The 57,040-nt window shown below is 65.2% G+C and carries 46 protein-coding genes; 29 read left to right on the forward strand and 17 right to left on the reverse strand.

What is annotated here, in order from left to right; genetic code table 11:
• The 5 genes from ABC319_RS19595 to ABC319_RS19615 all read right to left on the reverse strand — a co-directional run.
• Positions 1 to 319, reverse strand: a 319-nt coding sequence (locus tag ABC319_RS19595) for a polysaccharide biosynthesis/export family protein (protein WP_413071953.1), incomplete at its 3' end; no start/stop codon positions are given.
• 1 nt (position 320) lies between these two features.
• Positions 321 to 1,715, reverse strand: a complete 1,395-nt coding sequence (locus ABC319_RS19600) for an O-antigen ligase family protein (RefSeq protein ID WP_413071954.1) — start codon at positions 1,713 to 1,715, stop codon at positions 321 to 323.
• Complete coding sequence (locus ABC319_RS19605) at positions 1,715 to 3,331, reverse strand: hypothetical protein (protein ID WP_413071955.1); 1,617 nt, start codon at positions 3,329 to 3,331, stop codon at positions 1,715 to 1,717. The genes ABC319_RS19600 and ABC319_RS19605 overlap by 1 nt, the downstream gene beginning before the upstream one ends.
• Before the next feature lie 223 nt (positions 3,332 to 3,554).
• Positions 3,555 to 4,397, reverse strand: coding sequence for a methyltransferase domain-containing protein (locus ABC319_RS19610; protein WP_413071956.1), 843 nt, complete (start codon positions 4,395 to 4,397; stop codon positions 3,555 to 3,557).
• A gap of 106 nt (positions 4,398 to 4,503) precedes the next feature.
• Positions 4,504 to 5,628 (reverse strand): DegT/DnrJ/EryC1/StrS family aminotransferase, encoded by a 1,125-nt coding sequence (locus ABC319_RS19615; protein WP_413071957.1) that lies wholly within the window; start codon positions 5,626 to 5,628, stop codon positions 4,504 to 4,506.
• Between the two features lie 354 nt (positions 5,629 to 5,982).
• On the opposite strand from ABC319_RS19615, the gene ABC319_RS19620 reads away from it, so the two are divergent.
• Positions 5,983 to 6,894 carry a hypothetical protein gene (locus ABC319_RS19620; protein ID WP_413071958.1) on the forward strand — a complete coding sequence of 304 codons (912 nt, stop codon included), beginning with the start codon at positions 5,983 to 5,985 and terminating at the stop codon, positions 6,892 to 6,894.
• A 3-nt stretch (positions 6,895 to 6,897) separates the two neighbouring features.
• On the opposite strand, the gene ABC319_RS19625 is transcribed toward ABC319_RS19620, so the two are convergent.
• Positions 6,898 to 7,770 (reverse strand): alpha/beta hydrolase, encoded by an 873-nt coding sequence (locus tag ABC319_RS19625; protein ID WP_413071959.1) that lies wholly within the window; start codon positions 7,768 to 7,770, stop codon positions 6,898 to 6,900.
• 144 nt (positions 7,771 to 7,914) lie between these two features.
• Between ABC319_RS19625 and ABC319_RS19630 the strand changes: the two genes are divergently transcribed.
• From ABC319_RS19630 to ABC319_RS19645, 4 genes are read left to right on the forward strand one after another with little or no spacing between them, the layout of a single operon-like run.
• Positions 7,915 to 8,922, forward strand: coding sequence for a 3-oxoacyl-ACP synthase III family protein (locus tag ABC319_RS19630; protein ID WP_413071960.1), 1,008 nt, complete (start codon positions 7,915 to 7,917; stop codon positions 8,920 to 8,922).
• A gap of 20 nt (positions 8,923 to 8,942) precedes the next feature.
• On the forward strand, positions 8,943 to 9,167 hold the full coding sequence (locus tag ABC319_RS19635; protein WP_413071961.1) for a phosphopantetheine-binding protein: 225 nt from the start codon (positions 8,943 to 8,945) through the stop codon (positions 9,165 to 9,167).
• Between the two features lie 3 nt (positions 9,168 to 9,170).
• Entirely contained in the window at positions 9,171 to 10,214 is a 1,044-nt protein-coding gene (locus tag ABC319_RS19640; RefSeq protein WP_413071962.1) for a ketoacyl-ACP synthase III, read from the forward strand.
• Positions 10,211 to 10,972, forward strand: a complete 762-nt coding sequence (locus ABC319_RS19645; RefSeq protein ID WP_413071963.1) for an SDR family NAD(P)-dependent oxidoreductase — start codon at positions 10,211 to 10,213, stop codon at positions 10,970 to 10,972. The genes ABC319_RS19640 and ABC319_RS19645 overlap by 4 nt, the downstream gene beginning before the upstream one ends.
• On the opposite strand, the gene ABC319_RS19650 is transcribed toward ABC319_RS19645, so the two are convergent.
• Positions 10,904 to 12,049, reverse strand: coding sequence for an aromatic ring-hydroxylating oxygenase subunit alpha (locus ABC319_RS19650; protein WP_413071964.1), 1,146 nt, complete (start codon positions 12,047 to 12,049; stop codon positions 10,904 to 10,906). The genes ABC319_RS19645 and ABC319_RS19650 overlap by 69 nt on opposite strands.
• Before the next feature lie 143 nt (positions 12,050 to 12,192).
• Between ABC319_RS19650 and ABC319_RS19655 the strand changes: the two genes are divergently transcribed.
• From ABC319_RS19655 to ABC319_RS19665, 3 genes are all read left to right on the forward strand, one after another.
• Positions 12,193 to 13,290, forward strand: coding sequence for an aromatic ring-hydroxylating oxygenase subunit alpha (locus tag ABC319_RS19655; RefSeq protein ID WP_413071965.1), 1,098 nt, complete (start codon positions 12,193 to 12,195; stop codon positions 13,288 to 13,290).
• A gap of 45 nt (positions 13,291 to 13,335) precedes the next feature.
• Positions 13,336 to 13,989: an acetyltransferase gene (locus tag ABC319_RS19660; protein WP_413071966.1), complete on the forward strand. Its 654-nt coding sequence runs from the start codon at positions 13,336 to 13,338 to the stop codon at positions 13,987 to 13,989.
• A 108-nt stretch (positions 13,990 to 14,097) separates the two neighbouring features.
• The gene (locus tag ABC319_RS19665) at positions 14,098 to 15,609 is read left to right on the forward strand and encodes a lipopolysaccharide biosynthesis protein (protein WP_413071967.1); all 1,512 of its coding nucleotides are present in this window, start codon (positions 14,098 to 14,100) and stop codon (positions 15,607 to 15,609) included.
• Positions 15,610 to 15,621: 12 nt separating this feature from the next.
• On the opposite strand, the gene ABC319_RS19670 is transcribed toward ABC319_RS19665, so the two are convergent.
• Together ABC319_RS19670 and ABC319_RS19675 are read right to left on the reverse strand one after the other, a co-directional pair.
• Positions 15,622 to 16,500, reverse strand: a complete 879-nt coding sequence (locus tag ABC319_RS19670; RefSeq protein WP_413071968.1) for a glycosyltransferase family 2 protein — start codon at positions 16,498 to 16,500, stop codon at positions 15,622 to 15,624.
• A gap of 55 nt (positions 16,501 to 16,555) precedes the next feature.
• Positions 16,556 to 17,461: a rhamnan synthesis F family protein gene (locus ABC319_RS19675; RefSeq protein ID WP_413071969.1), complete on the reverse strand. Its 906-nt coding sequence runs from the start codon at positions 17,459 to 17,461 to the stop codon at positions 16,556 to 16,558.
• Positions 17,462 to 18,059: 598 nt separating this feature from the next.
• Between ABC319_RS19675 and ABC319_RS19680 the strand changes: the two genes are divergently transcribed.
• The 8 genes from ABC319_RS19680 (at position 18,060) to ABC319_RS19715 (ending at position 33,395) form a co-directional block, all read left to right on the forward strand.
• Positions 18,060 to 19,034, forward strand: a complete 975-nt coding sequence (locus ABC319_RS19680; protein WP_413071970.1) for a tyrosine-type recombinase/integrase — start codon at positions 18,060 to 18,062, stop codon at positions 19,032 to 19,034.
• 166 nt (positions 19,035 to 19,200) lie between these two features.
• Positions 19,201 to 22,209: a TonB-dependent receptor plug domain-containing protein gene (locus ABC319_RS19685; protein WP_413071971.1), complete on the forward strand. Its 3,009-nt coding sequence runs from the start codon at positions 19,201 to 19,203 to the stop codon at positions 22,207 to 22,209.
• A gap of 449 nt (positions 22,210 to 22,658) precedes the next feature.
• Positions 22,659 to 25,034 carry a TonB-dependent receptor domain-containing protein gene (locus ABC319_RS19690; RefSeq protein WP_413071996.1) on the forward strand — a complete coding sequence of 792 codons (2,376 nt, stop codon included), beginning with the start codon at positions 22,659 to 22,661 and terminating at the stop codon, positions 25,032 to 25,034.
• 380 nt (positions 25,035 to 25,414) lie between these two features.
• On the forward strand, positions 25,415 to 26,758 hold the full coding sequence (locus ABC319_RS19695) for an alkaline phosphatase family protein (RefSeq protein ID WP_413071972.1): 1,344 nt from the start codon (positions 25,415 to 25,417) through the stop codon (positions 26,756 to 26,758).
• Between the two features lie 150 nt (positions 26,759 to 26,908).
• Entirely contained in the window at positions 26,909 to 28,756 is a 1,848-nt protein-coding gene (locus tag ABC319_RS19700; protein WP_413071973.1) for a DUF6055 domain-containing protein, read from the forward strand.
• A gap of 574 nt (positions 28,757 to 29,330) precedes the next feature.
• On the forward strand, positions 29,331 to 31,553 hold the full coding sequence (locus ABC319_RS19705; RefSeq protein WP_413071974.1) for an alpha-galactosidase: 2,223 nt from the start codon (positions 29,331 to 29,333) through the stop codon (positions 31,551 to 31,553).
• Positions 31,554 to 31,560: 7 nt separating this feature from the next.
• Positions 31,561 to 32,592, forward strand: a complete 1,032-nt coding sequence (locus ABC319_RS19710) for an aldose epimerase family protein (protein WP_413071975.1) — start codon at positions 31,561 to 31,563, stop codon at positions 32,590 to 32,592.
• A gap of 35 nt (positions 32,593 to 32,627) precedes the next feature.
• On the forward strand, positions 32,628 to 33,395 hold the full coding sequence (locus ABC319_RS19715; RefSeq protein WP_413071976.1) for a FadR/GntR family transcriptional regulator: 768 nt from the start codon (positions 32,628 to 32,630) through the stop codon (positions 33,393 to 33,395).
• 23 nt (positions 33,396 to 33,418) lie between these two features.
• On the opposite strand, the gene ABC319_RS19720 is transcribed toward ABC319_RS19715, so the two are convergent.
• From ABC319_RS19720 to ABC319_RS19730, 3 genes are read right to left on the reverse strand one after another with little or no spacing between them, the layout of a single operon-like run.
• Entirely contained in the window at positions 33,419 to 33,715 is a 297-nt protein-coding gene (locus ABC319_RS19720; RefSeq protein ID WP_413071977.1) for a type II toxin-antitoxin system RelE/ParE family toxin, read from the reverse strand.
• Positions 33,712 to 33,990 (reverse strand): type II toxin-antitoxin system ParD family antitoxin, encoded by a 279-nt coding sequence (locus ABC319_RS19725; protein ID WP_413071978.1) that lies wholly within the window; start codon positions 33,988 to 33,990, stop codon positions 33,712 to 33,714. Before ABC319_RS19725 ends, ABC319_RS19720 begins: the two co-directional genes overlap by 4 nt.
• A 55-nt stretch (positions 33,991 to 34,045) precedes the next feature.
• On the reverse strand, positions 34,046 to 36,310 hold the full coding sequence (locus tag ABC319_RS19730; RefSeq protein WP_413071979.1) for a penicillin acylase family protein: 2,265 nt from the start codon (positions 36,308 to 36,310) through the stop codon (positions 34,046 to 34,048).
• Between the two features lie 117 nt (positions 36,311 to 36,427).
• On the opposite strand from ABC319_RS19730, the gene ABC319_RS19735 reads away from it, so the two are divergent.
• From ABC319_RS19735 to ABC319_RS19795, 13 genes are all read left to right on the forward strand, one after another.
• A complete protein-coding gene (locus ABC319_RS19735; protein ID WP_413071980.1) occupies positions 36,428 to 37,789 on the forward strand; it encodes a hypothetical protein in 1,362 nt (453 codons plus the stop codon).
• A gap of 193 nt (positions 37,790 to 37,982) precedes the next feature.
• On the forward strand, positions 37,983 to 38,363 hold the full coding sequence (locus ABC319_RS19740; RefSeq protein ID WP_413071981.1) for an antitoxin Xre/MbcA/ParS toxin-binding domain-containing protein: 381 nt from the start codon (positions 37,983 to 37,985) through the stop codon (positions 38,361 to 38,363).
• Entirely contained in the window at positions 38,350 to 39,081 is a 732-nt protein-coding gene (locus ABC319_RS19745; protein WP_413071982.1) for an RES family NAD+ phosphorylase, read from the forward strand. The genes ABC319_RS19740 and ABC319_RS19745 overlap by 14 nt, the downstream gene beginning before the upstream one ends.
• 26 nt (positions 39,082 to 39,107) lie before the next feature.
• Entirely contained in the window at positions 39,108 to 40,847 is a 1,740-nt protein-coding gene (locus ABC319_RS19750) for a hypothetical protein (RefSeq protein WP_413071983.1), read from the forward strand.
• 331 nt (positions 40,848 to 41,178) lie between these two features.
• The gene (locus ABC319_RS19755) at positions 41,179 to 42,069 is read left to right on the forward strand and encodes a replication initiator protein A (protein WP_413071997.1); all 891 of its coding nucleotides are present in this window, start codon (positions 41,179 to 41,181) and stop codon (positions 42,067 to 42,069) included.
• A gap of 455 nt (positions 42,070 to 42,524) precedes the next feature.
• Positions 42,525 to 43,367, forward strand: coding sequence for a helix-turn-helix domain-containing protein (locus ABC319_RS19760; protein WP_413071984.1), 843 nt, complete (start codon positions 42,525 to 42,527; stop codon positions 43,365 to 43,367).
• A 290-nt stretch (positions 43,368 to 43,657) separates the two neighbouring features.
• A complete protein-coding gene (parA, locus tag ABC319_RS19765; RefSeq protein ID WP_413071985.1) occupies positions 43,658 to 44,311 on the forward strand; it encodes a ParA family partition ATPase in 654 nt (217 codons plus the stop codon).
• Positions 44,308 to 44,583, forward strand: coding sequence for a ribbon-helix-helix domain-containing protein (locus tag ABC319_RS19770; protein ID WP_413071986.1), 276 nt, complete (start codon positions 44,308 to 44,310; stop codon positions 44,581 to 44,583). The genes parA and ABC319_RS19770 overlap by 4 nt, the downstream gene beginning before the upstream one ends.
• A 73-nt stretch (positions 44,584 to 44,656) precedes the next feature.
• A complete protein-coding gene (locus ABC319_RS19775; RefSeq protein ID WP_413071987.1) occupies positions 44,657 to 46,084 on the forward strand; it encodes a sugar transferase in 1,428 nt (475 codons plus the stop codon).
• 75 nt (positions 46,085 to 46,159) lie between these two features.
• Positions 46,160 to 47,254 (forward strand): glycosyltransferase family 4 protein, encoded by a 1,095-nt coding sequence (locus ABC319_RS19780; RefSeq protein WP_413071988.1) that lies wholly within the window; start codon positions 46,160 to 46,162, stop codon positions 47,252 to 47,254.
• 9 nt (positions 47,255 to 47,263) lie between these two features.
• Entirely contained in the window at positions 47,264 to 48,301 is a 1,038-nt protein-coding gene (locus ABC319_RS19785; protein WP_413071989.1) for a GHMP family kinase ATP-binding protein, read from the forward strand.
• Positions 48,298 to 49,530 (forward strand): HAD-IIIA family hydrolase, encoded by a 1,233-nt coding sequence (locus ABC319_RS19790; protein ID WP_413071998.1) that lies wholly within the window; start codon positions 48,298 to 48,300, stop codon positions 49,528 to 49,530. The genes ABC319_RS19785 and ABC319_RS19790 overlap by 4 nt, the downstream gene beginning before the upstream one ends.
• On the forward strand, positions 49,530 to 50,720 hold the full coding sequence (locus tag ABC319_RS19795) for an AGE family epimerase/isomerase (RefSeq protein ID WP_413071990.1): 1,191 nt from the start codon (positions 49,530 to 49,532) through the stop codon (positions 50,718 to 50,720). Before ABC319_RS19790 ends, ABC319_RS19795 begins: the two co-directional genes overlap by 1 nt.
• 13 nt (positions 50,721 to 50,733) lie before the next feature.
• Here the strand turns inward: ABC319_RS19795 and ABC319_RS19800 are convergent, their stop codons facing one another.
• From ABC319_RS19800 to ABC319_RS19820, 5 genes are all read right to left on the reverse strand, one after another.
• Positions 50,734 to 52,056: an O-antigen ligase family protein gene (locus ABC319_RS19800; protein ID WP_413071991.1), complete on the reverse strand. Its 1,323-nt coding sequence runs from the start codon at positions 52,054 to 52,056 to the stop codon at positions 50,734 to 50,736.
• 3 nt (positions 52,057 to 52,059) lie between these two features.
• Positions 52,060 to 53,232, reverse strand: a complete 1,173-nt coding sequence (locus ABC319_RS19805; RefSeq protein WP_413071992.1) for a glycosyltransferase — start codon at positions 53,230 to 53,232, stop codon at positions 52,060 to 52,062.
• On the reverse strand, positions 53,229 to 54,422 hold the full coding sequence (locus tag ABC319_RS19810; protein WP_413071993.1) for a hypothetical protein: 1,194 nt from the start codon (positions 54,420 to 54,422) through the stop codon (positions 53,229 to 53,231). The genes ABC319_RS19805 and ABC319_RS19810 overlap by 4 nt, the downstream gene beginning before the upstream one ends.
• On the reverse strand, positions 54,419 to 56,572 hold the full coding sequence (locus ABC319_RS19815; protein ID WP_413071994.1) for a GumC family protein: 2,154 nt from the start codon (positions 56,570 to 56,572) through the stop codon (positions 54,419 to 54,421). Before ABC319_RS19815 ends, ABC319_RS19810 begins: the two co-directional genes overlap by 4 nt.
• A 13-nt stretch (positions 56,573 to 56,585) precedes the next feature.
• Positions 56,586 to 57,040: polysaccharide biosynthesis/export family protein (locus ABC319_RS19820; protein WP_413071995.1), on the reverse strand; the 455-nt coding region annotated here is incomplete at its 5' end.

Below are 57,040 nucleotides of genomic sequence, written 5' to 3' on the forward strand. Positions count from 1 at the left end.
GCAGTGCGACGGTTCCACCGCTCGAAACAGTGAGTTGGTCGAAGCTCAGTCCCGGTTCGTTAAAAACCGCAATCCGCAATATGTCACGCGGACCAATCCGATATTCTTCCAGATTCTGGGTAGTCACCGGCGTAATGGCGCTGGCGACGGGTAGTGCGTCGGCCCCGGTCGGAAGATCGCTGCGGCCGGCGCAGGCGGAAAGAAGGACGGCTACACTCGCCGCCAGAACGCACCGGTAAAGCACTTTTTCGTCCCTTGCGAATGACCAAGCCGGCACCGCCACCTCGTTGCCCCGGGCTAGCAGGAGCGATTGCAGCAACTCAAGCCCGCTGTTTCGGCCGGCTTAGACCGGTTGAAGCGGTCACGTCGGCGCGGATGACGAGCACAAGAGCCAGTGCCAGCAGCGGCAATGCCGCCGGACGGCGCAGCGGATAATCGACTCCACTGTGAAACGCAACGAGGACGATGATCAGGGCTCCACAAGCGAGTGGCAGGCGATGCAGGCGTGCGGTCGGGTCGCGCCATAGATGCGCGCCCCGCCAGAGGCAGCTCGCGATCAGCAGGACAAGCAGGGCCACGCCTGCAATGCCGGCTTCCAGCAACAATTGCGGGTACTCATTATGAAGCTGGTTAACGTAAGTGGGTTTGACCAGCGCCAACGGCTCGTTGGCGGCGTAGAGCGTGCTGAAGCTGCCGATCCCTGATCCCCAAAGCCAATAGTGCCGGATCAGCGGCCAACTGCTCCACAGAAATTGCCAGCGCAGGTCCTGGTCGACGTCGTTGAAGCGGCTGAACACCGTTTCGAAGGCCGACGTGGTGCTGACCACTACGGTCGCTACGATGACCAGTGCGGCGATACCGAGGACGTATATCGGTCTTACCCGGCGCACATAGAGGCTGCCCAACACCAGCAGCGCCATGAGCCCCAGTCCCAACCCGGCGCGGCTGTTGGTGGTGACGATCGCGATGAGGACGACGCCGGCGTACAGGGCGAGCCAGGTACGCGCACCCTTTGGATGATGCCTGGCGCCCAGCGCATAGGCGGCAACCGGCAGTGACGCGGCGAGCGCAAAGGCGGCGTGGTTCTTGTTGGCGAAGAATCCCAGGAACGCCCCCTTGTCGGACGCTGCATAGAAGAGCAGCGCTTGCCCTCCCGTCGATACCTGTACCAGCCCGATCAGCACATTGACCGCAACGATGGCCAGGATCAGCCAAGCGATACGGCGCAGATCGGGGACAGACAGTTCCAGTAGAAATGCTACCAGTGCGACAAAGGCGATGGCGATCACCGCCGCCCCGGCGGTAGCAAGCGGCGTGACGCTGAGTGGTTGCCAGGTATTCGATAGGCCTGCGACGTCAAGGACGCGAAGCCGAACCACCTGTCCGGGCAATGAATGCCACAGATCCGGAGGCATCGGCACGAGTTGAGCGAGGGGGAGCAGCGCGATGCCGACCAGCCCCACCCTGAGCCCCAGTGGCTGTTCCTGCCAGTGACTGCCGTCGCCGACAAAGGGTAGACCGGCGATCAGGATCAACGCCGAAACGGCAATCAGCACCGTCACCGCCAGGCCGGGTATCGGGCCACCAAATACCATCATGAGCAGGATGGCCTGTGTGGCGGCAATCAGATTCCAGCTAATCCTGCCGGCGCTGCCGATCGACGGACCGGGACGTGCGCGCGTTCGAGTACGCCTGTGCTTGCCCCACATCTTCATCAACGCTCGATATCCATCCGCACTGGCCGCCAGTCACCGGCAGCGTGACGCCACCCGATTACAGGGCGTTGCCCGATTCTACCCGCCTCCGGCTGGAGGTTCACGCTCCACGCGCCCGTGGTTCCCCCAACAGTGGGCGCACCCCAGCCGCTGATCCGTCCGCCGACACGTCCGCCATCATCGGCGCGCGCATCGTGGACTGCCCCACGTACTGTCAGATCGCCGGTGACGGTTCCGGCGAGCCGGAAACCGGCCCGCTCCAATACAACATTGCCGATGATTTGCGAGGTCGCATCCACCGTGACCATCTGGTCGGTACAGGTCAGGGTTCCGTCACGGGGTACCAGCTGACTCGCTTGATGAAGGTGAAGTGCCCGCAATCGACCGTCATTGCCGGTTATCGCCGCCGCTTCCACGCGCGATGCGGAGAGGATCAGTTCTCCCTGGATCGCTCCGGGTTGCGCCACCAGCTCGGCGATGGTGCAGCCGGTCGCGGTGGCGCGCACCTCGTTCGGCATGAAGCCGATCTCCATTCGGCTGACCCGGCAGCCGAACAGGTTCCATCCCCCGCCCATGCCCATCACGGAAATCGTACCGCCTATGACGTTGACCGTTCCGTTCTGCCCGGCTGCCGGCTGCAGCGTGGCGCCAGGATTTTGAAGGTTCACCACCCCGCCGCCGGCATTGACGGACACAGGTACTCCTTCCGCACGCAGATTGCGGAAGTCGGCCTGATTGCTGACGATCAGGGCAGTCGCCTCGGCGGGATTATGCGCCGTCAGGCGTACCGAGTCATAGGTGCACGAGCCGCCCATCATCCAGGTAGGCACACCCTTGCGGGCCAGTGCACGTTCCGAGTGGATCTTGACGAAGCTGCAGGACAGGACACCCGGGTCGATCCAGATCGCTCCCCCGATCGGCTGCTCCACCTGAACACGCAGCCAGCTGGTTTCGTTGCAGGTTCGCTCCGCATCGCCCGCGACGATGAAGGCGTGGGTTCCATCCACGCCGCATCGTTCGACACTGATCGACAGGAAGGTCGAATCCCAGCATTGCGCATGCCGAACGCCGAAGCCGGCCAGATTGTTGACGCGTGCCATACGGACAGTCGACATGCCCATGGTGTCGCGGTCGGTGCCAAAGGCAATGCCGTTGATGCGCGGCCGGCGATCACGCTCGAGTTTGCCATCCTCGGTGATATCGGCGTGTCCTTCCCCCGTCACGGTGACGCAGAAATCCGCGACGCTCCCGATCACCGTCAATGCCGTGTAGCCGGATCCGGCCGCGACGAAGCCGGGCGCATCGGCAGCGCCATAGCTTGCGGGATCAAAAACAATGCCCACGCCGCGGCTGGTAAGCGGCCCGGTGATGCGGACGCACAACGATCCGAACCAGGCGATCCGGCCCCCATGGGCGGCACAATGATCAAGGAATGCCTGGGCCGCCGCTGTATCGTCGGTTCGTCCGTCACCGGTCACACCGTGAGCACGGGCGTCAAGCGGCAGGCCCTCGACAACCGCTGCAAGGCTGCCGCGTTTGGTGCCGACCCCCTCCGCACCGGTCGGCCGGGCAAGCTCAGCGAACGAGGCGAGCGTTCGTCCATTCGGCATCGTCATCGCTGCGGCGGGACTATCCCCCACCAGCGGCAATGCCAGCCCGATCCCTGCCGTCTCCAACATGGCGCGACGGCTGAGCAGATCGGTTCTGTCGCTGGTCATGGATCATGCCTCGCGTACGGAGAGCCGGATGCGGCGCATGGCGCGCCATGCGGGATTACGGCTCAAAAGGCAAACTAGACGCGTGTCGGCAGCGGGCGCCGCACCGCCCGTGTGACATGAACTATGCCCGATCGGCCTTTGCCAGCACGGCGTAGAACTCCTGTTCGCCGACGCGGGTGTCATGCACCACCACGGGGCGCAGCGGGCTTCGGCCGGTGCCGTGAAGGGCCGTCATCACCGACATGAAGCCCGCCGGGGTGAACTTGGATGCGTGAATGTCCCGATATTCTCCGCTGCGATATCGGTGCAGGTCTTCATCGAGCAGGCGCTGGGCTGCCTCTCCGCTGGTGATGGGTTGCCCATGGAGGCCAAGCCAGTGCTTCAACGCCGAGCTGTGTGCCATGGAGAAATGCACATGCTCGATCGCCTGCTCGACCCGTCGTGCCGGCCCATGGTCAGCCGCTTCGAGCACGTCGGCAAGATCGGTTTCCGCTGCGAAATGGTCGAAGCAGTAGCGCTTGTCGGGAACGATTATGCAATAAAGCCCGCCGTCGTGCATGAGCCTGGCGACATCGGCCAGATGCCGCACCAGATCATGCTGATGCTCGATCACATGCGAGCTGAAGACCTGATCGAAGCTGGTCTTGATCACCGTCAGGTCGCCCGTAGGCGATACATGGTCGATCCTGGGGCAGCCGGCCGGATCGCGGCCTTCCTGGATCGCACGCTGCCGCAATCCATCTTGGTCAAGGACATCGAAATAGGCTACGCCGGCCCCGCGCATCAAGGGCGCGTCGAACGGCCCCAGTTCCAGAATAGACGACGCAGCGGGGATGCTGGCCAGAAACGCTGCCCGCGTGATCGGCGGTGCCAGTCCGGCGCGTCGTCGCCGATCGGCGACGAGTGACGAAACAACCGATGCAGATGCAGAGATCAGGCCCCGTTTCACTGTCGATACAGCCATGATGCCCGCTTCCTTCCGATCTCTTCGAACAGCCGCCTGCTATCGCCAGGGAGCATTCAGGACAATGGCCGCTGGGGGCACGGGCCGGTGTATCCGCTCTGGCCGATTATTGTGGCGCGTTGCATCGCGCCGCCTCGATCGCATCCAAGATCCGCTCTACCTGCGCATCTTCCAGATCGGGATAGATCGGCAGGCACAGGATGCGTGCCGCGGCATCGTTGGCAACCGGTAGGTTACCGGGATCTGCGGAGGGCATGGCACGGTACATCGGCAGGTTGGAGATCAGGGGGAAGAAGTAACGCCGGCTATAGATGCCCTGGCTCTTCAGATGCTCGTACAGCCCATCGCGCGACAAAGGAAAATCTTTACCAACCAGCAGTGGGAAATAGCTGTAATTGGACTCTACGCCCATCGGAATTTCGAGCGGTGTGATTCCTTCCGTGCCGGCCAGCCCGGCACGGTAGAGCTGGTCGACCCGTGCTCGCTCGTGCCGAACGTGGGCGAAATGCTTGAGCTGGATCAAGCCCATCGCAGCATTTAGCTCGCTCATCTTGGCATTGGTGCCGACTGTCGGGATCGTCTCTTCGTCGGCAATCCCGAAATTCTTCTGCCGATCAACCGCCAGCTTGGCGGCTGCGCTGCTGGTGGTCACCGCACCTCCTTCAAAGGTGTTGAAGGCTTTGGTCGCGTGAAAGCTGATGCAGGAATAATCACCGTGCACGAATACGCTTTGTCCGTTCAGCCGGACGCCGAAGGCGTGGGCAGCGTCGTAGATCACGGTCAGGCCATGACGTCGGGCGATAGCCTCAATAGCGGCCACGTCGCACGGATTGCCGTAGCAGTGGACACCCAGGATCGCGCTGGTACGCGGCGTGATCGCCGCCTCAATCGCGGCCGGGTCGATGTTGAGATCACCCGGCCGGACGTCGGCGAAGACGGGTGTCAGCTTCTCCAGAACGACCGAATGGGTTGTTGCGACGAACGAATAGGGTGTCGTGACGATCTCCCCTTCCAGCTTCGCGGCCTCCATCGCAACGGTGAGCGCCAGCGCGCCGTTGCTGGTGAGCGAGACGCAAGGAACCTCGAGAAAACTCGCTAGGCGCGCTTCCAGATCTTGGTGAAGCGGACCTGAGTTGGTGAGGATCCGACGCTCCCAGATGGTCTCCAGCAGCGGCAGGAACTCCGCCAGTGGCGGCAGATAGGGCCGCGTCACATAGATGGGGTCGTTCACGGGGTCTCCAGAAAGTACGGATGGCGGGTCGAGGTCGCTCGGCTACTGTCGTCCTAGCGCTTGCGCTCCTAACCAATTGCTTGCGTACCTAGTCTCTCACTTGGCGAATCGCCAGTTCCGTTGATCCCTTCGTAGGTCGACGATGTGACGAGCCGGCGCTGGGCGGGGCGGCTGCCACCGATCGCCTGTCTATCGAGTGTCTGATCCATGCCGGGGCTTCCTGGCGATCCTGCCTCCTGCTAGGCTGGTCCGCCTGACGCAGGATGGCCGTCCTGCAACGCGGCCACGCTGTTCGGGTGTGGTCTGGCCGCCTTGACGGGTGGCCATGCATTGCCTGTGGATATCTGGTCGCCCATGAAGTTCGTGATCGTTACCTCCTCCTTCGACGATCGCAGCGGGGGTGTTGTCGTCCTTCACTTGCTTGCCCAGCGTCTCGCCGATCTGGGCGCAACCGCGCTGCTCTGGCCCGATAATCGCCCCCGGCTGCAATATTGGCGTAACTGGACCAATCCGCGTCGCTATGTCAGCTGGCTGCTGTACCATCTCGCTCCGCACCGTCGTGCGTTCGATTGCGGTCCGTTCGACACCAAGCTTGCCAGCATCGAAGACGTCAATGACGAGACTGTGGTCGTCTATCCGGAAACAGTGAACGGCAATCCGCTTCGCGCGCGCCATGTCGCCCGATGGTTTCTGCACAAGCCCGGATTTCATACCAAGCATTTGAACTACGGACAGGACGATCTGTTCTTCTACTATCAGGAGGCGTTCTACAATCCGGAACTTGGCGACTACAAGGACAATCGACTTGCGATAACATGGTGGAACCAGGAGTATCGCCAATTCAACTATGGAGACAGAGAGGGGTCATGCTACCTCATTCGAAAAGGTACCGATATTCCGCTGGTGCATGATCTACGGGGTTCGATCCTCATTGATCCGTTATCGCATCGGCAAAAGGCAGAGGCATTCAATCGGACCAAGTATTTCTACACCTACGATCCCTATACCCTGTACGCGCGTTATGCGGCGCTATGCGGTTGCATCCCCATTGTTGTCCCGCGTTCCGGAATGACGCGCGAGCAATGGGTTCCCTACGAAGAGGAACGCTACGGGCTGGCCTATGGCGAGGAGGATATCGGCTGGGCGGTCGATACCCGCGATCTCCTGCTCCGGCAGATTACGCTGGAATTGGACATGGAAGCTGCGATGGTACGATCGTTCATCGAGAAATGCCGGGCGGAGTTCTTTGCACCCACAGTCGGATAGAGCCTAGGCGGCCCGGTCGGCGCAATGTTCCAGAAAATCAAGCTGTGACGCGATCAGTGCCGGACCTTCCCGGCATGCCTCGTACAAATGCCCGCCGCTCGCAAGAAGGCCGGCATCTACGTAGGGAGCCCGAACGATCGCGGCCGCCATGCGAACTACTGCAGTGTGGCCGCTTTCCCAGATCCGGTCATGCTCGGCTAGCCTGAGATGGACCGGCACATCGATCGACCGCGCCACGGCCGGCCACTGTCCGGGCCATTTGTCAACGATCTCGGCGATCTCCGCGATGATCCAGGGTTCGGTCGCGGCACGTAGTGAGGCCAGCGCCTTCCAGTCAAGCGTGCGATCCGGATCATGGAACAGCGCCTCGGCAAACGCGGCCGGAGGCGTAAACCGGATGACATCGTCGGGCAGCGACATGGCTGTGATCCACGCTGGTGACGTGGTGCCGATGCCCGATACCGCGGCACCCAATAGCGGCCAATCGCCTCGCTCGGCAGCTAGCCGCAGAGCGATCGCGCCTCCGATCGAATGACCGATCAGGGCAATGCCGCGTTCACCCTGTTCCCCCAGCATCGTACGGACTTCGTCGATGAAGGTGCGGATGAAGGTAATCGAGCCGGCGATCGGGTTCGTCGCAGGCAGCAACGGGGTACCGCCATGACCGGGCCGATCGATCAGGAGCACGCAGAAGCCTCGTGCCGCCGCCATGTCGGACAAGGATCGACCCTTCATCTGGAAATACCGACCATTGCTGCCGCCGCCATGGATACAGACCAGCAGCGGCAGATCACACGCGTCGCGTGGACGGATCAGGCGGCCTGACACGGTTCCATCCCGGGCACGGACATGGGTCACGCTGCTATCGGCCGACATCACTCTTCCTCTCGTTCGGTGCGAGCGCTTCGTTGGTCGGCAAGAGGAATTTGGACAAGGGGAGTTCCGGCCTGCTACAGTCATTCTCCTGACAATTTTCCTTGAAGGCCGATGATTTCCGCTAATCAGTCTGAAGGGCGAGCAGTGGGCGCGCGTATCGCGGCGATCGCGACGCATCTGCCCGATCGTGTCCTGTCGAATGAACAGCTTGCCGATCTTTACCCGGCATGGCCGGCGGACAAGATCCTGGACAAGACCGGCATCCGGGAACGCCGCGTCGCGGCCGAGCACGAGACGGCCGGCGATCTGGCCTTTCATGCCGCACATAAGCTGTTTGCCGCCGGGGACTACGCCCGCGAGGACGTCGATTTTCTTATCCTCTGCACCCAGGCGCCCGATTATTTGCTGCCGACTACGGCTTGTCTGCTTCAGGACCGGCTCGGCCTGGATCGTCGCGTCGGCGCGCTCGACGTCAATCTGGGCTGTTCGGGCTTTGTCTACGGCCTGGCCCTGGCAGCCGGGTTGATCGCGGCGGGAGCGGCGCGCCAGGTGCTGCTGCTTACCGCCGATACCTATTCCAAATTCATCCACGAGGGCGACAAAAGCGTCCGCACTCTATTCGGCGACGGTGCCGCTGCGACGCTGATCGTGGCGAGCGACGAGGCGACGATCGGTCCCTTCGTGTTTGGCACCGACGGGTCGGGCGGCAAGGACCTGATCGTCGAGGCGGGCGGTTTCCGCACGCCGCGCGATCCGGAAACCGCCCGAGCGACAGCGGACGCACAGGGTAATGTCCGCTCGCGCGAGCATCTGTTCATGCATGGTGCCAACGTCATGAACTTTTCATTGCGCGAAGTACCGCGTACCTTTGCTCGACTGCTGGAAGCGAGCGGCGTCGACAAGGCCGATATCGACCATGTCGTCCTGCATCAGGCCAACAAGTTCATGTTGGATGCCCTGCAGCGCAAGCTCGGGCTTGCCGACGACAGGCTGCCCCGCTGCTACGAGCATGTCGGCAACACCGTGTCGTCCACCATCCCCTTCGTGCTGGCAAACCTGCGGCAAAACGGGCAAATGGCGCCCGGCAGCCGCTTGGCGGTGATCGGTTTCGGTGTCGGACTGTCGTGGGCGGGAGCCTCGATCGTCTGCTAAAGCTCTTGAAAGGATAGTATGTGAGTACGTTTTACGAGGAACTGGCCGAAATCCTGGAGATCGAACCGGATCAGGTCACGTCCGACCTGCGGCTGGAGGATACGTCGTGGGATTCACTGGCGGTAGTCTCCACCATCGCCCTGATCGACGAGCAGTTCGATGAATTGGTCAGTGCCGACGCCCTGACCTCGTGCGAGACGGTTGGCGACATTGATCGTCTGATCGCGGCACGCCGAGAGGCCTGAGCCGTGTCCAGCGGGCAGGTCGCGCACACGTCGGGATCGCGGATTGTCGGAGTGGTCTCGTGCGTGCCGTCCCGCCGCATCGAGAACGAACATTTCCTGGAACGGTTCGGGAACAAGGTTCACGATGTCGTGAAGATGACGGGTGTCAAAACCCGTCATTGGGTTGATGACGGCGTCACCACGTCCGACCTGTGCGCAGCTGCGGCCGAACGGCTGCTTGATAGCTTGGGATGGGAACGCGACAGCGTCGACGGCATCATCTTCGTCTCGCAGACCCCGGACTACCGGCTGCCGGCAACGTCGTGCGTGCTGCAGGACCGGCTGGGTCTGCGCACCGGCATTCTGGCATTCGACGTGTCGCTGGGCTGCTCTGGCTATCCCTATAGCGTGTGGATGGCGATGATGATGGTCCAGACCGGGGCGGCCAGGCGGATCCTGCTCGCCGTTGGCGATACCAGCAGTATCATGAACGACTCCGACGATCGTGGCACCGCGCTGCTTTTCGGCGACGCCGGAACCGTGACTGCGGTTGAGGCAACGACGTCGGGCGCCGATCCTGCCTGGTTCATTCTGGGAACGGATGGTCAGGGTGCCGACAACCTCATCGTACCCGAAGGAGCTTTCCGCAAGCGCGAGGCGACCGGCAAGCTCGAGGGGCGCCAGCTCGACAAGCTGTTTATGGATGGCGGGGAAGTGTTCAACTTCACTCTCAAGGCGGTGCCGTCGCTGGTCAGGGACACGATGGCGGCTGCCGGCAACGATGTCGACGACTACGACATGTTCCTGCTCCACCAGGCGAACGCATTCATGATCCGCCATCTGGCCAAGAAGGCAAAGCTTCCGCCCGAGAAGGTTCCGATCAACATCGATCGCTACGGCAATACCAGCAGCGCGACCCTGCCGCTCCTGATGACGACCGACGTGGCGAATGCCCTGATCACCGGCGACCGGCAGGTCGCGATGTTCGGCTTTGGCGTGGGCTACTCCTGGGCCGCTGCATCGATGCGGATCGGGCCGCTCGGCTGCTGCGAGACGATCACGCTATGATCTTCGCGCGCGACGCGTTCGAGGGGCGTCACTTCCTCGTGACCGGGGCCTCGTCGGGACTGGGGCAGCATACCGCGATCCGGCTGGCGGAAGCGGGAGCGCGCGTGGCGCTGGTTGGCCGCAGCCCGGAACGGCTCGCCACAACTGTCGCCTCTCTCGCCGGAGGAGGACACTCAACCCATTCCGCCGACCTGAGCGACGCGGAGACGACCGCCGACCTCGTTCAGGCGATCGCCAGGGAACAGGGTAGTTTCGCCGGCATCTTCCACTCGGCTGGTACTGCGTTGATCCTGCCGGCCCGCGTCACCAAAAATCGGCATCTGGACGATGTCTTCGCAGCGGGCGTGCGCGGCGCTTTCGGGGTTGCGCGGGCTGCGGCGAAAAAAGGCGTCGTGGTAGACGGCGGGTCATTGGTCTTCATGTCGTCGGTATCGTCGATGCGTGGTCGACCCGGCATGAGCGCCTATTCCGCGGCAAAGGCTGCCGTGGACGGCATGGTACGCGTGCTGGCGTCCGAGATGGCCGATCGCAAAATCCGGGTGAACTCGATCGTTGCGGGCGGCATCGAGACGGCGATGCACCGCGACTTCACGGAAACGGTCAGCGACGAACTGGTGCGCAACTACGAAGCGCTGCACATGCTGAGTTTCGGTCAGCCCGATGATATCGCCTATGCCGCGATGTTCCTGCTAAGCGACGCTTCGCGCTGGATCACCGGGAGCAACATGGTGGTCGACGGAGGCTATACCGCCAAGTGAGCCACCCCGCATCAGGTGCTCATAGGCGTGCATGAACGCGGCAATCCGAACCTCGTCGCGTCCGATCACTCCCGGCTTTTCTGACAGAGTCACGCCGCGCTGGACGTTTTCCAGGATCGTGCGATCCTCCTCGATCACGGCGCGGCCCAACGTCTTGCCCGATTGATTCACCATGTCCTGCGCGGCGCGTTGCGCGCGGGTAAGGTCCAGCTTGGGTTCGAACAGGCGAAAGCGCAGTCCGGTCTCTGTTGCCGATAGGGGCAGCGCATTGCCGATATAGAAGGACAATCCCTGCGTCGATGAGATGAACAGGTTGGGAAATATGTAGATGTGGAAGAACGAGTCGTGGGCGAATTCACGGGCGTCCAGGTAGGCGAGTGCCTTTTGACGCCGGTTCTCCGTGCCTGTCGCAGTCCGCGGAAAATGGCTGCTGGAATGGGGGCCGGCAAAGCGTTCCTGTTCGATACCTGCCTTGCCGACGCCCAGCGTCTTCACGAACGTATCCTGGTGGACGACCGAGCAATGGTAACATTCGAGTACGTTCTCAACGAGCAGTTTCCAGTTGGCCGCGTGCGGTGACGTTCCGCTATCGATTTCCGGTCCAAAATAGGATCCTATCTGCTCCAGCAGCGAATAGAATTCACCCAGATACTCCCGCAGCGACGGTCCTTCCGTCCGCTTGCGGAAGAAGACAAAGATGCCGCAGGTCTCGACCTCGTAGCGGGTCAGGCACAGCAATTCCCGATCATCCAGCGCGAAACCCTCGCGGCGCGGCATCCCGCGCGGAAAGCCGGTGCTGTCGAAGGTCCAGCCATGATAGGCGCACATCAGAGGCCGATTGCCCCGCTCGCCAGGCTGGATGCGGTTGAACCTGTGGCTGCAAACATTGGCGAACGCCCGGATTTCGCCTCGGAAGTTCTGCAGGACCGCAGATGTGCCCTGATAGTCGACGCAGACGAAATCGCGGTCTGCGGCAAGTTCCGTCGTGACCGCCCCGAACTGCCAAAAGGGATCGAACAGGGCGTTCACCTCGTCTGTCAGGGCTTCGGGACGATAGTAGTTGGTGCGCGGCAGCATCGGTGGTTCCCGTTTCGTCGTCGCGACCACAGCGGAGAACCCCTGCTCCTCCGGCTTGGATGGTGACGACGCCAGGCAGGGTTTCAACCTCGTGTCGTCGAGGGTAATGGCCGCGAAAGATTATGGATCGAGATAGGGACATAATGGTCAACAATCCAGCCGTGCGCAACGAACCGGGTGCCGACATGGATCGCGAACTCTGGGAAACGCACTGGCATCTCCTCGCCCACCGATCGGAGCTTGCGACCTCCAGCCGCTTTCTTGCTTTCCAGGTGGCCGGCGAGGAGGTGGTCGCTTTTCACGATGGAGACAGCGTGGTTGTGTTCGACAATCGCTGTCCGCATCGCGGCACCCGCATCTTCGACGGCACGCATGGTCAGCAACGCTTTTTTTGCCGCTACCATGCATGGTCGTTCGCGAAGGGGCGGATGGTCATTCCGCAGCGCGAGACGTTCAGTTGCGACCTGTCCGATGTGCGTCTGAACACCTACCAAACGCATTGGCTCGGCGAATTCCTGTTCGTATCGCGACGCCCGGCGATGGCGATCGAGGAACAACTTGCCGGGATCAGCGAGATTCTCGAAGGCATCTCGCACAGCATCGGCACGCGGGGCGATCTCAATACCTATGCCTATCAGTGCAACTGGAAGATCGCGATCGAGAACGCGCTCGATCAATACCACGTTGCTGTGATCCATAATCAGACGCTGAATAAGCTCAAGATGGAGCCTGCTCGGGATCACTATTACGGGATCAACAATATATCCTATGCTGGCGTCGGTGACGAGCGGGTCGAGCGCCGTTTGCGCTCGCTGCGTCGCTTCTTCGAGATCGAATTCCAGAGCGAAGGATATATTGCCATCCACCTTTTTCCTTTCACTTTCCTTACTTCAACCTTCGGCTATTCCTATTCGCTGCAGCAATTCTATCCGTTGATCGATCAGAACAGTGCCGCCTTCACCAGCCGCTTCTATCCGGCACGGCTGTCGCCTCGAATAAGTCCGGACGCGATGCAGACCTTCTTCGAATCTTCCATATCAGTGAACCACAAGGTCTTTGCCGAGGATGCGGACATCTGCGCGCGGGTGCCCACCGATACCTGGTCGGCAACCCCGCCCCCCTATCTCTCGTCGGGAGAGGAAAAGATCGCCTTTTTCCGCCATGTCATGGCAGGGTGGATGCAGCAGGGTGGCGCTCACCCGGTCGGAGCGGGGTGGCAGGACCAGCACGCGACCGGCTGATCGGGCCTCACGCGTGGCATCAGCAGAAATCATGGGATCGGCATTATGGCAGTACGGGAACGTCTTATTCTGGTCGGTGCCGGCGGGTTCGGCCGCGAGCTCTATTTCTGGGCAGGCGACTGTCTCTCCGCCGGCACGCTGCCAGCGCTGGCGGGCTATATCGATGACGTGGTACCGGACATGCCGGGTTACGAGCTGACCCGGCTCGCTACCCTGCAGGACTACGTGCCAGTACCAGGCGACCTGTTCCTAGTTGCGCTGGGTGATCCGGCGAAAAAGCGGCTGGTGGTAGAATTGCTGAAGACCCGGGGTGCTCGGTTCGCGACGCTGCGTCATCCGACCGCCACCGTGGTGCGGACGGCCTCGATTGCGGAAGGCGTCATCATGTGTCCCTACACCATGGCAATGCCCGATTCCCGGATCGAGCGCTTCGCGACCCTCATCAACTATTCCGGGGTCGGTCACGACAGCGTTCTGGGTGAGTTCTCGACGCTCAGCTCGCAGGTCGATGTTACCGGCAACGTGCGGATCGGCAAGGACGTGATGATTGGATCGGGTGCCCGGCTGCTTCCCAGGATCACCGTCGGCGATGGTGCGACGGTGGGCGCCGGCGCGATCATCGTACGCTCCGTCAAGCCGGGCATGACGATGTTCGCTGCGCCTGCGAAGCTGTTGTCGATGGCGCCAAAGGAGGGATAGCTGCGCCGCGCCGCTTGCGCCTGTACGGGCTTCCTTGCGTCGAACCGGCAATTGGTGCAGCGCCGATGTCCTCTCCGTTCTCGGATCGCCAGCGTCTCAGCGTCATCCATGTCCAGTCCGTCATCCCGCACGCCCATGTCGAATGCGCCGGCCAAGCCATCAATCCAGACTGCCATGTCGTCTGGAATGTGGAGTGCCATCGACATCGTTGTGCGGCAGTCGATGACATTCGGCATTTCCGTCGCGCTGGCACGATTGTTGACCCCGTCGGATTTCGGTGCGGTCGCCCTGCTTGCATTTTTCAGCGGTCTTTCGGTCGTTTTCGTTCAGAGCGGTCTCGCGACCGCGCTGATCCAGCGCCAAGATATCGGCTTTGCCGAAGAGAATGCGGTCTTCTGGGCCAACATGGCGATGGCAGGCACACTGGCGGCGATCGTCGTCCTGTCATCGCCGGTGATCGCCCGCTTCTACGGCATTCCGGTGTTGCAGCCGTTGCTGCTGGTGGCGGCCGCACAGATTGTCATCTCGGCGCTCTGCTCTGTTCATATCTCTCTGGTGAACCGCGATCTCCGCTTCGACATCACGACCAAGGTAGGGCTGATTTCGTCGGCTTGCTCGGGGCTGGCTGCGCTGGCGAGCGCGCTGGCCGGCTGGGGAGTTTGGGCGCTGGCGCTTCAGATCCTGGTCGCCGCAGCGGCCACGACAGTGGCTTTCTGGGTAATCAGCGATTGGCGGCCGAGTTGGAAGATCGACCTCAGACCGCTCGGCCCGCTCTGGCGTTTCGGTGCGTATCTCAGCCTGTCCGGCGTGCTGGAGGTCATTTATGCCCAAGGCTTCGCACTGCTGGTGGGCAAGTTGCACGGCATTCACGAACTTGGTCTCTTCAATCGTGCGAGTACCACCCAGGCGCTACCGGGTGGAATTCTGAGTGCGATCATTGGGCGTGTCGCGCTTCCTCTCTTTTCGTCGCGGACCGGCGATGCGGAGGCGCTGACCAAGGGGTTGCGGATATCTCTGCGCTTGGCGTTGCTGGGCAGCGTGCCGCTGGTGGTGGGATTGGCATTGACGGCCGATCTGGTGATGGTCTGTCTCTTCGGCGTGCAGTGGATCAAAGCGGCACCGATTCTGAGGATCCTGGCTTTTGCCGGCGTGTTCCTGCCGTTCCACGTCCTCAATCTACAGATGCTGCTGGCGCTGGGAAGGAGCGGCGAGTTCCTGCATTTGGAGATCCAGAAAAAGGTAATCGGGATCGCTGGTGCCGTGATCGGCAGCCTTTTCGGTATCGAGGGGCTGGCCTATGCGCTCGTGTTCGGCAGTGTTGCGAGCCTCGTCCTCAATGCCCGGCCGATCGGCAGGCTGATCGGCTATCCGTTGGGTCGACAATTGCTCGATGTTGCCGATATCGCGCTGGCTACCGGTTTGATGAGCTTGTGCGTCCTCTTCGCGAGCAGCCGGTTGCGGCTGGATCCGTGGACGACGCTCATTACGCTGGTGGCCGCTGGGGGCCTGGTCTACGTGATGTGTATCGTCCTTCTGCCCACGCCGAGCTTCAGGGAAGCACGCCAGATAGCCAGAGATATGGTCAGCGCGCGGCTGCCGCGTACGAGGTCGGGCAACTAATCCGATCGCTGGTCAACCGCGCAGGCCGTCACGCAATCCGCGGTACCAAGGTGCGATCACTTGCGGCCGGATACGTCCCCGCAGCAGATTGCCGATCAGCTTGGCGAACACGACGGGCAGGACATAGGCCAGGACCGCGCGGCCGTAATGCTTGCGCACGAACAGCAGGTATCCCTTGTTGGCATTGTACACCGTGAACGCGCTGTAGGTGCCGCCGGTCGATATCCCGATCTTGTGGCGGCATACCAGCGCGGTATCGACCAGTACGGCAAGACCGCGCTGCTTCATCTCCATGCTGAGATCGGCGTCTTCCCAATAGACAAAGAACCGGTCGTCGAAGCCGTCGATGGTGTCGAATATGGTCATGCGGAAGATGACGCAGCACCCGGTTACGAAATCGGTGCGTTGGAATCGCTCGGTCGAGGCCGCAGATCTCGGCTGCCAGATATGGTCATGGACCGGAATCATGCCACGCCGCCAGCTGAAGGTGCCGGTGATGAACCAGATATGATCGGGCTGATCGAAGGGAGTGATAAGGGGGGCGAGCGCGGCTGCCCCGGTCTCCTCCAGTGAACGGGCCATTCCGCCAATCAGATCGGGTCCAAATTCGGTGTCGTTATTGATGAAGGTGATGCACCGGGCATTGATCTCCCGCGCCATGGCAATGCCCTGGTTGCAGGCACGGCCGAAACCGACATTCTCGTCGTTCAGGATCACCCGCAGATTGGGCATCTCGAGCGCGGCCAGATATTCGCGGGTTCCGTCGGTCGAAGCATTGTCGATGACCAGCAGGATGAAATCGTCGGCATTCTGCGCCCGAATGGAGGCGAAGAAACCATCAAGTATGTCGTGCCCGATGGCGTTGTAGGTGATGGTGACCAGCAGATTCATGAACCGTTCCGGTGATGGGCAGGGATCGGTGCCGTGCTGTCTCTGACAGGACCGGCTATAGCGTGTCGACCGGATGGCCGAGATCGCGCAACGTGTCCAATAGCGCTTGGCGTGGATAGGCGTGCGCGTTCTTCGACAGGAGCGAACGCTTCAGGAAGGGAAAGCCGGCTCGGACAAGCGGGAGGGCGGCGAAGATGCTGGGATCGCCGCATCGCCGTGCGTCGGCATGCCACAGTGCCCCCACCGACATCGATCTGGCAGCGACGGCCGCAAACCGGCTCTCCTGCAGATACACTGCGCTACGGTAATGATCGACAGCGAAGTCGCTCGGCAGCACCGTGCGTAACGTCTGAACGGTAGCCGATGTCACTTGGCGGAGATGGAAGGCGTAGGACTGGATATGATCCTGCATCTGCGAGAAGGCGGTGAAACCGGTCAGCTCCCACCGCATCGCAGGCCATAACTCGTCCAACGATGCGAACGGCCCGAAGGTTGAATCGTTGAGGATCAGCATGTCGGCACCTGGACTGAGGCGGGCCGTTTCCCGAACAGCGAGCGCATAGGCGGAAAAGTCGAATCCTGGCAGATCCTTCCAGTAGAGAGCGTCCGCGATCCGGCGCAGCTCCTCTGGAACAGCACGGGGAGAAGGGGCCGCGCAGATAACACACAATGAAGCATCCGCCGATCGCAGCCGGTCCAATGTGAAACGGTGTGCGGCGGTCAGTTCGCCTGCGGGCAGGTAGACGAAATAGACGATCCAGCGTGGACGTGCGTTCAATGGCGTGAGGGTCAGCGAGGCCGGCGCCCGGCGAACGCGGGCGAGCATCGCCACGCGAAGCGCGGCGACTACCGCATTCGGGGGTGACGGCGCAAAGGTCCAGTCGCGCGTCAATGCGTCCAGACCGACTTCTCCAGCCGGCGGAACGCGGATGCCCAGAAGGGATTTGACGACCGCCTTCAACGTGCTGCTGCCTGCGATAATGGTGAACGAGCGCGGTAGTGCAGGACGAGCAGGTTTTAAAGGGCCGACCGAGACCTCGCCGGGGATCCGCGGAACCGATGGTCCAGGATCCGGCAGCAACAAGCATCAGGCAATTAATTTAATATGATAATGTCCTTTATCGTTCATAATTAGCGTAGCTGCAATTGGCCGCCTACGTGGATCACCGACTGAACCATCAAAGGCGACGTGCGCCACCTTTCCACGACGGTATCGTCAGTCTGCACCTGATCTGTAGATGACGAGCGGGGTGGTCGCTTTCCTCTCCTTCCACATTGGGATGACGCCGCTGGTACCGTTCTTGGTCGGGCGCGCGGGAGCGATGCGACAACCCGGAATATTCTCATCACGGTCGCAACGACCGCGATTGGCTATCATGATGCCGTCGACCCGTTCGCGGAATGCTGCTCAGAGCCATGCTGAGGCTGAGGCTGGGTGCGGGATGGCCGCAATAGTGGCTGATCAGCATGTATGAATGTAGACACATCGAAACGTAGACATGTAGGATTGCACTCGACGACACGATGCGGCATCCTCTCTCCCCGAGGAACCCCGCACCATGACCCCGCCCGCCCCCCTTCCCCCGCCAGCCCTTGGACCCGGCCTCGCCCTCCCCGCGATCGTCGCCGCGGCGGACGGCCATGCGCAGCGCCACTTCCTCGAATTCTTCGCCGCTACGATCCGCAACCCGCATACCCGTCGCGCCTATGCCCGCGGTGTCGTCGACTTCCTCGACTGGTGCGCGGCGCGCGGCGTCGTCGCGCTGGCGCAGATCCGGCCGCTCCACGTCGCCGCCTGGATCGAGGAGCTGGGCCGCACCGTCTCGGTCCCCACCGTCAAGCAGCGGCTCGCCGCGGTCCGCCACCTGTTCGACTGGCTGGTCCGCTGCCAGGTGGTGGCGCAGAACCCCGCCGTCTCGGTCCGCGGCCCCGCCTACAGCGTGCGGCGCGGCAAAACGCCGGTGCTCGACCCGCACGAGGCGCGCGCGCTGCTCGACAGTATCGACGTGTCGACATGTATAGGCCTGCGCGACCGCGCGCTGATCGCGCTGATGGTCTACAGCTTCGCACGAGTCGGCGCGGCGCTGGCGATGCGGGTCGAGGACGTCTACGTCCAGAACCGCCGCCTGTGGGTGCGCCTGCACGAAAAGGGCGGCAAGCGGCACGAGATGCCCTGCCACCACAATCTCGACGAGTATCTCCACGCCTATATCGACGGCTGCGCGCTGGCGGAGGACCGGAGGGGCCCCCTGTTCCGCACCATCGCGCGCGGCACCGGCCAGCTCAGCCGCACCCCCCTGCCCCAGGCCAATGCCTATCAGATGGTCCGCCGGCGTGGGGCAGCGGCCGGGATCGACACCGCGATCGGCAACCACAGCTTCCGCGCGACCGGCATCACCGCCTACCTGAAGAATGGCGGCACCCTCGAACGCGCCGCCACCATGGCCAACCACGCCTCGACCCGCACCACCCAGCTCTACGATCGCCGGTCGGACCATGTGACGCTGGACGAGGTCGAGCGGGTGATGATCTGACCGGCAACGGGCCGGAATAATAGCAGATATTTGAATATAAGCATAAATCGGAAGTGCGAAACTGCAACACGTCTGTAGTAAAATAGAGGTATCACCCGAAATCTGTTGTGGTGCGGTATGGTTCCCGGCCTGATCGTTGTTTCAGATGACCGGGGACAATCGACCGATGAACTCACGAATCCAGTATCGCACGGGTGTCGCACGGGGTGCGATGCTGCTCGCCCTGATGCTGACCGGCGCCGTTCAGGCGCAGACCGTACAGGCGCAGGCAGCACCGGCATCGAGCGAGGATCTGCCGCAGCCGGCCGCACCCTCCGCCCGGGCGGAGCCGGTATCGGTCGACGGCACCGACGAGATCGTCGTCACCGGATCGCGCATCCGCCGCCCGGACTTCGACACGCCAAGCCCGGTCGTCACCGTCGATGCCGCCACGTTGCGGCAGTCGGGCCAGACCAACCTGACCAACGTGCTGGTGGGTATCCCGGCACTGCAGAATTCGGAGAACTCGCTCGATAATTCCGGCAGCAGTGCCGGTGTCGGCGGTGCCGGCCTCAACCTTCTCAACCTGCGCAACCTGGGCACTGAACGGACGCTGGTGCTGATCGACGGCCGGCGCCAGGTCGCCTCGGTTCCCGGCAGCCAGGCGGTCGACATCAATACCATTCCCGCCGATCTGGTCGAGCGGATCGACGTTCTGACCGGGGGCGCATCGGCGATCTACGGCGCGGATGCGGTGACCGGCGTCGTCAATTTTGTCATGAAGCGCGATTTCGAGGGGCTCACGGCCCGCGCGCAGGCGGGCATCTCGACCCGCGGCGATGCCGGGCAGCGGCTGCTGTCGGTCACGGCGGGGCGCAACTTCGCGGACGGGCGCGGCAACGTCGCGCTGGCCTATGAATTCGGCAGCGAGAGCCGGCTGGAATCGCGCGATCGCTCCTATCTGCGCGGAACGCAGGCGGTGGGCTTCTTCGTCAATCCGGATGACCCCCGCGGGCTCGACGACGGGGTGCCGGATTATATCCCGCTGAACAACGTCCGCTATTTCGATTCCGCCCGCGCTGGCGGCATCGATGTCGATTTCGACGCGGTGCCCGACTTCATCAGCATCGGCGGGCGGGCCGTTCCCTTCGATCCCGGCCGGTTCGTGCCGACCGCGTTCCAGCAGGGCGGCAGCGGCACCCTGCTCTCCGACTATGCCAACGATCTCCAGCCCGACAACCGGCGCCACATCGTCAACGCCATGGCACGGTTCGCGTTCAGCCCGGCGGTGGAGGTGTTCGTCGAGGGCAAATATGCCAACACCCGCTCCTTCACGCTCGGCCAGCCCAGCTTCGACTTCGCGCTGCTGCTGCCGGCGGACAATCCCTATCTGCCCAGCGGCCTGCCCGTCAGCGCCGATGGCGTGCTGCTCAACCGCGACAATTTCGACATCGGCCAGCGCGGCTCGACGATCACGCGCGAGACGTTTCGCGGCGTGACGGGGCTTCGCGGGGAGCTCGGGCCGAACGCCCGGTACGAGCTGTCCTATACCTTCGGCCAGACCGATGTCACCAACCGCTACGTCAACGACCTGTTCAACGATCGCTACTTCGCGGCACTGGATACCGTGCGCCTGCCCAGCGGCCAGATCACCTGCCGCGTCAATGTCGACCCGAACTGGACGCCGGACCAGCCGTTCAACCCCAATCGCGTCTTCGCGCCCACCACCTTCCGCCCCGGCGAGTGCGTGCCCTTCAATCCCTTCGGCGAGGGGCAGGCCAGTCCGGCCGCGCTCGACTTCGTCCGCGCCGATACCACCAACCGCGCGCGCCTGCGCCAGAATGTGGTGTCGGGATCGCTGTCGGGCGATTTCGGCCAGATCTTCACGCTGCCGGGCGGCCCGGTCGGGTTTGCGCTGGGCGCCGAATACCGCAAGGAAGAGAGCCGCTTCACCCCCGATGCCCTGTCGGCACAGGGGCTGACCTTCGGCAACCGGCTGGGCGCCACCCGCGGGTCGTTCGACGTGAAGGAGGTGTTCGGCGAACTGAGTGCGCCGCTGCTGAGCGACCTGCCCTTCGCCCATCGCCTGACGGTCGGCGCCGCGCTGCGGCTGTCGGACTATTCGACGATCGGCCGCACCACCGCCTGGAAGGTCGACGGCAGCTGGGCGCCGGTCCGTGACCTGACGTTCAACGGCACCTATTCGGTGTCGGTCCGCGCACCCAATATCAGCGAACTGTTCGGCGCGTCGTCGCAGACCTTCGCGTTCATCGCCGACCCTTGCAACAACAACGAGATCCAGAACGGCACGCAGTTCCGCGCGGCCAACTGCCGCACCCTGCTCACCGGGCTCGGCGTCGCCAACCCGGCCACTTACCTCGATACCCGTTCGACCAGCCTGCCCGGCTTCCAGGGCGGGAATGCCGCCTTGCAGGAGGAGGAGGCCAAGACCTGGACGGCCGGTGCGGTGATCCAGCCGCGCTTCATCCCCGGCCTGTTGGTACGGGCGGACTGGTACGACACCCGGATCGAGGGGGCGATCAACACCGTCACCGCGCGCGAGCTGGCCGAGCTTTGCGTCGACCAGCCGACGCTCCAGAACCAGTTCTGCAGTGCGATCACCCGTACCGCGACGACGGTCGGCACGACCCGGCCCGGCAACATCACCAGCTTCCTGGTGACGCCGCAGAACGTCGCACGCTTCAGCACCGCGGGGCTCGACGTCAATATCAGCTACCAGTTGCGGACCGCGTCGGCGGGCGATTTCGCGCTCCGCGTCGTCGGCAACTACCTCGACAAGCTGGAATTCATCGGTTCTCCGGGTGCCGACATCACCAACCGCCGCCAGGAGAACGCCTTTCGCGCACCGAAATTCCAGGTCAGTCCGTCGCTCACCTGGTCGCTCGATGGCGTCAGCCTGGGCTACAGCCTGTTGTGGATGGACAAGACGCTGCGCAACTCCAACCAGATCAACGACAACAACCCCGACCGGACGGCGCCGGAGTACAAGTTCATCAAGCCGCTCGCGCTCCATAATCTGAATTTCAGCATCCAGGCGAACGAGCGCTTCCAGTTTTTCGGGGGCGTCACCAACGTGTTCGATCAGAAGCCGGATCTGGGCAACCAGAACTATTTCCAGCAGCTGGTCGGCCGCTACGTCTTCGCCGGCGCACGGATAACCCTGCCGCGCTTCTGACCCGCGGTTTCGGCTATGTCCACTCGTCGACGTGTAGACATATCTACATATGGACGAGTGGATACGGGCACTGCCATCCTGCCACGGCCGGCATGGATGGCAGCAGGCCTCCGCCTTTTCGGTGCGGCTCGCGCATGAGCCACGCTGCTGCGATGGCCGGCTCGTCGCTATCGGCCTCGCACCGGTAGCGATGTAGGCAAATATACATATCTACATGTCGACACACGTCCCGTGTCCCCCGCGCATCACCCCGTGCATCGTCACCGAACCGTCGCACGATCGTCGCGCCAGCGTAACCATCGGCGACCACGGGCACCGCTGACGGGACGGCGAGACCACGCCGCCCGATGGGGACCATATCGATGATCGTACGCAACCGGCTGATGCTCGGCGTCGCCGCCTCCGCCCTCTTCGTGGCCGCGCTCGCCGTACCCGCCGCGGCGCAGGAGATGCGCAACCTCGCCGCGCCCGCCTTCCCCGATGCGGCCCCCGCCGACGCCCCCACGGAAGCCGCCCCCCTCGACGCGCCCGCCGACGCCCCTGCCCCGGCCGACGCCGACAGCGAGATCGTCGTCCTCGGCTTCGGCCAGACGCGCCAGGTGCAGACGGTCACCGCGGCCGATCTGGAGCGGCTCACCCCCGGCACCTCGCCGCTGAAGGCGATCGCCAAGCTGCCCGGCGTCAATTTCCAGTCGGCCGACGCGTTCGGCGCCTATGAATGGTCGACCCGCATCTCGCTTCGCGGGTTCAACCAGAACCAGCTCGGCTTCACCCTCGACGGGGTGCCGCTCGGCGACATGAGCTACGGCAACGTCAACGGCCTCCACATCAGCCGCGCCGCCATCTCCGAAAACCTCGCCGCCACCACCGTCGCGCAAGGGGCGGGCGCGCTCGGCACCGCGTCGACCAGCAATCTGGGCGGCACCATCCAGTTCACCAGCCGCGCGCCGTCCGACGCGTTCGACCTCGTCGGCTCGGGCACCTGGGGCAGCAACGACACGGTGCGCGCCTTCGTCCGCGCCGACAGCGGCGACATCGGGGGCGGGCTGAAGGGCTATGTCAGCTACGGCTTCCTTACGACCGACAAGTGGAAGGGCTTCGGCGTCCAGCGCCAGCATCAGGTCAACGCCAAGCTGGTGAAGGATCTGGGCGACCGCGGCAGCATCACCGGCTTCGTCAATTTCTCCGACCGGCGCGAGAACGACTATCAGGATCTCAGCCTCGACATCATCTCCCGCCGGGGCCTCACCGCCGACAATATCTCGAACGACTATCCGCTCGCGCTGCGCATCGGCAAGATCTACCAGAACAACGCCGCGATCGCCGCGTACCAGGCCGCCAACAACGGCTCGACCGGCGGGTTCACCCCGCCCTGGGCCGGGGTCGGCTATACCTATCCGGCCGGGTTCGGCAGCGTCGACGACGCCTATTACGACGCGGCCGGGGTGCGGCGCGACTGGCTGGGCGGCGTCACCTTCGACGCAAGGCTGACCGACGCGCTGTCGCTGGTCTCGACCGCCTATTACCACAAGAACAAGGGCCAGGGGTCGTGGATCACCCCCTATGCCGCGACCCCGGCGGGCGCCCCCGACGGCAATGGCGGCGCGATCGGGGCGGCCTCCCCCCTCTCCTTCCGCACCACCGAATATGCGATCGAGCGCGCCGGCAACCTGACCCGCCTCGCGCTCCAGACCGGTGCCAACCGGCTGGAACTGGGCGGCTGGTACGAGAGCAACACCTTCCGCCAGGCGCGCCGCTTCTACGGCATGACCGACACCGCCACGCCCAACCGCAACGCGCGCGATTTCCAGTCCGACCCCTTCTTCACCCAGTGGGACGGCAAGTACGACACCGAGACGGTGCAGTACCACGTCGCCGACACGCTCGACCTCGGCCGGCTGACGCTCAGCGGCGGGTGGAAGGGGATGAAGGTCACCAACCGCGCCAACCTCCTCACCGGCTCGCTGGTCGCCGGCGCGATCGAGGCGCGCGACTGGTTCCTGCCGCAGGCGGGGCTCGTCTTCCGGCTGGGCGACGGCTTCCTGGGCGGGGGGGCGGAGGTCTTCGCCAGCTATACCGAGAATATGCGCGCCTTCGTCTCCTCGGCGACGACCGGGCCGTTCGCCACGACGCAGGCCGGGTTCAACGGCATCCGCAGCACGCTGAAGCCCGAGACGTCGAAGACCGCGGAGGGCGGCGTGCGCGTCCGCACCGGCGGGCTGCAGCTGTCGGCGGTCGGCTATTACGTCGATTTCGCCAACCGCCTGCTCAGCTTCTCGAACGGCGCCGGCATCATCGGCAACCCGCCGACGCTGAACAATGCCGGCGACGTCGAGAGCTATGGCGCGGAGGTGGCGGCCAGCTGGCGCGTGTTCCGCCCGCTGACGCTGTTCGCCAGCTATTCGTACAACAAGGCGACCTACCAGGACGACGTCGTCAATGCGGCCGGCACCGTCCTGTCGCCGACCGCGGGGCGCACCGTGGTCGATACGCCGCGGCACATGGCGAAGGGCGAGGTGGTCTATGACGACGGCCGCTTCTTCGCCCGCGCGGGCGGCGACTATATGTCGCGGCGCTACTTCAACTATCTGAACGACCGCTCGGTCGGCGACCGGCTGCTGGTCGATGCCAGCATCGGCTATCGCCTGACCGGGGTCGGCGGGGTGCTGGAAGGGCTGGCGATCGAGGGTAGCGTCACCAACCTGACCGACCGCGACTATATCTCGACGATCGGCACCAACGGCTACACCGCGAGCGGCGACAACCAGACCCTGCTCGCCGGCGCCCCGCGCCAGTGGTTCGTCACGCTGCGCCGGGGGTTCTGAGCGTCGCACGGAATGTGACGCGAGGAAGGAGGGGGATCGCGCTGAGAGGCGGAGAAGGGGGGTTCACGCGGAGACGCGGAGGCGCGGAGAATGTCGTGCCCCGCCGCGCCAGCGGCCCTCCATCGCCGGCCGGTAACGGGGAAGGTGCGCTGCCGCGCACGGGACTCCTCCGCGTCTCCGCGTCTCCGCGCGATCCCCCCTTCTTCGCGTCCCCCGCGTCTTCGCCCTGAGAACCCCCGCAACGCCCACGTCAGGAACCCGCAGCGATGGCGACCACAATGAATCCGCACCCCCTCCCCACCCGTCACCCCGGCCTCGAGCCGGGGTCCCGCTTTTCCTGCCCGCCCGGAGAAGAAGCGGGATCCCGGCTCGAGGCCGGGATGACGGGACTGGCAAGGACCGCAAAGGCAGCCGGGCTCACCCTCGCCGCCTTCGTCGCGACCGCCACCGCGGCCCCCGCCGCCCCCGTCCTCCTCATCTCGCTCGACGGCCTCCGCCCCGCCGACGTCGCGCAGGCGAAGGAGCGGGGGCTGAATCTCCCCAACCTCACCGCGCTCTCCGCGGCGGGTGCGCATGCGCAAGGGGTGGTGGGCGTCCTCCCCACCCTCACCTATCCCAGCCACACCACGCTCATCACCGGCACCTCCCCGGCGAAGCACGGCATCGCCAACAATCTCACCTTCGATCCCGCGCAGAAGAACCAAACCGGCTGGTACTGGTACGCGCAGGACATCCGCGTGCCGACGCTGTGGCAGGCGGCGCACGCGGCCGGGCTGTCGACCGGCAACGTCCACTGGCCGGTGTCGGTCGGCGCGGCCGGGATCGATGCCAACCTGCCGCAGATCTGGCGCACCGGCACCGACGAAGACCGCAAGCTCCTCGCCGCGCTCGCCACCCCCGGGCTGGTCGCGCGGCTGGAACAGCGGGTCGGCGCCCGCTATCCGCAGGGGATCGACGAAAGCGTCGCCGGCGACGCCGCGCGCGTGCCGTTCGTCAAGGCGATGTTGACGGACAAGACACAGTTGACGACCGTCTACATGGCCGGGATCGACCATGCCGAGCACGCCGACGGCCCCGGCTCGCCCGGCGCGAAGGCCGCGATCGAGGCGACCGACGCGCTGGTCGGCGACCTCGTCCGCACCGCCCGCGCGGCGATGCCCGACATCACGATCGTGCTGGTGTCTGACCATGGCTTCCGGCCGGTTTCCACCGATATCAACCTCTTCCGCCCGTTCATCGAGGCCGGGCTCATCACCCTCGACGCCGGCGGGCAGGTGACCGGGTGGCAGGCGATGCCGTGGCTGGCGGGCGGCACCGCCGCGGTCCGCCTCGCCCGGCCCGACGATCCGGCGCTGGTCGCCAGGGTACGGGAATTGCTCGCGAAAATGGCGGCGAACCGCGAATATCGCATCAACGGCATCCTCGATCGCACCGCGATCGCGCGGGCCGGAGGCACGGGCGAGGCGAGCTTCTTCGTCGCCTTCGAACCCGGCGCGCAGACCGGCCGCGACCCCGCCGCACCGATCGCCTCGCCGGCCAAGTACAAGGGAATGCACGGCTATCTGCCGTCCGATCCGGCGATGCGCTCGACCCTGATCGTCGCCGGCCCCGGTATCCCCGCCGGTCGCGACCTGGGTGTCGTCGACATGCGCGCGATCGCCCCCGCCATCGCCCGCCGGCTGGGCGCCGCGCTCCCCGATGCGGAGGCGCCACCGGCGTTCTGACCGGTCGACCTATCGACATGTAGACAGGTCGACCCGTAGATCGACCTGCATGTCCATAAACGGTTCCGGTGAGTGCTGTACCTGCCCGCGCCGTTCACGGATCCGCCGTTCCTTCCCGCCTACGACGTGCCGGATGGTGAAGGAGCCGGCATGCGCATGACATCGTTCTACAAGGCCGCGCTGCTGCTGCTGCCGGCGCTGCTGGCCGGGTGCGGCGATGGCGGCAGCGACGATGGCGGCGCGGCGCCCCCGGTCGGGAACGTCCCCACCACCACCCCGTCACCCACGCCCCCGTCTCCGCCCGTGACCGAGGCCGAGGCGACACCGCTCGGCTGCCGCAGCCGCTCGTCCGCCACGCCCTGGGGCCGTGCCGAGTTGCGCCGCTGGACGCCGCGCGCGACGGGGGAGGGGGCCTTCCCGCTCGAGGCGCCCGGCACCGCCTCAGGCGCGCCCTTCGCGGCGCGCCTCGTCCATGCGTATGGCGAGGATTATGGCGAGGCCCGGCAGACCGTGATCCTCGAGCTGGAGGATGGCTGCCGGCGCCAGTTCCGCGCCGAATCCTTCACCGATGCCGACCGGACGGTGATCAATGCCGCACAGGCGGCCCACCCCGCCGCGGCCGACCCGGCCGCCTACCGGCTCGTCTATCGCGACGGCCTGTCCTCGGCCGATCTGGTGCGCAGCGGCCGGCTGAACGCCTACCAGACGCAGCATTTCGCGATCTGGTACGGCCCGAACACCGCCGGCAGCTTCTATCGCGAGATCGCCCGCCAGAACCGCCCGATCGATCAGGTCGTCCGCGAGACCGGCGAGTGGCTGGAGCGGGCGTGGCTGATCGCCCGCGACGTGCTGGGCGCGCCGATGCCGTTCGCGGACGCGGCCGACCGGCAGAAGCTCGACATTTTCCTGTGCGGCACCGGCCGTCCCGCGCCCGGCACCGACGATCTGGGCGATTGCGGCGCCAGCGCGGCCGAGACGATGGGCATCTCCGCCTGGGGCGTCGCCCGGGGCTCGAACGTGCTCGCCCACGAATTCGGCCACATGATCCAGTTCTACTCGGGCGGCTTCCGCGACAAGGGCGATGCCGGCATGATCTGGGAAACCGGGGCGGAATGGACCGCCTTCGCGATCAATCCCGCCTTCAATCCGTCCGCGGCGGATTATCTGAACCAGCTGGAAAACGGCTTCCTGTTCTCGCCCGCACGCTACGGCGCGACGCCGATCATGACCCATCTGTTCGAGCAGGACGCGACCCGCCCGTTCGTCTTCGGCACCTGGCTGCGCAACCGCCGCGACGCGGGCGGCGCCACGCAGGAGGATTTCCTGCCCGCCTTCGTGCGGCTGGCGCAGGAGGCGGGGGTGTACCCGAACGGCTTCGCCTCGTTCGCCGACGATGCCGGCTGGTACGGCGCCCGGCTGGCGGCGATGGACTTCCGGAACCAGCGCGCCATGCTCGACCAGCTGCGCGCGACCCGCACGACCAGCTGGCTGCCGCATTTCTACACGCCGCTCGCCGCCAGCGGCAGCGACGGGCAGAGCTTCGCGCCCCCGGCCGAGCGGCCGCTGCTGCAATGGGGCACGCATCTGGTGCCGCTTACCCCCTCGGCCGGGACGGTGCGGGTGACGCTGACGGGCGGCACGACCGCCAACCGGGCCGCGTGGCGCTTCACCCTCGTCGCGGTCGATACCGACGGGCGCGCGACCTATGCGCCGCTCGCCGCGGTCGTCGGCCAGGCCAGCGCCACCGCGTCGCTCGCCCCGCCGGCGGGCACCGCGCTGTACCTCGCCGTCACCGCGACCCCCTATGCGTACGAGACACTGGGCTGGCAGCCCGATGGCGAGCCGGTCCGCGGCACCCGCTTCCCCTATACCGTCCGGATCGAGGGCGCCGCCCCGCGCACCGGATCGGCACAGGCCTGCGACCCCATGACCCAGCCGGGCGCGCGGACGACGAACTACACGCTCTCCGGCAACCGCGAGGGCGGGCGTCCCTGCTGACGCGAAGGGGGCGGCACGAATGGCTGCCGGACGACCATCCCGGCGAAGGCCGGGGCCCAGTCGGGTAACGGTCGCGATCGATCGCGACCGACGTTCCACCTGGGCCCCGGCCTCCGCCGGGGTGGAAAGGATGTCGCAACGATCCGCTTCGGGCAGCAGGGCGGTGGAGCACGGCCGCTGCCGACGTGACGACATGTCGACACGTATACCTGTCGCGCTGTCCTACACCCCCCTTGCCGGGATATACCGCCCGCATGCGATCCGCCGCTCCCCTCCGACCCGGTCGCCCCTGCAGGGTCCGGTACTTACGACAGCATAACTGTCGAAACATATCCGCCCCGCATTTGCCCGGTTCGTCACCCCATGGAGCCGGCAACCCAGGGAAATCGCACCCGAACCGCCTCCGGCCGCAACGTGGCGCCGACCCTTCGCAATCCTCAACTTCCTCAACATTCGCCCGCAACCGGTGTTTCTAAATATGACATTATATCTTCCGTCCGTCGGGCGATGAAGCTAGCAACTCCCGGCGCACGGCCGACCGACGGCCGGCACCGACGACGATGGGATGAGGGTGATGATCAGGCTGATCCGGGGCATATTGCTGGCGACGGGCGTGGCGGGGGCGGGAATGCTGCCGGGCGCGGCGCTGGCACAGGCCAGCTACGATGCCACCAGCAAGATCTTCCGCCTCGACGGCGGAGAGGTGACCTATGCGTTCAAGGTCAACGCCACCGGCATCCTCCAGTCGGTCTATTGGGGCAGCCGCCTGCCCGACAAGGCGCCGCTCGCCGCGCCCGAGCTGTCGGGCCTGTCGGGGTTCGACGTGGCGGCGAATGTGGTGCCGCAGGAATATGCCGGGCAGGGCGGGGGCCTCTATGCCGAACCGGCGCTGAAGGTCACCTATGCCGACGGCAACCGCGACCTCGTCCTCTATTACCGCAGCCACCAGATCATGAAGGACGAGATCCGCGTCACCCTCAGCGACCTCGACCGGCCGCTGTTCGTCACGCTGATCTACCGCATTGATCCCGATACCGGCGTGATCGCCCGCACCGCGACGATCGAGAACCGCGGCACCACCGACGTCCGCGTCGATCAGGTGGCCGCGGCCGGCTACACCCTGCCGGTCGCCTACGATTATCGCCTCCATTACTCGACCGGGCGCTGGGCGGCGGAATGGACGCTGCAGGACCGGGCGCTGACCGCCGGCTCGACCGTCCTCGAAAGCCGCCGCGGCTCGACCGGCAGCCAGAACAATCCGTGGTTCACCATCACCCGCGGCGACACCACCGAGGAGAACGGCCCGGCGTGGATCGGCGCGCTGGCGTGGAGCGGGTCGTGGCGGATGACCTTCGACCAGGACGTGACCGGCCGGATCCGCGTCACGGGCGGCTACAACCCGTTCGACTTCGCCTATCGCCTGCGCCCCGGCGCGACGATGGCGACGCCGGTCTTCTACACCGGCTTCTCGAACGAGGGGCGGGGAGGGGCCTCGCGCCTGTTCCACCGCTTCCAGCGCGAACAGATCCTGCCCCGGCCGGAGGGGCAGAAGCTGCCGCTGTTGCGCAAGGTCCTCTACAACAGCTGGGAGGCGACCGAATTCAAGGTCGACGAGGCGGGCCAGCTCGCGCTCGCCGAGCGCGCCGCGACGCTGGGGGTCGAGCGGTTCGTGATGGACGATGGCTGGTTCGGCGCGCGCAACAACGACAAGGCGGGGCTGGGCGACTGGACGGTCAACCCGGCCAAGTTTCCCCGCGGGCTGACTCCGCTGATCGACCGGGTGAAGGCGCTCGGCATGGATTTCGGCCTGTGGGTCGAACCCGAGATGATCAACGCCGACAGCGACCTCTACCGCGCCCATCCCGACTGGGTGATGCAGTTCAAGGAACGGCCGCGGACCGAGGGGCGCAACCAGCTGGTCCTGAACCTCGCGCGGACCGACGTGCGCGACCATGTCCTCCAGGTGCTCGACGACCTCGTCACGAAGAACGACATCGCCTTCCTCAAATGGGACTATAACCGCAACTGGTCCGAACCCGGCTGGCCCGATGCCGACGTGAACGACCAGCAGACGATCTACGTCGCCTATGTCCGCAACCTCTACTGGATCATTGACGAGCTGCGGAAACGCCATCCGAAGCTTGAGATCGAGAGCTGCTCGGGCGGGGGCGGCCGCGTCGATCTCGGCATCATGTCGCGCACCGACCAGGTCTGGCCGTCGGACAATACCGACCCGTTCGACCGCATGCTGATCCAGGACGGCTTCACCCAGGCCTATGCGCCCGCCGCGATGATGGCGTGGGTCACCGACAGCCCCAACTGGGTGAACAACCGCCAGACGACCCTGTCCTTCCGCTTCCTGTCGGCGATGCAGGGGGGGCTGGGCATCGGCACCAACCTGAACAAGTGGCAGGACGCCGACTTCACGACCGCGCGCTACTATGTCGCCTCGTACAAGCGGATCCGCGAGACGGTGCAGCGCGGCGACCTCTACCGCCTCAACCGCGCGGACGAGGCGGATGCGCGCTGGACCAACCTCTATGTCGCGCCCGACAAGCGGCAGGCGGCGCTGTTCACGCTGGTCGGCTCGACCCACAAGTTCGACGTGATGCCGACGATCACGCTGCGCGGCCTCGACGCGGAGGCGCAGTACCGGATCGAGGCGATGGACGGCCAGCCGCTGCCCGCCACCATCCCGCCCCAGGCAAGCGGCGCCTACTGGATGAACCACGGCGTCGACGTGACGCTGCGCGGCGATTTCCAGGGCGTCGGCATGATCCTGACCCGGGTGCGATAGAGGACCGATGGCCGCTTCCCGCTTCCTCACCCTCGCCTCGCCCGGCGGGGTCGCCGTGACGCTGACCGATCTGGGCGCGCGCCTGACCCGGATCGACGCGCCCGACCGCGACGGCCGCAACGCCCGCGTCCTCCTCGGCTTCGACCGGGTCGAGGATTATGCGGCAGAGGCGGGGCAGGGGAGCGGCGTCTATCTGGGCGCGACCTGCGGCCGGGTCGCCAACCGCATCGCCGGTGCCGCCTTCGAGCTCGACGGCACGCGCTACCCGCTCGCCGCTAACGAGGGCGCCAACCAGCTCCATGGCGGCCCGATCGGGTTCGACCGCGTGATCTGGCGGGTGGTCGAGGCGGATCGGGCCCGCATCGTCCTTTGCCACGACAGCCCGGACGGGGACCAGGGCTATCCCGGCGCGCTCGCCGTCACCGCCACCTTCACCCTGTCGGCGGACGGCGAGCTGGCGATCGTGTACCAGGCGACGACGACCCGGCCGACCCACGTCAACATCGTCTCGCACGGCTATTTCAACCTGTCCGGGGTCGACGGGACGACGATCGCCGACCACCGCCTGCGCCTCGCGGCCGACGCCTACCTGCCGGTCGACGACGCCGCGATCCCCACCGGCGAGCGTCGCGTGGTGGCCGGCACCCCGTTCGACTTCACCCGCCCGCGCACCATCGGCGAAGCATGGAGCGATAAGGCGGGGGAGGGCGACGACCCGCAGATCCGCCTCGGCCGCGGCTACAACCACAATCTCTGCCTGTCCGGCACCGGCCTGCGCGAGGTCGCGTGGCTCGACCATCCCGCCAGCGGCCGCACCCTGACGCTGTCGACCGACCGCCCCGGGCTCCAGCTCTACAGCGGCGGATGGCTGTCCGGCCGCTTTCCCCGCCATGGCGGGCTGTGCCTGGAGGCGCAGGACTGGCCCGACGCCTGCAACCGCCCCGACTTCCCCGCCACCCGCCTCGACCCCGGCATGACGTACCGGTCGGAGACGCGGCTGCGCTTCGGGGTGACGTCCCGCTCGCCGCTCACGGCATAGTGGCGCCGGCTACCCGGCTTCGATAGGCTGTAGACATGGAAGCGACCAACGACACGCGGCAGCGGACGGAGGGCATGGGCATGATCGCGGCGCCCGATGAGGGATTGAACCTCACCGCCAGCATCGTCAACGACCTGGGCCTGTCGATCGTCACCCAGGCCTATCTGCCCGATCGTCCCTTCCCGACCGAGGCGGAGCTGTGCCAGCGCTACGGCGTCAGCCGGCCGGTGCTGCGCGAGGCGGTGAAGATGCTGACCGCCAAGGGCCTGCTGCTCGGCCGCAAGCGCGCCGGCACGGTGGTGCTGCCGGAGGCGAGCTGGAACCTGCTCGATCCCGACGTGCTGCGCTGGATGCTGCAGCGGGATTTCTCGATCGACCTGCTGATCGACTTCACCGAGATCCGCATGTCGATCGAGCCGCGCGCGGCGACGCTGGCGGCGCATTCGGCGACGGGGGCGCAGCGGCGCGCGATCATCGACGCGACCCAGCGCATGGCCGCGGCCGACCGCGGCGAGGAGGATTCGCTCGAGGCCGATATCGCGTTTCACATCGCGGTGCTGCAGGCGAGCAACAACCGCTTCATGCGCCAGTTCACCGGGCTGGTCGACACCACGCTGCGCTTCTCGATCCGCCGCACCAACGAATACAAGGGCGTCCCCCGCGCCAGCGTCCGCGAACACAAGCGCGTCGCCGATGCGATCATCGAGGGGCAGCCGGTCCTCGCCGGCGAACGGATGAGCGAACTGATCCGCGGCGCGCTCGACCTGCTGCTCACCGCCGGGAAGCACCCGATGCGGCCGTGAGGGTGGCCGGCGCGGGGCGGTCTTCAACTCAACCCCAGCGCGCGATCGTGATCCTGACCGGGGCCGAGAACGCGGTGAACGAAGATGCGGTCGGGCAGGGCGGAGTAGAGGATGCCATATCCCTTCCACGAGCGCCGACGGATGCCGTGGCGTTCGTAACGCGGCACCAGCGGAAATCCGTGCGGCAGATCGCCCAGCCGCTGCGCTGTCCCCCGCAATTCCTCGACGAAAGTGACGGCGCGGCGCGGATTGTCGCGGGCGATGAACCGACCGATACGCGCGATATCGGCGACCGCGCGCGAGGACAGGACGACCCTCACCGCCGGGGCGGGCCGTCGATCGATCCAATGTCGGTCAACACCGTCTCGCACGCCTGGTCAAGGTCGATGCCGCTACCTGCGTGCATCTCGGCCAGACTTTCCGCGATCGAGGCATCCAGTTCGGCCAGCCAGCGCTGCTCGTCGTCGATCGCGCCCTGATCGCGGCGGATCAGGTCGCGGACATAGTCGCTGATGCTGGCATATTGTCCGTCGTCGATCCGCCGCTGCACATAATCGCGCATCGGATCGGGCAGCGATATGTTCATGGACGCCATGGCCGGTCTCCTGCCCAAGAAATAATGGCAAAAACTGCCATCGGGTGCAATGCCGTTACGGCTCCCCGCAGACGCTCCCCCGCCCTGCCGCATGTTCTGCCACCCGCGCCGGCTCCGCCGGCCGTGCATCGCCCGGCCGATACGACGCGAACCCGCGCAGGCCAGCGGCGTCGAGCACGATCGGCCGCAGGTCGCCGGTGGTGTAGCGTCGCGCCTGGTCGTCGAAGTGCGGCGAGGCGGGGTCGCCGCTCTCGCCGCCCGCCGACACCGCCCAGCCGCGCGGACCCTCGGGGGCGAACTCGACCACCGCGACGAAGCTGTTGCCGCTGGTGCCGTAGAAGCAGCGCTGCCCCGCCTGCCGCTCGACCCCGAACGAGGCCAGCGAGCCGAAATTGCCCGAGGTGAAGCCGACCGGCAGGCTGGGCGCCTTGTCGTCGAAGCGCGGCGTGCCCCACGTCTTCGGCACGCCCGACAGCCGCTGAAACCGGTTGATCCGGCCCCAGGCGATCCGCCACGTGCCATGGTCGCGGCGCATCCGCTCCACCGCGGTCGCCAGCGCCTCGACCCGCGCGGCATCGGTGGTCTGCGTCGCCATCCAGGTGAACAGCGGCACGTTCGCGGCTGCCGCGCGCCGCCCCTCGCTCGCCCACAGCGCCTCGCCCCAATAGACCGCCAGCGACGTCGCCTCCGATCCGGTCGCCCAGCGCCGGTCCCATCCCTTCAGCAGCGCGACCGGCGCGGCGAGTGTGCGGGCGCGCTGGTCGGTCGCGGGCAGGGCGGCATGGCCGCGGACCAGCCCGCCGATCTGCTCGTCGAACAGCGGCAGGAAACTGTCGAACGCGGCCCGGGTCAGCGTGGCGGCGGTGAAGCGCGTCGTGTTGTCGAACAGCATCAGTGCGTGGCGCCCGCGCGGGTTCTCGCCGAACTGGTCCATGTAGCGGGGGAAGTCGGTGGCACGCAGCGTATCCGGCCCGGCCGCGGCCCAGGGCGCGTTGTTGGTGTTCATCACCCAGCCGCTGGGCGGGTTCACCACCTGCGGCAGCTCGGCCAGCCGGTGCAGTCCTTTCCAGTCGGTCGCCGGATCGCTGCCGTCGACGGGCTTCGTATAGTCGAACCGCGCGTCGCGGACCGGCACGAATTGCGGGTGGAGATAGGCGATGGTGCCGTCGGCCGCGGCCAGGATCGTGTTGTTCGACGAGTTCGCCTTGCGCTCGGCGACCTTCAGATAATCAGCCAGCGTCGTCGCGCGGGTGCGCAGCCAGCTCTGCTCCAGCGCCGCCAGCGGGTTGTTCAGCATCGCCACCGCGATCCACCGGTTGCCCCCTTCACCGGCGCCCTGGCGGCGGATGACGGGCCCGTGATGCGTCGCCAGCACGTTGAAGCGGCGCGTGCCCTGCGTCCCGTCCGGCCGGCGCACCGACAGCGTCACCACCCGCTGCCGCAGCGGACGCCACGCCGTACCGTAACGGTAGCGGAGCTGCCCCCCGCGCTCCGCCACCTCGACCGCGAACTCGTCGATATTGTCGACCCCGCTCGACGTGTGCATCCAGCCCAGGCGCCGGTTGAATCCCTGATAGACGAAGAACTGCCCCCAGGTGGCGGCGCCGTAGACGTCCAGCCCCTGATCGCTCGTCACCTGCTGCTCGGCGCGGAAGAAGAACGAGGTGTGCGGGTTGATCCACAGCAGCGGGTGCCCGCTGGCGCTGCGGTCGGGGCCGAAGGCGAAGCCGTTCGATCCCTTGGGCTCGACCAGCCGGCCGGCATCCGCCCCGACAGCGGCCAACGCGGGAGCGGGAGGCGCCGCCCCGCCATAGAAGGCGGCGAGCGCGGCGGGATCGACCCCGCGTTCGATATCCCCGCCGATGCTCCCTTCCGAAAAGGCGAGCGCCATCCACGGCTCGAACCGGGCGATCGCCTTCGGGCGCACGGCGGGATGGGTGGCGAGATAGTGGTTCAGCCCCGCCGCCCACGCGTCCATCAGCGCACGCAGCCAGCGTGGGGTCCTGGCGTAGTCGCGGCGCAGGTCGGCCGGGTCGACGAACAGCCGCTGGCGCAGGTCGGTCCACAGCGCCGCCTCGCCCTCCACCTCGGCCAGCCGGCCGAGCGCCGTCAGGTAGTTGCGCTCGATCCGGGGGAAATCGTCCTCGGCCTGCGCATAGATCATCCCGAACACCGCATCGGCGTCGGTCCGGCCATGGATGTGCGCGATGCCGAACCCGTCGCGGGTGATGGTGACCGTTCTCTCGTCACCCCGGGTTGGACCCGGGGTGACGGGGAGGGAGGAAGATCCCGCTACTCCCGGTCCCGCGGACAGCGCCATCACAGCCAACCCCAGTAAACCGCGCATCGCCCTTGCCCCCTCGCCCCTCATCCGATTAAACCGAGGATAAGTCATATATATTGTTGCCAGCAAGCCTCTCGAAAGGTCACGCTTCCCATGACGATCGCCCTCCGGCAGATCCCGATCCCCGATTTCGGCACCATCGACGAACCTCCCGCGCTGCCCGCCCATCGCTATGCCGCGCGCTGCGACGCGGCGCTGGCGGCCGCGGGGACCGACTGGCTGGTGGTCTATGCCGATCGCGAGCATCTGGCGAACGTCATGTTCCTGTCGGGGTTCGAGCCGCGGTTCGAGGAGGCGCTGCTGCTGCTCGGCCCCGGCGGTCGCCGCGTGCTGGTGACCGGCAACGAGTGCGTGCCCTATGCCGTCGTCTCGCCGCTGCCCGGACTCGAGGTGCGGCTGTCGCAGACGATGAGCCTGCCCGGGCAGGACCGCAGCCAGGCCCCGCGCCTGACCGACGTGCTGCGCGACATCGGCATCGGTACGGGCGACCGCGTCGGCATGGTCGGCTGGAAATATCTCGAGCCGGAAGAGTGGGAAGGAGAGGGGGAGGCCCCGGGTTTCGTCCCCGCCCCCTATCTGGCCGCGGTCCAGCGCGTCGCCGGCAGCGTCGTCGATCGCACCCCCGTCCTGCTCCATCCCGAACACGGCCAGCGATCGATCATCGACGCCGACCAGATTGCGATCTTCGAGGCCGCGGCCGCGCGCGGATCGGAGATGGTGTGGAACATCCTCAGCCAGCTGCGCCCCGGCGACAGCGAGGCGGAGGGCGCCGCGCGGATGCTGTACCGGGGCGAGCCGTTCAACGTCCACGCCATGCTCGCCTCGGGCAACGCCGCGACCGGCCCGGTGATCGGGCTGGCGAGCGCCGGCCCGCGCCGGATCGGGCAGGGCGACGGCGTGTCGACCGCGGTCGGGCTGTGGGGCGGGCTGACCGCACGCGCGGGGCTGGTCGACGACGCCAACGACGAATTCGTCGCGGTCGCGGCCGCCTATTTCAGGGCGCTGGTCCGCTGGTATGCGGTCGCCGATATCGGCGTGACGGGTGGTGAACTGTTCGACGCGGTGACCGCGACGCTGGCGGAGGGCGGCCTCCGCTCGCTCCTCAACCCCGGCCACCTGACGGGGCATGAGGAATGGTCGACCAGCCCGGTCCGCCCCGGCTCCACCGAACGGCTGCGCTCGGGTATGCACATGCAGGTCGACGTGATCCCCACCCCGATTTGCGACGGCTGGGCGCTCAATTGCGAGGACAGCGTCGTCTTCGCCGACGAGGCACTGCGCGCCGAACTCGCCGCGCGCCACCCCGCGGTCTGGGCCCGCATGCAGGCCCGCCGCTCCTTCATGCAGGGCACGCTGGGCATCGAGGTGGCGGAGGCGGTCCTGCCGCTCTCCTCCACCCCGCTGTGCCTCGCGCCGCTCTGGCTGCGCAGCGACTGGATCTTTTGCCGGGAATAGGCGGCGAACCCACTTCTCCCCTTGTACCCCGGCGAAGGCCGGGCCCAGTCGGGGAACGCTGGTTAGGGACGTGGCGCATCATCACAGGAGCCCCTCCAACTGAGCCCCGGCCTTCGCCGGGGTGCCATAAGAGGTGTTTGAACCTTGTTCCGCAGAACCAAATCGCTATATTCCGTTCTGAAGGAGCAGCCTCGTGGCCATCGCACTCGCCACCACTGACCATCCCGACGCCCCCCGCGTCCTGGGCGAGGCGCTCGCCCGGATCGCGCAGTTCTGGCAGCTGTCGAACGCCCGGCTCGGCCAGATCGTCGGCTTGTCCGCCCCCACCGTCTCGCGCCTGCGGGCCGGTAGCTACCGGCTGGAGCCCGCCACCAAGCCGTTCGAGCTGGCCCAGCATCTCGTCCGCCTGTTCCGCTCGCTCGACAGCTGGCTGGGGCAGGATGATGAAGCGGCCCGCTCGTGGCTGGCGACCCCCAATCTCGATCTCGGCGCCGCCCCGATCGACCTGATCGCCAGCGTCCGCGGGCTGCTCGCCACCAGCGACTATGTCGATGCCCTGCGTGCGCGGACCTGATCCGCACCCCGAGGATCTCGCCGCGGCCGCCACCCCCTATGACGGCCGCGTGATCCGCATCGTCGAGGCGCAGCACCGCATCGCCACCAACCGCCTCGCCGGCAACGCGGCCGACCAGGCGTTGCTCGAGGCGCTGGCCGACGAGGTGAAGCCCAGTCTGCCGCCCGCCGCACAGGCGCTCCCCTGGCTCCTCGCCTCGCCGTTCCGCTATGGGCTCGGCCGCCCCTCGCGCTTCCGCCCGGCCGACACGCTGCCCGGCATCCTCTACGCGTCCGAGGCGATCGAGACCGCGGTGACCGAGGCGGCATATTGGCGCCTGATCGGCTTCGCCCGCTCCCCCGGCTTCCGGCGCCCGCGCACGCCGACGCCGATGTCGGCCTTTTCGGTGACCGTCACCACGACGCGTGCGATCGACCTGACCCGGGGCGTCCTCGGCACCGAGCCCGGCCGCTGGACCCACCCCCGCGATTATGGCGCCACGCAAGGCCTCGGCCGCACCGCCCGCACCGCCGGCCTCGCTGCGATCCGCGCGCCGTCGGCGCGCCATGCAGGCGGCATCAACCTCGCCGTCCTCGACCCCGCGGCATTGCGCCCGCCACCCCGCCCGCATTCCAGCTGGGCGTTCCTGGCGACGGAAACCGGCCTGATCGCCACCCGCGAGATGAGCGACCAGGCACTGCGGTTCGATGCCGTCCGAATGGGTATCACCGGGGCGTAGCGCGCTTCGTCAACGAGGCTTTAACCATGGATCGGCCAAGCCGGCGCGCGATGAGGCAGGCGGCGATACCGGTGATCGACCGGACGGGAGCAGCGGGCGGCGACGCCTGGCGGCAGGCGGTGGTGGTCGCCGCGGTGTTCCAGCTGGCGATCACGCTGATGGTCGGCTGGCTGCTCGCCATCAACCGGTCGACCAGCCTGGCCGCGGGCTGTTTCTTCGATCACGACGCGTATCTGCTGACCGCCGGCGGGCTCGTGCTGCTGGGCATGGGCTGGTGGCCGCTTCGGGGCGCGCCGGTGCCCGCGCTCACCCGCCGCGTGCTGTTCCTCTGGTGTGCGCTGGCGGCGCTGGCCGCCTGTGCCGGCACCTTCCTCGTCTTCCACCATTATCCGGTCTCGCGCGACGAGCAGTCGGCCGAGTTCGCCGCGACCTATCTCGCGGCGGGGCATATGGGCTGGCCGATCCCGCCGCGCTTTCGCGATCTGGCGCAGGCGATGATGCCGATGCACGCCACCGTCCGGCCGGGCGCCTGGCTGTCCAACTATCTGCCGGTCAACGCCGCGATCCGGGCGGGGGCGGGGCTGCTCGGCGACCGGTGGCTGGCGGGGCCGCTGCTGCTGCTGGCCGGTGCGCTGGCGCTGGCGTCTGCGGCGCGGCGGATCTGGCCCGACCGGCCGCACGCCGCGACCGTCGCCGTCGTGATGTCGCTGACCTCGACCCAAGTCGTCGTCAACGCCGCGACGCCGTTCGCAATGACCGGCCATTTCGCGCTGAACGCGCTGTGGCTGGCCTGCTTCCTGCGCGGCGACCGGCGCGGCCATGCGCTGGCGATCGTCGTCGGCCTCTTCGCCTCGGGGCTCCACCAGTCGCATTTCCATATCGGCTTCGTCATGGCGTTCGTCGTCTGGCTGGCGATCGACCGGCGGTTCCGGCTGGCGGGCTGCTACGCGCTGGCGTGCCTGTTCTACTGGTTCCTGTGGCGCCACGCCTGGCCGTGGCTGCTCGATGCGACGATGGGCGGGCAGCTCGTGGTCAGCGGCACCCCGCCACCCGCGAACGTCAACGTCGTCCTCTGGCGGCTGAGCCAGCTCCAGATCGGCGAGAGCCTGACCCGCTTCATCGCCTGGCAGAACATCCTGCTGCTGCCCCTCGCCATCGCTGGGGCCGGCGCGGTCAGGCAGGCGACCGGCCCGGCCCGCATCCTGATCGGCTGCGCGCTGGCCTGCGGCTGGGGTCTCGCGCTGCTGGTGCTGCAGGACCATGGCTATGGCTATCGCTATCTCCACCACCTGATCCCGTGCTTTTGCCTGCTGGCAGCGGGCGGCTGGCTGGCGATCGAGGAGCGGCTGGGCCGATGCCTGCCCGCGTCTATTCTGGCCGCCAGTGCCGCCTTTGCGCTCCTCTTCACCCTCCCGGTCGCGACGTGGCGGATCATGGTCGCCAACGCCCCTTATGAGCGCGCCCATGCCGCGGCACGGGCGGCAAAGGCGGACTATCTGTTGGTCGACACCCGTGCCGGCGCCTATCTCCAGGACATCGTCCGGGTGGAGGAGGGGCCGGGGCCGGTGCTGCTCGACCTCGGTTACGTCCCGGCCGCGGCGGTGACGCGGCTGTGCGCCGGGTCGCGCGTGATGATCTTCGGCGAGGCGCAGGCGCGCCATTTCGGCATCCCCGTCGATCCCGACCGCGTCGCGAACGAGGCGGAGGCCGCCGCCCGCGCCGCCCAGCTCAGGCGACTGGGCTGCGGGCATCCCCTGCCGTTCTAGAATCCAACGATCGCGACTTTTGCGGATCGGCGCGGCTTGGGAGTAAGGCGGTCCGCGACAGGAGCGGCGACCCGGCGATGAATTCATACTCGAAAGCACGAATGGGACGCGCGGCGCACCGTATCCGCGCCTGTTCCGCCCGGCCCGGTCGCCGAAAGTTCGTGCTTTCGAGTAGGAAATACCAGTGACCCGCCAGACCCCCCGGACGCCCGCCGCGCCACCCGCCCCCGGCCCGGTCCGGGCCACCCGCGCCAAACCGCCCGCCAAGGCCACTCCGCGCCCGGGGCCCCGCACCGGTCAGGGCGACCTGTTCCGCCTCGACAGCCCGTTGATGGGCGAGATCCGCGGCGAGCGGTCGCTGATGGCCTTTCCCTTCTTCGCGCTCGCCAAGACCGCGTGGATGAAGCCGCTGACCTATCGCACCGACACCGTCTCGATCGAGGTGCGTCCGTCGGCCAGCGGCGTCGCGACGATCTACGACAAGGAGATCGTGCTCTACATCGCCAGCCTGATGGCCGCGAAGCTCGAGGCGGGGGAGGCGGTGGAGCAGGATTTCGTCTTCACCGCGCACGACCTGTTCCAGGTCACCGGCGCCAATCATTCCGCCCGCTCGTACAACCGGCTGTCGGAGGCGCTGGAGCGGCTGCAGGGCACCCAGATCAAGACCAATATCGAGGCGGGCGGCGAGGGCGAGGAGGGCTTCTTCTCGTGGCTGTCGGAGGCGAAGCTCCATTATTCGCGCAACCGGGCGGGCGAGCGCCGGCTGAAGGCGGTGAAGGTGCGGCTGTGCGACTGGCTGTTCCGGGCGATCCTGCTCGACCGGCATGTGCTCGACTATGCCCATGCCTATTTCCAGCTCGGCCCGATCGAGCGGCGCATCTACGAGGTCGCCCGCTCGACCGTGACCGAGGGCGAGGCGCTCGACCTCGACCTCGCCACCTTCCGCCTCCAGATCGGCTACCAGAACCCGCTCGCCAATTTCCGCCAGGCGGTGCGCGCGATCGCCGGCACCGACGCGATCCCCGACTACGACGTCGCCCTGGTCGAGACGGTGACGGGGGACGCGGCGGGGGAGGGCGCGCCCGCGGACTCGCCCCCGGTCGCCGGGCGGCGCGGGCGCCGCGCCAATCCGGCGCGCGTCGTCGTCACCCGCCGCCCCGCCGCATTGCCGGCCGACGATCAGGCACCCGATCGGACCGGTGATCCGGTCGCCGAATCATGATTCGCGCGGGCCTGCCGTCCACACCGATTTGATATTCGAAAGCACGAGTCTGACGGGCAATTCATACCCGAAAGCACGAGGACGCCGGAGTATTTGATACTCGAAAGCACGAAGTCGACAGACTTTACGGGCTCGGTTCGTCGCGATTTCTGCATTTCATACTCGAAAGCACGAACCGCGAACGCTTCCGATGTTGGACATTAACTGCAACAGTCGTGGAACAAGCCGGCATGGGGCCGGCACGAAAACGGACAGCGGCTGTGACCACATAAAGGAAAGCCCGGCACGAAGGCCGGGCATCCCAAGGGTATCATGGAGCGACGTCGCCAAACGTCGATCCCAAAGGTCTCACAGACCTTCTCCGGATACCCCTGATCGCTTGCCGGTTCAAGGATGCGCGTTTCGCGCCACACTCCCTTTTTGCCTCCGGTCCCAGCCCTTTCGGGGGATGGAAGATGACGGCGTTTACCCTTGGCCAGGCCAGCGTGCTGGCGATCGCGAACATGCGCGCCGCCCCGCGCACCGCGTCACGCTCTCCCCGGCGCAATCCCCATCGCACCGGCGCGCCGGTGCGCCGCGACAGTATCGAGGCGGGGACGTTCGAGGAGCAGTTCTTCAGCCCGCCAGCGAAGGGCGAGACCGACCGGCTGCTGCGCATGGCGCGCGCCGCGCTCGACGCCGGGCGCCGCCTGCGCCGTGCCGCGCGGATCGAGCGACGCAGCCTCTCCGCCTCGGAGCGCGCGCTCGCCGCGCTGACCGCGGGGGCGGTGCGCGTGTACGAGGAGATCTGCACGCTCGCCCGGCTCAACCGCGGCCGCGTCTATCCCAGCTACGACCGGCTCGCCGCGGCCACCGCGCTCGGCCGCGCCACCGTCGCGCGGGCGCTCCACCAGCTCGAGGCGACGGGCTTCCTCGTCCGCCAGCGCCGGTTCAGGCGGGTCGAGGGTGATGGTCCGGGCCCCCGCTACGAGCAGACCTCGAACGTCTATCGTCCCACCGTGCCCCAGCGCCTGCTCGGCCATCTGCCCCGCTGGCTGCGCCCCGCGCCGGTGCCCGACGACACGCTCCAGCAGGCGGTCGACCGCGCCGACGAGCTGGCGGCGATGCACGCGACCCTGTCCTGCCGCGAACTGGCGCAGGCGACCGTCGGCGGTCCGCTTGGCCGGATGCTCGCCCGGCTCGGTGCCCGTATCGATGCCCGACAGAGCGAGTCTCATATCGATCCACAACCGCTACCGCATCCATCTGATCAGGGAACAAGCAGACTCGGCCTGAACGGCCGAGACGCCATTGCCTGACGGCACTGGACCCGCGATCTTAACCATCCCCTGCTACACCTGGGGATAATTCCAACTGCGGGAAGCACCGGCTCCGCCGGCGCCATGCTCCCTGAGGGGATCAGGCGGTTTCCGGCAGCGATCATCGCGACCGGAGCGCGCGTGCGAGCGGGGTGAAAGGGAGGGGTGGGGAAAGCGACGGCGACATGATTTTGGCCTTACCTTAGCCTTACCTTCCGCGCTCCGGCCCTTGCCGATCCGGGCTGTCGACATGTAGAGACGCCGACATGGCTTCCCCCGTCAGGACCTCGATGAAGACGATCGCGATCATCAGCCAGAAGGGCGGGGCGGGGAAGACAACGCTGGCCCTCCACCTCGCCGCCGCGGCGCAGGAGGCGGGGCTGGTCTCGCTCATCGTCGACACCGATCCCCAGGCTACCGCCAGCCAATGGGCCGCCTGGCGTCAGGATGCGCCCCCCGAGGTCATCGACAGCCCGCCCCCCCGCCTGGCGGCCAAGGTCGCGGCCGCGCGCGATCAGGGCGCCGGCCTGATCGTCATCGACACGCCCCCCCATGCCGACAGCGCCGCGAGGGCCGCGGTCGAGGTCGCCGACCTGGTCCTCATCCCGTGCCGCCCGTCGGCGTTCGACCTGGCTGCGATCCAGACGACGGCGAAGCTCGTCCAGCTCCTCCGCAAGCCTGCCTATGTCGTCTTCACCGCCGGCCCCCCCAACGCGCCGCGCGTCTATGCCGAGGCGGGCGAGCTGGTCGACGGCTACGGCACCCCGCCATGTCCCGTCCTGATCCCCGACCGCGCCGCGTACCGCCATGCCAGCGCCGAGGGGCGGACGGTCATGGAGCTGGAGCCGGCCGGGAAAGCGGCCGACGACATCCGCGACCTCTACCGCTGGACCTGTCGACAGCTCGACATGAAGACGCCATCCTCACGAAAGACCGCCGCATGAGCCGGAAACCCAGCTTCGCCAACCTGCGCACCCATGCCGCGCCAGTGCCCGTGACGGCCCAGCCGTCCGACCCCGCGGCGCCCGCCGCAGGCACCCCGGCCCGCCCGCAGAGCCGCGAGGGCAGGAAACAGATCGCCGGCTTCTTCACCCCCGATATGTCGCTGGCGATGCACATGCTGGCGAGGCGCCAGGGGAGAAGCCTGCAGGCACTGATGGCCGAGGCGTTCAACGACGTGCTGAGGAAGCACGGCGAGAGCCCGGTGGGGGATTGAGGGCCACTCGGACTGAAAGCCGTGCCGGCTCAGGAAGGTAGCTTTTCCGCCGTTTTTGTTACATGGCCGCGTTATGACGTATGTGTACAATCGACAGGAGCAGCCGGTCGCCAGCAAGTTCGTGCGTCCGGTAGAAGATGAGGCATTTGCGCCTTTGCTGGTGCGGGATCGTAAAGTTTCCCGTTTTCGTTGCTATCTGCTGCTGGCGTTCAGTGATGCGCTGGCGATCAGTCTTTCTTTTTGTACTGCGAACTTTCTGGTCAGCCTTGCCGCACCAGCGCCGATTGAACACGGCTTCCTGATGTTGGGTGTTATCCTGCCGTTGTTCGCCATTCAGGCAGGCACCAACGGGACCTATGGTGCCGCGACGTTGGATAACGCCCATCTTGGAGCTAGTCGGGCTGCAAGGGCATTGATGATCGCCGGCGGCATCGTCCTGCTAATCGCATATATGCTGAAGGCGAGCGGTGAATTGTCACGCGGCGTTTTCGCAATCGGTTTTGCCGCCTCGTTTCTGCTGCTGATCCTAGCCCGTATGCTGCTCAAGCCCCATATCGCCCACATGCTCGGTGGTACGGCACACACTACCATCGTCATTCGCGATCGCGTCAACTATAACACACACGGTGCTGAAATTGTCCTTGATGCCGACGATATCGGTTTCAATCCTACCACTAACGACCCTCATGCCTACCATAATCTGGCCAACATAACCGCGTGCTCGGATCGACTGGTCGTAGCGTGCGATCTCAATCGTGCTCGTGACTGGGCACCGGTGTTACGAACGCTGGCAGTAGATGGCGAGATACTGACGGATGTGCGCGACGAGGTCAGTGCCATCGGTATGCGCGAGTTTGGCGAACGTCACACGTTGGTTATCAATTATGGCCCGATGACCTTGTCTTCCAGGGCGATAAAGCGTGCCTTTGACATGGTGTTCTCGACTGTTGCTCTGTTCGTGCTCACTTTGCCGTTACTGGCGGTCATGATCGCGATACGCTGGGAAAGTAGCGGACCTGTCTTCTTCCGGCAGGAACGGATCGGCCGCGGCAATCGCATCTTTCGGATCTTCAAATTTCGTAGCATGTACCATCATACGGCCGATGTACATGCTGAGCGCCTGACTCAAGTCAACGATAGCCGAGTAACGCGGGTCGGTAACTTCATTCGTCGTACCTCGATCGATGAACTTCCTCAACTCATCAATGTTCTCAAAGGTGAGATGAGCATTGTCGGTCCTCGGCCTCACGCTTTAGCTGCCAAGGCCGCTAATCTTCTCTACTGGGATGTCGATGCCCGTTATCGGCAACGGCATGCAATTAAGCCGGGAATGACCGGTCTGGCTCAGGTGCGTGGCTTTCGAGGCAACACTCATCAGATTGAAGATCTGACCAACCGCCTGCAGGCGGATCTCGAATATGTCGCCAACTGGTCATTGCGCAACGACATCGCGATCATCGTCCAGACAATGAAGGTAATGCTCCACACGAACGCGTATTGACGTTCGCGTGTTCACCCGGTTGGAACGGCGACTCGCCTTGACCACATTCCGGGGCGTGAAAATGAAGGACAAGTGTTGGCTAGAATTCTCGTCGATGGCCGGGTTGGGTGGGGCTCGGGCATCGGCCGCTATATCGCTGCCACGCTGCCCCGGCTTGCCGCCTTGCAGCCGCAGCACCGGTTCGACGTTGTGTTACCACCGGCGCAGTTGGACGCGGCCCGATCATTGTTCGCCTGTTGCGATAATCTGGGAATGGTTGCTAGCGACATCGTGCCCTTTTCGGGACGGGAGCAGTGGGCTTTGGAGCCGCTGTCGAGCAGTTACGATTTGACCTGGTTTACAAACTATTTTGTGCCTTTGCGCTGGCGCGGCCCGTTTATCGCAACGGTGCACGATGTCCTTCATCTTGAAGACGAACTGTTTCCAACGGCATGGACCAAGAGGACCCTGTCCCGACTGGCCTTTCGCAAGGTGCAGCGTCAGGCGCGTGGCGTGGCGTTCGTCAGTCGCTTTAGTCAGCGTGAATTCACCCGCAAGATCGGGGCCGTTCAGCCATGGGTCAATTGCCTCAGTGGTATCGATCACGCCGACTGGCCCCTGTTCGATCCAGCCACACCGCCGCATAAAACAAAGCGCATCTTGGTCGTAGGCGCGGCCAAGCAGCATAAGAATTTTTCCATGGCGATCGCCGCCTGGCAACGCGCTCGGCTTTCGCCGGAGTGGCAATTGACCGCCGTCGCGCCTGCTGTTGACCAGCGGTCAGGTATAGATCTGCAGAGCTTGGCGAATACCGATCGCGCGATAGACGTACGCCGCGGCATCTCTAACGAGGAGCTGCACGGGCTGTACGGCGAGGCATCGATCGTGTTGATGCCATCGCTGTACGAAGGATTTGGCCTGCCGCTTCTGGAAGGCATGCAAGCGGGTGCATTGTGCGTCAGTTCCACTGCCGAAGCCTTGGTGGAAACGGCGGGGGGCGCCTGGCTGCAGTTCGTCAACGGGCGCGATCTGACCGGCTGGGTCGAGGCAATCGAGCAAGCATGCCGGACCATCGACGATCCGCCTTTTGACCTTGAGGCAATGCGTCGCCACAACATGCGCCATGCTGCCCAGTACAGCTGGGACCGGACCGCCGAAGCGATCGCAGCTCTTCTCGACCAGACACTCTAATAGGCACTTATGACCGTATCGCTTCGCAAGACCCGATCACGCGCGCCGCTTCGCCTTGGGCTTGCCGGGGGCGGTACCGACCTGTCGCCCTACTGCGACCTTCACGAAGGCGCAGTGCTCAACGTGACGATAGATCGGTTCGCCTTTGCCACGCTGACCCCGCGTGATGACAACAGGATCGTCTTTGTCGCTAATGATCTCGATACCCGGATCGAACATGGCCTGGAGGATGATCTGTCAAGTTCGCCGCTGCTGCTGCACCGCGGCGTCTATGAACGCATGATCCGCGACCATCATGGCGGCAAGCGGTGTGCCCTGACCATCACCACCTCGGTTGATGCCCCTTTAGGTTCGGGATTGGGATCGTCGTCTGCGCTGGTGGTTGCGCTGGTTGACGCTTTTCGCGAGATGCTGCGCGCACCGCTTGGCCAGTATGATGTCGCACGGCTCGCCTATGAGATCGAGCGGGTCGAACTTCGGCTCGCCGGCGGTCGGCAGGACCAGTATGCCGCAGCCTTTGGCGATATCAACTTCATCGAATTTCTCCGCAATGATCGCGTGCTGGTCAACCCCTTGCGTCTGCATGGAGCGATCCGGCGAGAACTGGAATCGTCCCTGATCGTCTGTTTCACCGGCAGCTCGCGCGAGTCGGCCCGGATCATCGAGCAGCAGACCGGTGCGCTCAACGCTGGCAACAGCGTTGCCATGGATGCGATGCATGCACTCAAGGCGACGGCGGTAGAAATGAAACAGTGTCTGTTTCTAGGCGACATCGTCGGCATGGCCGATTTGCTGAACCAGGCATGGCGCGCCAAGAAAGCGACAGCTTCGGGTATTGCCACCCAGCGAATCGATGAGTTGTTCGAATTTGCTCTCGCTAACGGAGCCCTTGGCGGCAAGGTGTCGGGCGCAGGCGGCGGCGGGTTCATGTTCTTTCTGGTTGAGCCCGACGAGCGCTTCCGGTTGATCGAAAAGCTGCAGAACCAGGGTGCGCGCGCGGAACCTGTCAAGTTTCACGCCTATGGATGCGAGACGTGGCAACCATGACCCGGCCAACCCAGTGTGCGATCCTGTGCGGCGGATTAGGTACCCGATTAGGGGCGCTGACCGAAGCTATGCCCAAGCCGCTGCTGCCAGTGGCCGGTATGCCCTTTCTCGACCTTCTGTTGAGTGAATTGGGCCGGCAAGGCTTTCGTCGTATCCTGCTGTTGGCAAGATTCGAGGCGGAGAAGATCGCCACCTTCATCAAGACGTCTACAGCCCGGATTAAGTTCGATCTCGACGTGACCATGTCGATCGAGCCTGAAAATGCAGGAACGGGAGGCGCGCTATGGCACGCTCGTGATCGGCTGGACGAGATCTTCTATCTACTGAACGGAGACACCTGGTTCGATATCCCTTTACGCGCATTGGAAACGGTGGCTGCAATGGACGGCGCCGATGGATGTGTGATGGCGCTGCGCCCGACCAGTGACACCTCGCGATACGGCGTGGTCGGCCTTGACGGCAGCAGGATCACAGCCCTTGCCGCACCGCAGGCGGCAGACGCTCCAGCATTAATAAACGGTGGCGTCTATCGTCTCGCCCGCTCTCTCGTCGATGTCGCCAGCGGCTCCTGTTCGTTGGAACAGGACGTGTTACCCCAGGCGATCACGAGCGGCCGGCTCCGCGGACGCAGCTTCGCCGGCCACTACTTCATCGATATCGGTGTTCCGGCCTCCTATGCGGCCGCCCAGTTCGAAATCCCTGCGCAGCGCTGCAAGCCTGCTGTTTTCCTTGATCGCGACGGTGTGCTCAATGTCGATCATGGCCATGTCGGTCAAGTCGATCGGCTGGAACTCGTCGCCGGTGCTGGTGAGGCCGTCGCGTGGCTTAATGAACAGGGCTATTACGTGTTCGTGGTCACTAACCAAGCGGGAATCGCCAAAGGGCTGTATAGCGAAGCGGATTACCAGGCCGTCATGACGGTGCTGGGCGACCGATTGGCTGAGGCGGGCGGTCACCTCGACGACGCCCGCCACTGTCCCTTTCACCCTGACGCGATTTATAGCGCTTACCGAGTGGCAGATCATCCCTGGCGAAAGCCACGGCCTGGCATGTTGCTCGACCTGATGGCGAATTGGCCGATCGACAGGGCTCGCAGCGTCATGATCGGTGACCAGCCGAGCGACGTAGCGGCAGGCGAAGCGGCTGGAGTTCGCGCGGTGCAGTTCACGGGCGGCGATCTTGCCAGTTTCATCAGGTCTCATGTGGAATCCTTGCGGAAAGCAGATTAATGGCGAGCGCTCGCGCTGAACTTGAAACTGGATATCGCGGGCTGAAGGACTGGGCGCTCGGTAGTGCCGCTCCGCTATGGGCGCAGAAGGGCGTCGACCGTGTCCGGGGCAGCTTCGTCGAACGACTCGACCATGATTGCCGCGAACTGGTGGTGCCGCGACGCGCACGGCTTGTCGCCCGCCAGATCTACAGTTTCGCCACGCTCGAACGCCTTGGCTGGCGGGGAACGGACGATCTCGTCGCCTTTGGCTTCGACGCTTTGACCGCCGGTTTCGCGATGGCCGATGGCGAGGTCGTCCCTGAGCGTACACCCGAGGGAACGGTCGCACGGCGGATGCACGATCTCTACGACGTTGCCTTTGTCCTGTTCGCGTTGGCGACAGTGGCAACCCGGCACACGGACCGGCATCGGTCGATCATACTGGCCACCGCCATACGGACGCGCCTTGAAGCACATCGGCACGACCGAGGAGGCTTTGAGGCGGGGCTTGCCGGCGCACTGCCTTTGGAAGCCAATCCCCATATGCACCTGATGGAGGCGTCTCTCGCCTGGGCAGCGATACCGGGCGTGGATGCTGGCTGGAATGCGCTGGCGGACGAGATCGCGACACTGTGTCTGCATCGGTTTATCGATGCGAAAACGGGACGGCTGCGTGAATTCTACGATGCGGACTGGCATCCCATGGCTGGTGACGCTGGCAGGATCGTGGAACCGGGACATCAGTTTGAATGGGCATGGCTGCTGACCCGGTGGGGCATGGCGCGTGAGCGCCCCGATGCCTTGGCGGTCGCTCGCCGACTGGTACACGGTGCCGAGCGCGAGGGAGTGGATCGGCGCGGGATCGCCTTCAACGCTCTCAACGATGACGGCACCCTGCGTGACGGTAACGCGCGCCTCTGGCCCCAGACCGAGCGCATCAAGGGATGGATCGCGTTGGCTGCGGCAGCGTCCGACACCGATGCGCGAGAGGTGGCGGAGCGTCAGGTAGCGGCAGCGATGCGCGGGCTGAACCGTTTCCTCGACACACGCATGCCGGGTCTGTGGTTCGAGACAATCGGTGTCGATGATCGTCCTCGCGAGGAAGAGGTTCGAGCATCAAGCCTGTACCACATCCTTTGTGCGCTGGACGAAGTCGATCGATATATCGTTCTAAGTGACGCCTGTGTTGTCGCGCCTGACCAACCCTGAGGAACGTAGGAAATCAGCGACGGCGCAGACGACCTACACTCTCGCGCAAGGTTCTGGCACTGCGCGGGGCGGCGGGCACTAAGGCACGGCCCGTAGCGCGATACTTGCGATCAATCGATATAGCCGACAGCGCCAACCCCATGACAACCCAAGGATATGCGAAGTTGAGCTGCACACCGAACAGAGCCGCCAGCATGGGATAGGCGCTCAGCATGAATATCCATCCGCGTTGGCGCAGTGCGGTGAAGAAGGGGTAGGCGTAGATGTACAACACGAACAACGTCAGCGGAATCCCCAGTTCCGCCAAGTAACCGAGCAGACCCAACCCGTGCAGATCCCAAACCTCGGTGCGGGGCAGACCAAGAAGAATATTGGGATTGTTGCGTACCAGGCTGTAATTGCCGATGCCGACACCAAGGATAGGATGTGCCTCGACGATCCGCGGCAGAAGGACCGAAGCCATCAGGCGGCCATTGACGAGATTTCCATCCGTCGAGCGCTCGTAAGCCTGTTCCCGGAAGTTGACCAAGCTGTCGTAATAACCGTTGAGACCTTCTACAAGATTGCTAGCAATTGCAAGCGGAACAACCAGCACTAGGGCAAATGCAACGAGAGCTGCACGTCGCTGCTGTGCAAAACCTAGTAAGGCGAGTACGAGGATAACGAGAACGGACGCTTTGGATTGCGAACCAATGATGGCGACCATCATCAACACAATACTTGATCGGTATTGGAACTTGCCGATATATCCAAGCATCGGCCCGCGGATATACTGAATTAGCGCAACGCCAGCCATATAGACGCCGAATGGTCCACCTTCGTTGAAAAAGCCGCACACCCGTGGGATCCGACCCCCCAGAGTGATGCCGGGAAGGTCGATGCCGGCGCCGAAGAATATGGCGAAGGCGATCAGACCCCAGATTGCGTTCAGCAATCCAGCCCAGACATAAGCCTTGAGAACCAGGCTGAACTTGCGCGGATCGTCGCGGATTGCCAGTGCCACGATGAACACGGCCGATGTCGAGATCGAAACCTCGATCAGGCGGACGATCGTCGCCCAGGGCGGTTGCTTCAGCAGACCGATGTCATCAGGCGGGTAGAAGGTCAGACGCAGCGACAGTAGCGAACCGCAGGCAACCAGCGTCAGCATCACCAATATGCGGGGCAGCAGGTTGATCGTCACCACCGGCCCTTCCACTTGCGCGGCCTGGCGCGGCAGCAGAAAGGAGAGGGCGAGCGCTCCCATGATGACGATTTCGACTGTCTGGATGTCACCGATGCGAACATCTGTGAAGCCGCTTAGGAACGCGACAAGGGCGGCGAGGGCAGTGAACATGGTTTAGAGGGCTCTTGGCTGCGGGATGCGCGCCGGCGCAAGCCCATGCTCGCGCAGGACGCGCGCCATCCCCGCGCGAAAATTATCTGCGTCAAAACGCCGGGCGTTGCGGATACAATCGTCTCCACACCTCTCGGCTATTCCCGAATCCTCAAAGGCGCGTACGGCTGCGACGAGGCCGTCTGCGCTGTCGTCCTCGTAGAGGAGTCCGGTATGGTTGGACCGGACCGTCTCGAGCGCGCCTCCTCGTGCCAGGGCGATGACCGGCCGCCCGGTCGCCTGCACCTCCACCGGGACCATGCCGAAATCCTCTTCACCAGGAAATATCAGCGCTCGGCATCGTCCCATATGATCCCGCAACGTGTCGAACGGCACCTTGCCGAGAAAACGGATCGTAGGTCCTGCACGCTCCTTCAGCCGTTTGAGTTCTTCGCCACCACCAAGCACGACGAGTGGCAGACCCAGCGTGTTGAAGGCGTCGATAGCGACCTCGGGACGTTTGTAGGCGACCAGTTCGCCGCACCAGAGATAGAAATCGTCGGGTTGCACGACGCGGGCGGTCGCGAACGCTGCGACATCGACAGGCGGATAGACCACGCATGCCTCGCGCCGATAAGCTTGGCGCAACCGTGCTGCCACGAAACTCGAATTGGCGACGAAGCCGTCGACCCGCATCGCCGATATCGCATCCCATAGCCGCAGATAATGGGCGATGAGAGGCATCACGCGGCGGGTGAGCCATCCGGCACGCCGGCGATAGAGATGATATTTGTCCCAGATATAACGCATTGGCGAATGGCAGTAGACGATCTGAACCGCCCCTGGCCGTACGATCACCCCCTTGGCCGGGCCTGCTTCCGAACAGATGACGAGATCATAGGCCGAAAGATCCAGCGCCTCCAGCGCCAAGGGCATGAGTGGGAGATAGCGCTGGTACCATCGCGCTGCACGCGGCAGCCGGCCTACAAAGGTAGTGGTGATGCGGTGCCTGCGCAGCTTGGCCGATAGCTGCTCGGGGGCGACCGCGTGAGTGTAGATGTCCGCATCCGGGAACATCTCCGCCAATGCCTCCAACACCCGCTCGCCTCCACGCATGGTGACCAGCCAGTAGTGGATCAGCGCCACACGTTGCGGCACGCGCAGCGCACCGCTCGCCGACGCCGCAGTATCCGTCACGCACCAGCCCGCATCATCTGGATCGATCGCAGCGTCATTGATCCAGGCGCCATGCCGGACTGGACCAACCCGTGCAGTTCGAGGGTTGGAAAGGCGCAGGATATGACACCGTCCGCCAGCAGGCGCAGTTGACGTCCAGCCGCCCCTTGCGGGGTAAAGGCGACCGATCTGCCGTCTGGGCAGGTCAGCCGGAATCCCAATCGATCGGTCAGCTTCGACAGGTTGGTATCGCCGGTGACCAGCAACCGGTACCGCCCCGGCGTCGCACTGGTCACCTGACTTACGAACACCGGCGTACCGCGCCCGCTCCAATCGATGCTGAGAAAATTGCCTTGAGCATCACGTGAGGCATCGGCGTAATAGCCGCTCCCGTTGGCGAGTTGCCATTCAAACGATATCGGAAGCGCGTCGTCCGGCAGGGGCCTCGCCGCGACCGCGAAATCGGGGTCGGCAAGCGGGCTTGTCAATGCACCGGCGTGGGTGCGCCAGAGTGCCAGGGCCTGAGCGCCGCGTCCTATGCCGAGCAGGCGCGGCAGAATCGGTGCGATCTCGTTGCGGGTCAGTCGGTCGCCGCTGCGTTGCACGGCCCGCATGACCGCGAAGCGGCCGTTGATCTCTGCCGGATCCTTGAGGTTGGTGGCGGAGAGGAAGTAATAGTACCGCCAGGACGGGCGACCTGTCAGCCGGCGTGTCAGCAATATGCGGAAGTCCGGATCAACCGTCATCAGGTTCAGCAGCGGATAGATGGTGTCCAGAAGCTTCTGACGACGTAGCAGCGCGTCCAGTGTGTCCATGATGAGCGGAAGGTCACGGGTTGATCCGCCACGCCACAGGAGATTCTGCAGCGCACTGGTGCTGCGCCAGCCGAGTTGCCGAAGAAGTGCCGCCTGCTGCAATGCGAGTTTGGTGTCACCGCCGACCTGCAGGCGTGCGGCGATCACACCGCTCACTGCCTGCTGGTTGAGCGGATCGGCCGCGATGGCAGGGATAGCCTCAGCGAGCTGCGCCGTCTGGGCGTCGGGACGCTTGCGACCCATAGCCAGCAGATGGGTGGTGGCACCACGCCGCAGCACATCCAGCTTCGGGGCGGTAGTGACGTAATAGCCGGTCACCGGCAGCAGCGATGCCGCGAGGATCAACGGCAGTATCGCGCGCCTCTGCCGCGAGATGGAGCCGTCCAACGCGGTCATGACTGATAACGATACTCGTATGAATAGTCCTGACCATAGCCATAGCCATGCCGACCCGGATCATATTTGGTCAGCAATGCGCCAGCGACGCGATCGCCGCCGCGGCGTAGGCGCTGAAGAGCATTGGCAGTGCCGCGTACGGTATTGCGACCGGCTTCGATCACGAAGACCGTGGCTTCGACCTCGCTCGACAGGATGATGGCATCGGCAATGCCCAGTACCGGCGCAGAGTCGATCAGTACCGTGTCGAACTGCTCGGCCAGGTCTCCGATCAGCTTCATGAATTGCGGACTGTTGACGAGTTCGGACGGATTCGGCGGAATTTCACCGGCAGTGAGGAGCGCAATTCCTTCATGACGAGGGTATTGCAGAGCTTGCTCCACGGGCTTCAGGCCAGCGAGAACATTGCTGAGTCCGACATCGTTCCTGGCGCCGAACAACCGATGTGCATTCGGACGACGCAGATCTGCATCGACGATTACCACACGCTTGCCCAATCGTGCCAGACTGAGCGCAAGGGCATGACAGGACGACGACTTGCCTTCGCCAGCCTGGCTGGAGGTGAAGAGTATCGTCCGCGGCATGCCCCCCTCTGCCAGCGCCAGAGAGGTACGGACGCTGTTGAACGCCTCGCTGACCGGTGATTTGGGATCGGCAAGTGCGGCGTCGATATCTTCGGCATCCGGCACGCTGCCAAGCAGCGGCAAGCGCAGCCGCTCGGTGACGTCGTCGGGCAGCCGGACCGCATCGAACAGCTGCTCACGCAACACCATACAGCCGAACGACAGGAGCATTCCGACGAAGATCGCCAGTGCCAGGATCAGTGGCAATCGCGGCCAGGAAGGATCCTCGTCGATCTGCGCACGGTCGACGATGCTCAGATTGTTCGTCTGCACCCCCAATTCGGCGTTGAGAGAATTGTATCGACGCAGCAGGGCATCGTACTGTTGCCGATAGGTGTCCGCTGCCCGGCGAAGGATCGAAAGCTGGATACCCTCGCTCTGCTCGTTCAGGCTGTTGGTCTTCAGCGCCTCGATCTGGTCCGAGAGTCGACGCTCGCGGCTCAGCGCAACATCATACTGACTCTTGACGGAACTGCGAACGTTGCCGGCGATGGACTTGATCTGACGATCCAGCTCACGCTTCTGTGCCGAAGCTTCCAGCGCGAGCGGGTACTCTGCCCGGCGGGTAGTCAGTTGCTGTTCGTAGGCGGCTGCGGATTGGGCACGCTGCTGCAGCAATCCCTGGATCGCCGGGTTAGACAGCACTTCCGGAATTCGGAGGTCGGATAGCGCCTGCGTCTGCTGCCAGCGTTGCTCCGCCGTGATCCGCTCTGAAATCGCAGCCGAATACGCCTGGTTCAGCTCGCCCAGGCGACCTGCGATCAGCGATTGCGGACCGCTGGTGCTAGCGGCATCCACCAGCCGAAGGCGCCGGGCATAACCCAACGCCTCCCGTTCGGCGCGCTCAAGCCGCTGCTGCGCCTCGGCAAGCTGATTGCGCAGAAATTCCAGCGCATAGGCCGAGCTGTCGAACTTACGCGCCAGATTGTTGCGCATGAAGCTTTCGGCATAGGCATTGGCGACGCGGGCGGACAGGGCCGGATCGGGGCTGACAAACGAGAGCTCGGCAATGCGCGTGCTGCCGGTATAGTCCACATCGACATAGCGCATCAACGCTTGCTCGACCTGCTCGCGGTGGATCTGCTGAAGCGACTGGCGCGATGATCCCGCCTCGGCCGGCTCGATCTTCATGGTCTCAAGGAAGCTGTCGCCACGGTAAAGGCCCAGGCTCTCGGCAACGGTTGCGGCAACGCCCCGGCTGCGAATGATCTGCAGCTGCGTCTGCATGAAACGCTCGGAGTCATTCTTCGAGGCTGCGCCTTCGCGATCGGCTTCAGTTCCCAGCACCTTCTCGGCTTCCTGCCGAATTTCGATCGTCACCTTGCTGGTATACAGCCGCGTAGCGAGCATCGTGTACACAAGCCCGGCGCCGATGCACGCCGCCATGATGATCGCGATCCACAGCCGCGAACGATAGATCGCCGCCCATACTTCGCGGACGCTGAAGGACTTGTGAGTGGCCTCGGTAGGCTGGGGATCGTGCGGGATCTCGAACCCTGCATGGGGCGCCGGAGAGGCGAACTGCATCGTAGACCTATTCCTATCTGCGCAAAGCGACAAAGACGGCAGCCGCACCCGGAAGCGTAGTGATGATGTCGCGGAAAAGCCGCTCGGCACTGTTAATGCCCACGACGACAGTGTCACCCTGGCGCAGCTTCAAGTCGGGCGTGCGGCCGACCCGGATGTCATCCATGTCAAAGCGGGCAGCGAAGCGCTTGCCCTCCATGTCGCGAAAAACAATCACTTCGTCCATGCGCGCGAACTGCGCTCCCCCTCCCGCCACGGCAAGTGCTTGGGACAGCATCAGCTGGCCGGGAATGTCGTAGATCCCGGGCTTCGTCACGGCGCCATCGACGGTAACCGTGTAGTTGGTCGCGGTTACCACCGACACGGCGGTACGTGCGGCGCGGAGGTAGCGGGCATTGAGACGGGTATCGATGTCGGCTGCCAGTTCCGCCGACGTTCGACCGGCCGCCGGCAGCGTGCCGATCAGCG

This window comes from Sphingomonas phoenicis, from assembly GCF_047238005.1.
Classification (GTDB): Bacteria; Pseudomonadota; Alphaproteobacteria; order Sphingomonadales; family Sphingomonadaceae; genus Sphingomonas.

Bases quoted from the DNA above. Each gene is read 5' to 3' on its own strand.
- ABC319_RS19655 (WP_413071965.1), top strand. From the start codon at position 12,193: ATGGTCAACAATCCAGCCGTGCGCAACGAACCGGGTGCCGACATGGAT.
- ABC319_RS19625 (WP_413071959.1), bottom strand. From the start codon at position 7,770: ATGTCGGCCGATAGCAGCGTGACCCATGTCCGTGCCCGGGATGGAACC.
- ABC319_RS19645 (WP_413071963.1), top strand. From the start codon at position 10,211: ATGATCTTCGCGCGCGACGCGTTCGAGGGGCGTCACTTCCTCGTGACC.
- ABC319_RS19725 (WP_413071978.1), bottom strand. From the start codon at position 33,990: ATGGCGTCCATGAACATATCGCTGCCCGATCCGATGCGCGATTATGTG.
- ABC319_RS19700 (WP_413071973.1), top strand. From the start codon at position 26,909: ATGCGCATGACATCGTTCTACAAGGCCGCGCTGCTGCTGCTGCCGGCG.
- ABC319_RS19755 (WP_413071997.1), top strand. From the start codon at position 41,179: ATGGGCGAGATCCGCGGCGAGCGGTCGCTGATGGCCTTTCCCTTCTTC.
- parA (WP_413071985.1), top strand. From the start codon at position 43,658: ATGAAGACGATCGCGATCATCAGCCAGAAGGGCGGGGCGGGGAAGACA.
- ABC319_RS19600 (WP_413071954.1), bottom strand. From the start codon at position 1,715: ATGAAGATGTGGGGCAAGCACAGGCGTACTCGAACGCGCGCACGTCCC.
- ABC319_RS19785 (WP_413071989.1), top strand. From the start codon at position 47,264: ATGACCGTATCGCTTCGCAAGACCCGATCACGCGCGCCGCTTCGCCTT.
- ABC319_RS19695 (WP_413071972.1), top strand. From the start codon at position 25,415: ATGACGGGACTGGCAAGGACCGCAAAGGCAGCCGGGCTCACCCTCGCC.
- ABC319_RS19815 (WP_413071994.1), bottom strand. From the start codon at position 56,572: ATGCAGTTCGCCTCTCCGGCGCCCCATGCAGGGTTCGAGATCCCGCAC.
- ABC319_RS19650 (WP_413071964.1), bottom strand. From the start codon at position 12,049: ATGCTGCCGCGCACCAACTACTATCGTCCCGAAGCCCTGACAGACGAG.
- ABC319_RS19800 (WP_413071991.1), bottom strand. From the start codon at position 52,056: ATGTTCACTGCCCTCGCCGCCCTTGTCGCGTTCCTAAGCGGCTTCACA.
- ABC319_RS19750 (WP_413071983.1), top strand. From the start codon at position 39,108: ATGGATCGGCCAAGCCGGCGCGCGATGAGGCAGGCGGCGATACCGGTG.
- ABC319_RS19685 (WP_413071971.1), top strand. From the start codon at position 19,201: ATGAACTCACGAATCCAGTATCGCACGGGTGTCGCACGGGGTGCGATG.
- ABC319_RS19620 (WP_413071958.1), top strand. From the start codon at position 5,983: ATGAAGTTCGTGATCGTTACCTCCTCCTTCGACGATCGCAGCGGGGGT.
- ABC319_RS19715 (WP_413071976.1), top strand. From the start codon at position 32,628: ATGGAAGCGACCAACGACACGCGGCAGCGGACGGAGGGCATGGGCATG.
- ABC319_RS19735 (WP_413071980.1), top strand. From the start codon at position 36,428: ATGACGATCGCCCTCCGGCAGATCCCGATCCCCGATTTCGGCACCATC.
- ABC319_RS19730 (WP_413071979.1), bottom strand. From the start codon at position 36,310: ATGGCGCTGTCCGCGGGACCGGGAGTAGCGGGATCTTCCTCCCTCCCC.
- ABC319_RS19770 (WP_413071986.1), top strand. From the start codon at position 44,308: ATGAGCCGGAAACCCAGCTTCGCCAACCTGCGCACCCATGCCGCGCCA.
- ABC319_RS19795 (WP_413071990.1), top strand. From the start codon at position 49,530: ATGGCGAGCGCTCGCGCTGAACTTGAAACTGGATATCGCGGGCTGAAG.
- ABC319_RS19680 (WP_413071970.1), top strand. From the start codon at position 18,060: ATGACCCCGCCCGCCCCCCTTCCCCCGCCAGCCCTTGGACCCGGCCTC.
- ABC319_RS19605 (WP_413071955.1), bottom strand. From the start codon at position 3,331: ATGACGATGCCGAATGGACGAACGCTCGCCTCGTTCGCTGAGCTTGCC.
- ABC319_RS19670 (WP_413071968.1), bottom strand. From the start codon at position 16,500: ATGAATCTGCTGGTCACCATCACCTACAACGCCATCGGGCACGACATA.
- ABC319_RS19660 (WP_413071966.1), top strand. From the start codon at position 13,336: ATGGCAGTACGGGAACGTCTTATTCTGGTCGGTGCCGGCGGGTTCGGC.
- ABC319_RS19610 (WP_413071956.1), bottom strand. From the start codon at position 4,397: ATGGCTGTATCGACAGTGAAACGGGGCCTGATCTCTGCATCTGCATCG.
- ABC319_RS19775 (WP_413071987.1), top strand. From the start codon at position 44,657: ATGACGTATGTGTACAATCGACAGGAGCAGCCGGTCGCCAGCAAGTTC.
- ABC319_RS19665 (WP_413071967.1), top strand. From the start codon at position 14,098: ATGTCCAGTCCGTCATCCCGCACGCCCATGTCGAATGCGCCGGCCAAG.
- ABC319_RS19760 (WP_413071984.1), top strand. From the start codon at position 42,525: ATGACGGCGTTTACCCTTGGCCAGGCCAGCGTGCTGGCGATCGCGAAC.
- ABC319_RS19710 (WP_413071975.1), top strand. From the start codon at position 31,561: ATGGCCGCTTCCCGCTTCCTCACCCTCGCCTCGCCCGGCGGGGTCGCC.
- ABC319_RS19690 (WP_413071996.1), top strand. From the start codon at position 22,659: ATGCGCAACCTCGCCGCGCCCGCCTTCCCCGATGCGGCCCCCGCCGAC.
- ABC319_RS19790 (WP_413071998.1), top strand. From the start codon at position 48,298: ATGACCCGGCCAACCCAGTGTGCGATCCTGTGCGGCGGATTAGGTACC.
- ABC319_RS19810 (WP_413071993.1), bottom strand. From the start codon at position 54,422: ATGACCGCGTTGGACGGCTCCATCTCGCGGCAGAGGCGCGCGATACTG.
- ABC319_RS19705 (WP_413071974.1), top strand. From the start codon at position 29,331: ATGATCAGGCTGATCCGGGGCATATTGCTGGCGACGGGCGTGGCGGGG.